General features: G+C 55.9%; 42 protein-coding genes (2 of these 42 only partly in view). 24 read left to right on the top strand and 18 right to left on the bottom strand.

All coding sequences use genetic code 11. The features are described from left to right. The 7 genes from dnaE to SH573x_RS20790 form a co-directional block, all read left to right on the top strand. Nucleotides 1–593: the 3' end of a DNA polymerase III subunit alpha gene (gene dnaE / locus SH573x_RS20820; RefSeq protein ID WP_479349694.1), read on the top strand. It extends 2,983 nt beyond the left edge of the window; 593 of the gene's 3,576 nt are visible here — the last part of the coding sequence; the start codon falls outside the window, past its left edge; it ends in the stop codon at nucleotides 591–593. A gap of 254 nt (nucleotides 594–847) precedes the next feature. Next, nucleotides 848–1,276, top strand: coding sequence for a universal stress protein (locus SH573x_RS20815; RefSeq protein ID WP_479349693.1), 429 nt, complete (start codon nucleotides 848–850; stop codon nucleotides 1,274–1,276). A gap of 5 nt (nucleotides 1,277–1,281) precedes the next feature. Beyond that, nucleotides 1,282–3,042: a sensor histidine kinase gene (locus SH573x_RS20810; protein WP_479349692.1), complete on the top strand. Its 1,761-nt coding sequence runs from the start codon at nucleotides 1,282–1,284 to the stop codon at nucleotides 3,040–3,042. A gap of 226 nt (nucleotides 3,043–3,268) precedes the next feature. After that, on the top strand, nucleotides 3,269–3,724 hold the full coding sequence (locus SH573x_RS20805) for a hypothetical protein (RefSeq protein WP_479349691.1): 456 nt from the start codon (nucleotides 3,269–3,271) through the stop codon (nucleotides 3,722–3,724). A 13-nt stretch (nucleotides 3,725–3,737) separates the two neighbouring features. Further along, nucleotides 3,738–4,175 (top strand): TadE family protein, encoded by a 438-nt coding sequence (locus SH573x_RS20800; protein WP_479349690.1) that lies wholly within the window; start codon nucleotides 3,738–3,740, stop codon nucleotides 4,173–4,175. An 8-nt stretch (nucleotides 4,176–4,183) separates the two neighbouring features. Further along, nucleotides 4,184–5,266 carry a vWA domain-containing protein gene (locus tag SH573x_RS20795; RefSeq protein WP_479349689.1) on the top strand — a complete coding sequence of 361 codons (1,083 nt, stop codon included), beginning with the start codon at nucleotides 4,184–4,186 and terminating at the stop codon, nucleotides 5,264–5,266. 19 nt (nucleotides 5,267–5,285) lie between these two features. Further along, nucleotides 5,286–5,732 (top strand): TadE/TadG family type IV pilus assembly protein, encoded by a 447-nt coding sequence (locus SH573x_RS20790; protein ID WP_479349688.1) that lies wholly within the window; start codon nucleotides 5,286–5,288, stop codon nucleotides 5,730–5,732. Nucleotides 5,733–5,926: 194 nt separating this feature from the next. Here the strand turns inward: SH573x_RS20790 and SH573x_RS20785 are convergent, their stop codons facing one another. Beyond that, nucleotides 5,927–6,439 (bottom strand): VanZ family protein, encoded by a 513-nt coding sequence (locus SH573x_RS20785; protein ID WP_479349687.1) that lies wholly within the window; start codon nucleotides 6,437–6,439, stop codon nucleotides 5,927–5,929. Nucleotides 6,440–6,532: 93 nt separating this feature from the next. Here SH573x_RS20785 and SH573x_RS20780 point away from each other — a divergent pair, with 93 nt between their 5' ends. From SH573x_RS20780 to SH573x_RS20770, 3 genes are read left to right on the top strand one after another with little or no spacing between them, the layout of a single operon-like run. Further along, a complete protein-coding gene (locus SH573x_RS20780; protein WP_479349686.1) occupies nucleotides 6,533–7,294 on the top strand; it encodes a 3-keto-alpha-glucoside-1,2-lyase-like domain-containing protein in 762 nt (253 codons plus the stop codon). After that, nucleotides 7,291–7,779 (top strand): tRNA adenosine(34) deaminase TadA, encoded by a 489-nt coding sequence (gene tadA / locus SH573x_RS20775; RefSeq protein ID WP_479349685.1) that lies wholly within the window; start codon nucleotides 7,291–7,293, stop codon nucleotides 7,777–7,779. Before SH573x_RS20780 ends, tadA begins: the two co-directional genes overlap by 4 nt. Nucleotides 7,780–7,784: 5 nt before the next feature. Further along, nucleotides 7,785–8,708, top strand: coding sequence for a DUF58 domain-containing protein (locus SH573x_RS20770; RefSeq protein ID WP_479349684.1), 924 nt, complete (start codon nucleotides 7,785–7,787; stop codon nucleotides 8,706–8,708). 124 nt (nucleotides 8,709–8,832) lie between these two features. Here the strand turns inward: SH573x_RS20770 and SH573x_RS20765 are convergent, their stop codons facing one another. After that, complete coding sequence (locus tag SH573x_RS20765) at nucleotides 8,833–9,420, bottom strand: PEP-CTERM sorting domain-containing protein (RefSeq protein WP_479349683.1); 588 nt, start codon at nucleotides 9,418–9,420, stop codon at nucleotides 8,833–8,835. Between the two features lie 400 nt (nucleotides 9,421–9,820). Between SH573x_RS20765 and SH573x_RS20760 the strand changes: the two genes are divergently transcribed. Together SH573x_RS20760 and SH573x_RS20755 are read left to right on the top strand one after the other, a co-directional pair. Beyond that, a complete protein-coding gene (locus tag SH573x_RS20760) occupies nucleotides 9,821–11,026 on the top strand; it encodes an amino acid aminotransferase (protein WP_479349682.1) in 1,206 nt (401 codons plus the stop codon). 25 nt (nucleotides 11,027–11,051) lie between these two features. Next, entirely contained in the window at nucleotides 11,052–11,972 is a 921-nt protein-coding gene (locus tag SH573x_RS20755; protein ID WP_479349681.1) for an NAD(P)-dependent oxidoreductase, read from the top strand. 152 nt (nucleotides 11,973–12,124) lie between these two features. Here the strand turns inward: SH573x_RS20755 and recJ are convergent, their stop codons facing one another. Next, the gene (gene recJ, locus SH573x_RS20750) at nucleotides 12,125–13,981 is read right to left on the bottom strand and encodes a single-stranded-DNA-specific exonuclease RecJ (RefSeq protein WP_479349680.1); all 1,857 of its coding nucleotides are present in this window, start codon (nucleotides 13,979–13,981) and stop codon (nucleotides 12,125–12,127) included. Between the two features lie 292 nt (nucleotides 13,982–14,273). On the opposite strand from recJ, the gene SH573x_RS20745 reads away from it, so the two are divergent. Both SH573x_RS20745 and SH573x_RS20740 read left to right on the top strand, forming a co-directional pair. Further along, entirely contained in the window at nucleotides 14,274–17,423 is a 3,150-nt protein-coding gene (locus SH573x_RS20745; protein ID WP_479349679.1) for a DUF1553 domain-containing protein, read from the top strand. Between the two features lie 8 nt (nucleotides 17,424–17,431). Then, entirely contained in the window at nucleotides 17,432–18,898 is a 1,467-nt protein-coding gene (locus tag SH573x_RS20740; protein WP_479349677.1) for a DUF1501 domain-containing protein, read from the top strand. Nucleotides 18,899–19,036: 138 nt separating this feature from the next. Here the strand turns inward: SH573x_RS20740 and SH573x_RS20735 are convergent, their stop codons facing one another. Together SH573x_RS20735 and SH573x_RS20730 are read right to left on the bottom strand one after the other, a co-directional pair. Next, on the bottom strand, nucleotides 19,037–20,425 hold the full coding sequence (locus tag SH573x_RS20735) for a hypothetical protein (protein WP_479349676.1): 1,389 nt from the start codon (nucleotides 20,423–20,425) through the stop codon (nucleotides 19,037–19,039). Between the two features lie 38 nt (nucleotides 20,426–20,463). Then, the gene (locus SH573x_RS20730) at nucleotides 20,464–21,345 is read right to left on the bottom strand and encodes a YdcF family protein (protein ID WP_479349675.1); all 882 of its coding nucleotides are present in this window, start codon (nucleotides 21,343–21,345) and stop codon (nucleotides 20,464–20,466) included. A 220-nt stretch (nucleotides 21,346–21,565) separates the two neighbouring features. Between SH573x_RS20730 and SH573x_RS20725 the strand changes: the two genes are divergently transcribed. Next, the gene (locus SH573x_RS20725) at nucleotides 21,566–24,211 is read left to right on the top strand and encodes a COG1361 family protein (RefSeq protein ID WP_479349674.1); all 2,646 of its coding nucleotides are present in this window, start codon (nucleotides 21,566–21,568) and stop codon (nucleotides 24,209–24,211) included. A gap of 220 nt (nucleotides 24,212–24,431) precedes the next feature. On the opposite strand, the gene SH573x_RS20720 is transcribed toward SH573x_RS20725, so the two are convergent. From SH573x_RS20720 to SH573x_RS20710, 3 genes are all read right to left on the bottom strand, one after another. Then, nucleotides 24,432–26,741, bottom strand: a complete 2,310-nt coding sequence (locus SH573x_RS20720) for an ABC transporter permease (RefSeq protein WP_479349673.1) — start codon at nucleotides 26,739–26,741, stop codon at nucleotides 24,432–24,434. Nucleotides 26,742–26,843: 102 nt separating this feature from the next. Continuing rightward, on the bottom strand, nucleotides 26,844–27,998 hold the full coding sequence (locus SH573x_RS20715) for an HlyD family secretion protein (RefSeq protein WP_479349672.1): 1,155 nt from the start codon (nucleotides 27,996–27,998) through the stop codon (nucleotides 26,844–26,846). Between the two features lie 111 nt (nucleotides 27,999–28,109). Then, entirely contained in the window at nucleotides 28,110–30,326 is a 2,217-nt protein-coding gene (locus SH573x_RS20710) for a hypothetical protein (RefSeq protein ID WP_479349670.1), read from the bottom strand. A 263-nt stretch (nucleotides 30,327–30,589) separates the two neighbouring features. Between SH573x_RS20710 and mnmG the strand changes: the two genes are divergently transcribed. Beyond that, nucleotides 30,590–32,416 (top strand): tRNA uridine-5-carboxymethylaminomethyl(34) synthesis enzyme MnmG, encoded by a 1,827-nt coding sequence (gene mnmG / locus SH573x_RS20705; protein WP_479349669.1) that lies wholly within the window; start codon nucleotides 30,590–30,592, stop codon nucleotides 32,414–32,416. 100 nt (nucleotides 32,417–32,516) lie between these two features. Here the strand turns inward: mnmG and SH573x_RS20700 are convergent, their stop codons facing one another. Both SH573x_RS20700 and SH573x_RS20695 read right to left on the bottom strand, forming a co-directional pair. Next, nucleotides 32,517–33,365, bottom strand: a complete 849-nt coding sequence (locus SH573x_RS20700) for a rhomboid family intramembrane serine protease (protein WP_479349668.1) — start codon at nucleotides 33,363–33,365, stop codon at nucleotides 32,517–32,519. Between the two features lie 154 nt (nucleotides 33,366–33,519). After that, the gene (locus SH573x_RS20695; RefSeq protein WP_479349666.1) at nucleotides 33,520–34,422 is read right to left on the bottom strand and encodes a dihydrodipicolinate synthase family protein; all 903 of its coding nucleotides are present in this window, start codon (nucleotides 34,420–34,422) and stop codon (nucleotides 33,520–33,522) included. A gap of 250 nt (nucleotides 34,423–34,672) precedes the next feature. On the opposite strand from SH573x_RS20695, the gene SH573x_RS20690 reads away from it, so the two are divergent. The 3 genes from SH573x_RS20690 (at nucleotide 34,673) to SH573x_RS20680 (ending at nucleotide 38,209) form a co-directional block, all read left to right on the top strand. Further along, the gene (locus SH573x_RS20690) at nucleotides 34,673–35,968 is read left to right on the top strand and encodes a phenylacetate--CoA ligase family protein (RefSeq protein WP_479349665.1); all 1,296 of its coding nucleotides are present in this window, start codon (nucleotides 34,673–34,675) and stop codon (nucleotides 35,966–35,968) included. 6 nt (nucleotides 35,969–35,974) lie between these two features. Beyond that, entirely contained in the window at nucleotides 35,975–37,126 is a 1,152-nt protein-coding gene (locus SH573x_RS20685) for a glycosyltransferase (RefSeq protein ID WP_479349664.1), read from the top strand. A 366-nt stretch (nucleotides 37,127–37,492) separates the two neighbouring features. Then, a complete protein-coding gene (locus SH573x_RS20680) occupies nucleotides 37,493–38,209 on the top strand; it encodes an NTP transferase domain-containing protein (RefSeq protein WP_479349663.1) in 717 nt (238 codons plus the stop codon). A 38-nt stretch (nucleotides 38,210–38,247) separates the two neighbouring features. On the opposite strand, the gene SH573x_RS20675 is transcribed toward SH573x_RS20680, so the two are convergent. The 7 genes from SH573x_RS20675 to SH573x_RS20645 form a co-directional block, all read right to left on the bottom strand. Continuing rightward, a complete protein-coding gene (locus SH573x_RS20675; RefSeq protein ID WP_479349662.1) occupies nucleotides 38,248–40,068 on the bottom strand; it encodes a BamA/OMP85 family outer membrane protein in 1,821 nt (606 codons plus the stop codon). 115 nt (nucleotides 40,069–40,183) lie between these two features. After that, nucleotides 40,184–41,596: a BamA/OMP85 family outer membrane protein gene (locus tag SH573x_RS20670; RefSeq protein ID WP_479349660.1), complete on the bottom strand. Its 1,413-nt coding sequence runs from the start codon at nucleotides 41,594–41,596 to the stop codon at nucleotides 40,184–40,186. Between the two features lie 1,357 nt (nucleotides 41,597–42,953). After that, nucleotides 42,954–43,856: a DUF1684 domain-containing protein gene (locus SH573x_RS20665; protein ID WP_479349659.1), complete on the bottom strand. Its 903-nt coding sequence runs from the start codon at nucleotides 43,854–43,856 to the stop codon at nucleotides 42,954–42,956. 13 nt (nucleotides 43,857–43,869) lie between these two features. Beyond that, nucleotides 43,870–44,184, bottom strand: a complete 315-nt coding sequence (locus tag SH573x_RS20660) for a hypothetical protein (RefSeq protein ID WP_479349657.1) — start codon at nucleotides 44,182–44,184, stop codon at nucleotides 43,870–43,872. 261 nt (nucleotides 44,185–44,445) lie between these two features. Beyond that, nucleotides 44,446–46,593, bottom strand: coding sequence for a S46 family peptidase (locus SH573x_RS20655; protein WP_479349656.1), 2,148 nt, complete (start codon nucleotides 46,591–46,593; stop codon nucleotides 44,446–44,448). A 52-nt stretch (nucleotides 46,594–46,645) separates the two neighbouring features. After that, complete coding sequence (locus tag SH573x_RS20650; protein ID WP_479349655.1) at nucleotides 46,646–47,923, bottom strand: DUF1501 domain-containing protein; 1,278 nt, start codon at nucleotides 47,921–47,923, stop codon at nucleotides 46,646–46,648. 172 nt (nucleotides 47,924–48,095) lie between these two features. Beyond that, nucleotides 48,096–49,766: a DUF1553 domain-containing protein gene (locus SH573x_RS20645; protein ID WP_479349654.1), complete on the bottom strand. Its 1,671-nt coding sequence runs from the start codon at nucleotides 49,764–49,766 to the stop codon at nucleotides 48,096–48,098. Between the two features lie 430 nt (nucleotides 49,767–50,196). Here SH573x_RS20645 and SH573x_RS20640 point away from each other — a divergent pair, with 430 nt between their 5' ends. After that, complete coding sequence (locus SH573x_RS20640) at nucleotides 50,197–53,049, top strand: PSD1 and planctomycete cytochrome C domain-containing protein (protein ID WP_479349653.1); 2,853 nt, start codon at nucleotides 50,197–50,199, stop codon at nucleotides 53,047–53,049. Between the two features lie 8 nt (nucleotides 53,050–53,057). Continuing rightward, nucleotides 53,058–54,542, top strand: a complete 1,485-nt coding sequence (locus SH573x_RS20635; RefSeq protein WP_479349652.1) for a DUF1501 domain-containing protein — start codon at nucleotides 53,058–53,060, stop codon at nucleotides 54,540–54,542. Between the two features lie 91 nt (nucleotides 54,543–54,633). Here SH573x_RS20635 and SH573x_RS20630 read toward each other — a convergent pair whose 3' ends face one another. Beyond that, a complete protein-coding gene (locus tag SH573x_RS20630) occupies nucleotides 54,634–55,323 on the bottom strand; it encodes a YceI family protein (protein WP_479349650.1) in 690 nt (229 codons plus the stop codon). 188 nt (nucleotides 55,324–55,511) lie between these two features. Here SH573x_RS20630 and SH573x_RS20625 point away from each other — a divergent pair, with 188 nt between their 5' ends. The 3 genes in view from SH573x_RS20625 to SH573x_RS20615 are tightly spaced (at most 9 nt apart) and all read left to right on the top strand, a layout consistent with a single transcriptional unit that may run on beyond the window. Then, nucleotides 55,512–56,261, top strand: coding sequence for a methyltransferase domain-containing protein (locus tag SH573x_RS20625; protein WP_479349648.1), 750 nt, complete (start codon nucleotides 55,512–55,514; stop codon nucleotides 56,259–56,261). Continuing rightward, nucleotides 56,258–57,412: an NAD(P)/FAD-dependent oxidoreductase gene (locus tag SH573x_RS20620; RefSeq protein ID WP_479349647.1), complete on the top strand. Its 1,155-nt coding sequence runs from the start codon at nucleotides 56,258–56,260 to the stop codon at nucleotides 57,410–57,412. The genes SH573x_RS20625 and SH573x_RS20620 overlap by 4 nt, the downstream gene beginning before the upstream one ends. 9 nt (nucleotides 57,413–57,421) lie before the next feature. After that, on the top strand, nucleotides 57,422–57,671 hold the beginning of the coding sequence (locus SH573x_RS20615) for a type III polyketide synthase (protein WP_479349646.1). Its footprint extends 878 nt past the window's final position; 250 of the gene's 1,128 nt are visible here — the first part of the coding sequence; it begins with the start codon at nucleotides 57,422–57,424; its stop codon lies beyond the right edge, outside the window.

Raw genomic sequence — 57,671 nt, 5'->3', positions numbered from 1 at the left:
TCAAGAACTGCAAGCACCGGCAAGAAGTGCTGGTCGGCGGCATGATCAACTCGATCAAGCTGGCCACGGTTCGAGATCCCAAGCCGGGTCAACCGCACAAGTACGCCAACTTCGACCTCGAAGACATGGACGGCATCGCCCGCTGTATCTTGTGGCCCAGCGGTTATGCGACTCAAGGTGAACTGGTTCAACCCGAATCCGTGGTTCTGCTGCGCGCATCGGTCGACAAACGTGGCGAGGGTGACGAATATAATTTATTGGTAAATGAAATTATTCCGCTGGATGATGCCAGCAATCGCTTTACTGCCGGCATGCGCATCAACCTGCGCGAGCAAGAGCATTCTGAAGAAACGATTCCGCGGCTGAACGAAATCCTGCGCGGTTATCCAGGCAAACATGAAATTCAATTCACGTTGCTCATGACCACAGGCGAGACGGTGCACATCAAGACCAAACGCCACAAGGTTGATATTACGCCCGAGCTGCGTACGCGATTGGATGATCTATTGGGTAAAGAAAGTCATCGTTTGATCATGGCACCCCCCAAATTAAACAGCGGCGGAAAGCCGCAATACCAATCGCGTAAAAACTAAACCGAGGGCGTTAGCCCCGGTTCCCTAAACCGAGGGCGTTAGCCCTGGTCCCCACTAAGCCGAGGGCGTTAGCCCCGGTCCCCACTAAGCCGAGGGCGTTAGCCCCGGTTCCCACTAAGCCGAGGGCGTTAGCCGGCGGTTGCAGCGCAAGAGATTAGAAACCGGGGCTAACGCCCTCGGCTTAGTTGGACAACGGCTATCATAGATAGATAGCGCCCCAATTGATTTGACCTATGGAAACAGGAGATGCCAACATGAGCTGGTTAGTGGACAAACCCGTGGTCGTGCCTTTCGACTTCTCGGAGCACTCGGAGTTGGCTTTGCGTCGAGCTCGTACGCTGGTGAATTCGGCAGAGCAACTGCATGTGTTGCACGTGTTGCCCTTTTTGATTCCCACCGAACCAGGCGTGGTGTGGGCAACGATCGATGATGCGCAGCGCATTCAGCATGCACTGGAGAACTTGCGAGAATCGGTGGACAAACTGGATGTGGGCAATGTTGAACTGGAAGTCCGGCTGGGCGACCCTGGGCAAATCGCCTGTGACCGGGCTGAGGAGTTGGGGGCGGAATTAATCGTTCTTGGCTCGCACGGTCGAACGGGACTGACCAGAATGTTATTAGGTTCGGTCGCCGAACGCGTCGTACGATTGGCTCATTGCCAAGTGTTGGTCGTGAAAGTCTAAAGCAGATGAATCGAACGCTGGTGGCACTCTGGACGATTATTATCGGGGCCATTGTGTCGCTGGTGGCCTTGGTGTCGCTCTACAATCACCAACGTCAAACAGAAGCTCGGCTTGGTTTGCAATCGCTCCTGCGTCAGCAACTGGAGCCCTACAGCCGGGATATCGCGCAAGTTTTTGAAGGCTATGAGCGCCAGTTGACCGAGCAGCTCGCCAACTTCGATCCACGTACACCCTCAGCCATGTTGGATCTGGAACGCAACGCTCTAGTGGGCGTGGCGGTGATCGTCAGCGACGAAGGCGCGCGGGGCCGTTTGATTTATCCTAGCCCCGAACATGCGCGGCCAGAGGATCGCAGCCTGATCGCCGACGCGGTGAGTTGGCTGCGCGATAGTAATTTCACGCAGCGGGCTTCGCTGTTTAATCAGCCCTATCAAGATTCGACGGCCGTCGGACCGAGCAACGATCCAGCGACGCTTCGCGTTGTGCAGCCCACGACCAACGTTCCGTCCCAAGCTGCTTTCGGGCAACCGTCGCCGCAGCAGCGCGTGGCGCCTTCGTTAGGAACAACTTCTAACAGGGCAACCCCAAGTAGCAGCGGAGCCGTGGGGACCAATTCGGCCAACGCGCTGGAATCGAATTCGCACTGGACCACCTGGTATCATGGCCGAGGGTTGGTGTTAAGCTACTGGTCGCAAACACCTGCAGATACGTTGACGATGATCATCGTGCCGCGAGGCCGATGGCTAGCTGATGTGATTGCTGCATTGCCCGATAACACCCAAGCTCGTCAGGATGCCATCTTTCAACTGATCGATGTCGAAGGGAGCGTGATGACCCAGTGGGGCAATCTGCAGCTAGCCAGCTCGACGGGCGATCAAGTTGAAGTGGCCCTGGGCGATCCACTGGACGGTTGGCGCCTGCGTTTGAATTTGTCCGCCGAAGCATGTGCCACCGCTATGCGCACCGATTCCGGCTGGATCGGTATTCTGGCAGCTGTGGCCGCTTCGTCGACGTTGATGCTGTTGGGATTGATCATCACTCTCAATCTCAACCGTCAGCTTCGTCAAGCTGCCCAGCAAGTATCGTTTGTGAATCAAGTGTCGCACGAATTGAGAACGCCGCTAACCAACATTCGGATGTACACCGATCTGGCGCTGCAGAGTATCGAGGCCAGCGCTCACGAAGACAATCAACCAGACATGCATCGGCTGACGATCATTCAACAAGAAAGCAGCCGCTTGGGTCGCTTGATCGAAAACGTATTGACCTTTGCCCGCACCGGCCATGCCCAAAGGCCACTGAAGCTGGCCAAGATCGATAGCCTGGATGACTTGATCGATTCGATCGTCGAGACTTTTCGGCCGCAGCTCAATGAACTGGCAGTCAAGGTCGAGCGCGAGCGATGCGCCAGCCAGGCGGTTCACATCGACCGCGAGGTATTCGAGCAAATCTTGGTCAACCTGATCAGCAACGCGCTAAAGTATGCAGCCAGTGGCCGGCTGCTGCGCATCGAGTCGGCGATCGATGCGCAGCGCCTGACTGTTCGCGTCCTGGACAATGGCCCTGGGATTCCGAAGCGCATGTCGCACAGAGTCTTTCAACCCTTCATTCGTCTTCGCAATCGTCTAGAGGATCCGGCTGGAACCGGTATTGGGCTGACGATTGCTCGGCAGCTGGCGCGACAGCACGGTGGCGATTGCGTCTTGCGATCGCATGCGCCCAGTGGGTGTTGTTTTGAGTTCACCGTGCACTGTGCGTCTAAATAAGTGCGTGGGCGGCGTCCCCCGTAGCCGAAGTCGCCGGACTTTGGACAGATCGGACAAAGCTTGCCGCGCACATTACCGTTACAGACGGAATCCAATCGCACTGAATCCGCAAAAAATGTGCGGTGCTTGTGCGGCAGGTGCTTGCCAGGCGACCTAGGCTTTTCGGAATGCCAGCTCCGGTTTATGCGCCCTTTCTAGTAGTAACTCCCAGCGGAGAGTTTCGCTCATGCTCAGCCCCCGTCGCGCTCGAACGCTTGTCGACTTTGAGGTTCAGACCAGTTTGCTGCGAAAAATTGCAGTGCACTGGACGCTGCTGCTAGTAGCCAACACGGTTGGCCTGTTTTTGTGGACCTGCTTGATTAGTCTGCCCATCGACTCATGGTCAGATTTCATGCTGAACTTTGTCCGATCGTATCTGCCTGTGGTCCTTATTTCACTGGCGCTGCTGCCCGTGTTCTTGTTAGACGCAGCCAAACTGAGCAATCGGTTTGCCGGCCCGATGGTCCGCATTCGACGTGCTCTGAGTGCGGTTGTAGCCGGTGATCAAGTTGAGCCAGTCAAGTTTCGTGAGAATGACTTTTGGCGATCCTTGGCCGAAGACTTCAATCGCGCCTTGATGATTCGAGGCAATACCGAGCCTTCGCCGACAGAGCAGTCCACCTCTGCTCCTGTCACCAAGTGAGGTTATTGCACTCATGAATACTTTAATGCCTAGTCACGCACGTGCTGCGAGCTGCCGACGATCGCTACGGCGACGTCAGCGGGGTGGAGCCGTGGTTGAATTCGCCGTGTGCTTGCCCATGTTGATGGTCCTGATTCTAGGATCGATCGAAGCCACGAGCGCGATCTTTTTGAAGCAATCACTGGTCGCCGCTGCTTACGAAGGAATTCGCGAAGCTGCTCGCTCACGCGGTACGGCCGCATCGGCGGACGAGTATGCCCGTAACGTTCTCAACGCGCGGCAAGTTCGATCGTATCGCGTGGTCTTCAATCCGGCTGAACCGGCTCGAGTGGCCCGTGGCCAACGAATTAGTATCGAAGTCTCCGCCCCGATTTCGGCCAACAGTCCATTTATTGGCAAGGTCATTCAAGATCGCCAATTGATCGGCCGCGCCGTCATGATCAAGGAGTAGCCCCAGCCATGCCCAACCTAGCAACTAGACAACCCAGTTCCAGCCTACGCGCCGCTCCGAAGCGCGTCGTGCGATCGCGTGCCAAGGGTTCGCGACGCGGTGCGATGCTGGTCATCATTGCCGTGATGATTCTCGCCTTCATGGTGACGGTCGCATTTTCGGTGGATATCGCTTACATGCACTTGGTGCGCAGCGAACTTCGCACTGCCACCGATGCTGCCTCGAAAGCTGCCTCGCAAACTCTGGTGCAGACCGCTGACCGACAGAGCGCTATCGCCGCTGCTCAAGCGATTGGCCGTGAGCATCTCGTCGGCGGAAAACCGCTCGAGATCAGCCCCAGCGAAATTCAGTTTGGCAACTCGACACCCAACGGAACCGGGGTCTATCAGTTTGTACCCAATAGCACTCCAGCCAATAGTATTCGAATCAATGGTCGGCGGACCATCGATTCACTCGGCGGTGTTGTTCCCTTGCACTTCGGAAAACTGTTCGCCGTAGATTCCTTCCAGCCTCAATACTTCTCCACGAGTACGTTTCTGGAACGCGATATTGTCTTGGTCGTCGACCGGTCCGGTTCGATGTTGGGACAGAAATGGTTGGACCTGGTCAATTCCGTGGCCGTCTTTATCAGCGTTCTTCAAACCAGCAATACGGTGGATGAGCACGTCGGCTTGGCGAGCTACTCTTCCGGTGCAACCGAGGATCAGGCGTTGACGATCGAATTGAATCGAATCAATACTGCCATGAATCGCTTGTTCCCGGCTGGCTTTACAAGTATCTCAGGCGGGATGGATGCGGGGCTTCGAGTGATGCAGCGCGGACGATCGCCCGAGTTCGTAGAACGTACGATGATTGTGATGACCGACGGTATTCACAACACCGGCCGTGATCCGATTCTATCGGCTCGTGAAATCGCTGGCGAAGGTGTAGTGATTCACGGCATTTCTTTTGGTGCCGATGCTGACCGCGGGCGCATGCAGCGCATCGCCGATATTGGACATGGCCGCAGTTTTCATGCGGAGACCGGTAGCGATTTGAGCGAAGCCTTTCGCGAAATCGCCCGCACGTTAAACACGATCATGACCGAATAAAAAACCGGAAAGCTGCATCATGGCCATGCCAAAATCACTCTCAACCAAATCACGTCGATTGCATAAGTCGCAGCCAACACGCCGCGGAGCTACCACGGTCGAAATGGCGCTGACCGTTGGGCTCGCGTTTTTCTTCTTCTTCGCAGCTCTCGAGTTTAGTCGCGTAGCCATGCTGCGCCACACCGTCGACCATGCCACCTATGAAGCTTGTCGACTCGGTGTTATTCCGGGCGCTACGGCAGCACAAGTCGAAGCCAAAGCGCGCCAGGTTCTGGGCACCGCCGGTACACGCAATACATCGGTAGTTGTCTCGCCCAATCCGATCCCGAGCAATGCACCCAAGATTACCGTCTCGATCGGATTGCCACTGGATCAAAACCTCTACGCACCAGCCGCATACTTCGGCGGCAAACGCTTCGAGCGTACCTTCACCATGGAACGCGAACTAGCCAGTCGCCCCAACTAACCGTAGCCGAAGTCACCAGACACTCGTAGCCGAAGTCGCCAGACTTTGGACGATCTACTTTCACGCTGTCCAATCTCTGGCGAGATCGGCTACAGGCAACCCCGTAGCCGAAGTCGCCAGACTTTGGACGAACTATCATTACGCGTCCAATCTCTGGCGAGATCGGCTACAGGTCCAATCTCTGGCGAGATCGGCTACGAGATACGCTTCAACTGGCGGCGTGTCAGCGGGGTGACAAAGGAGCGGAATCCCAGGCAGGCGATCACACCCAGGATGGCGCCGCAGGCATCGGCGATTACGTCAGCCACATCGGGTTGCCGGCCAGCTACAAACTGTTGGCTCCATTCGTCGAAGATCGCGTAGGCGATAGTGATCGTCAGGACGATGATGATCTGCTTGCGCAGGCTGGCGATCTTCTGCGACATGACCCAGCTCAGCAGAAAACTCAGGCCGGAAAAGGCCAGCAGATGATAAACCTTGTCCGAACCCATCGAGGGCAAGGAAGAACTGGGCAAGTGTGTCGCGACAAAGATGGCGAGCCAATAGACGCCGAGCAAAGTAGTGGTGATGCGAATCAAGGCAATAACCGTTTCCCAATGATTGGCCTTTGCAATCGTTCGTCTGGCTGATGTATACATGGGCCGCCTGCTGCGCAAGTTGAGCAAATACTTCTTCTCAACTGGCTGCATCGTCCAGGCCGTGGACAAGACTATAATCTAGCAGTCAGGCGCTCGCGATTTTACCCCTAAACTCGCCGCTCATTCGCTAGAATCGCACCTATTCACACACAAGGTGATACCATGCTAATTCCAACTCGTTCCGGCAGAATTTGGTTGCGACCGCTCGGTACTTGGGTGGCCATGGCGGTCATGCTGCTGGTTGGCAATTGGTCCGTCGCCCAGGATAAAGAAATCGATGACGACAAACCCGTCAAAGAACCGCCTGTAAAGGAAGGTTGGCTCCCGCTAACATCGCCCGCTTCGCTGGGAGACTGGGAGTCCACTAATTTCGGCGGTGAAGGCGAAGTCAAAATGGAAGACGAAATGTTGCAATTGGGGATGGGCGACCCACTGACCGGCGTCACTTGGAAGGGCAAAGAATTTCCTAAAAATAACTTCGAAATAAAACTCGAAGCCCGTCGCGTCCAAGGCAATGACTTCCTGTGCGGATTGACCTTTCCGGTGGGCGACAGTCACGCATCGTTGATCGGGGGAGGTTGGGGTGGTGGAGTAGTGGGGCTATCGAGCGTCGATGGCAATGATGCTTCGGAGAATTCGACCAGCAGCTATCGCGACTTTCAAAACAACAAATGGTACAGCTTCCGCGTGCGTGTCGACGACCAGCACGTGACTGCCTGGGTCGATGATGAGCGCGTCTTCAAACAAGATCGCAAAGGCCACGATTTTTCCGTGCGTGCAGAAGTCTTGGCCAATCGACCGCTGGGCTACTGTGTCTTTCAGTCGAAGGTCCACGTCCGCAATTTTCAATGGCGACCGCTCGACAAACCAGCGTCTGATAAGTCCGCAGAAAAACAACCCGCGGAAAAGCAACCCGTTAAATGAGCCAAGACGAGCAGTTTGACTACGACGTAGATTCCGTTTACATGATGCGCGCGTTGCAGTTGGCCGATCAGGCGGCTAGTGAAGACGAAGTCCCCGTGGGTGCGGTGGTCGTCCATGGCAGCCGCATTATTGGCGCTGGCTACAATCAGCGTGAAGCGCTGTCGGATCCCACTGCGCATGCCGAGATGATCGCCATCACCCAGGCAGCCGCGTCGCTGGCCAGCTGGCGATTGGAGGACTGCACGCTTTATGTAACGCTCGAACCCTGTCCGATGTGTGCCGGTGCAATTGTGCAAGCCCGCGTGCCACGCGTCGTGTATGGTGCGCGCGATCCTAAGGCTGGGGCGGTCGACAGTCTTTTTCGACTTCTGGACGATCCCCGCTTGAATCATCGCGCTCGAGTGACTGGCGGAGTCTTGGGGCAGGAGTGTGGTATGCTGCTGACTGAGTTCTTTGCCGAGAAACGCCGTCAAGGAAAGAAGTAATCATCATGAGCTCAGCCGTGCCCCCCTTGACCAACGATGTGCGTCCCGCAGGTCGAGCATCAATTGATCCGGGAGCCTTGATGCAGATCAAGAACCTGACGCTGCGAGCCAAAGCCGTTGTCGAAGGTTTTTTGAGCGGTCTGCATCGTAGTCCGGTGCACGGTTTCTCCGTGGAGTTCAGCGAGTATCGACCTTACGTACAGGGTGACGACCCGCGGCGCGTCGATTGGAAATTGTTAGCACGCACCGATCGCTACTACGTTAAACAATACGAAGACGAGACCAATCGCCGTTGCTACCTGGTGGTCGATCAAAGTCGGTCGATGGCCTACGGTTCACTGGGCTATGACAAAGCGGCTTACGCCAGAACTTTAGCGGCAACCTTCGCGTATTATTTGAACCAACAGCGCGATGCGGTCGGCATTATGACCTGTGGGCATGGCCACAGCGAGTTTTTGCCAGCCCGACATCGACCGGGTCATTTGCAGCAGTTGATGCGGCATCTGGAAGTGGAAAGTCAAGGCACTAATTCGAACTTAGCCGAGGCACTCGGCGATCTGGCGTCCCGCAGCCAAAGACGGGGATTGGTCATCATGCTGACCGATGCGCTGATAGACCCTGACTCTCTAGCGTTACCGCTTGGATATCTGCGCGGTCGAGGACACGAACTGGTGTTGATTCGTATCCTGGATCCATGCGAGCTCCAGTTCGACTTAGCCAGCGCTATGATGCTGAAGGACATGGAGACTGGCAAACAGATCTATGTCGACCCAATTGCGGCCAAGGCCGTTTACGAAGAGCGATTTCAAGCACATCAATCAAAATTAACTGATGTATGTCACCGCCGAAATGTGCGAATCTTCAACATCAGCACAGCGCAGCCACTAGATGCTGCGCTGTTCGATTTGGTTAGCACGCTGATCGTCTAAGACGTAGGCACTAGCCTCGGTTGTTTACTAAACCGTGGGCGTTAGCCCCGGTTTCCGCACGTATGAGTAGGAACCCGGGCTAACGCCTACGGCTCAGGAACCGGGCCTAACGCCCAGGGTGTAGTTAGCGGCGGCGGCGCCAGAGGCGACGACCGGCCAAACCGACTCCGGCCAGCAGCAACAGCGAACTTGGCTCAGGTACACCTGATGCCTGAATGGTGTAGTTCAGCGGCGCTGCGGCGACAATGCCCAATGGATTGAACAAGGGATCCACGGCCAACAGGTTCGAGAGATTCATGGAGTAGTTTCCGGCTGTCGCGCCCACTGCGCTGAGGGTCAGCGAGGCAACCTTGGTGGGCACACCAGTAATCGTCAAACCCACTCCAGCGTTGGCTCCAAAGACTTGGAACGAACTGGGAAAGCCTAAGGCAAAGCCCCCGTTGGGAGCGAACAGGTCGTTGGTGCCTGCAGAGAAGGTACCACCAGCCGTCTCAGTTCCGGTGAACGTGGGGTCGTTAGCTTCGATCACAAAATCGATACCGGCCAGGTTGTTAATTGTTCCTGCATCCGACGAAATGTTCACACTAAATACGGCAGAATCGCCCACAGAAATCGGGCCTGGCGTATCCTGGGTCAACGTGAACACAATGGCGGCTGAGGATGTCTCAGCCAACAAGCACAGTAGAAGGAAACTAAACGCAGCAAATCTCACGGTGCATCTCCTGAAGCTCACGGGCAACTGACCTCGAAAATGAATTGGAGGACCAGGTAAAGAATCCGGGACTAGCATAGACAGAACATTTGGCAAATGAAATAAAAAAATTCACAAAGTTACTATCTTTTTGGATATCCTCCGAACCCTGCATTTCGTGCGGCCCGCGGACGGTTCCTGCCGATCGGAAACCTGTGGGGGCAATGCCTCAGCCGACACCTTTGCGATACATTTAATGTCGGCCGGGCAAGCCAAGGGTCGACCTGGCGTGGCGGCACTGTCCAAATGTGCAGTAGTAGAGCGGCTGTCCTCAGCCGCTTTGGATTTGGTTGGTTAGTTGTGGGGCACGATGGGAGAACTCGCCCACAAGTCATTGAGCTTTGAAAGCAAAAAAATCACTATGTTTGAATCGATTGCCGCTGCTCCTCCAGATCCAATCCTGGGACTGGGTGAGACTTTTCAGAAAGACACACGTTCCGGCAAGATCAACTTGACGATCGGTGTTTACCAAGATGCACAAGGCAAAACCTGTATCCTGGAAACGGTCAAAAAAGCCGAAGCCTGGCTGCTGGAGAACGAAAAAACCAAGGGCTATCTGGGGATCGATGGTTTGCCGGATTTCACTCGCGCCGCCACTGAACTGTCGCTGGGCAAACTGGCCGACGCCGATAAAGTGGCTGCCGTACAGACGCCTGGCGGAACTGGTGCCCTGCGCGTGGCCGGCGATTTCTTGGCTGTCAGTTTTCCACGCATGCGTGTATGGCTGAGCAATCCGACTTGGCCAAACCACTTGGGGATCTTTCAGCGCTCGGGGTTGGAAACCAAAACCTATCCGTATCTTTCCGACGATAAACGTTCGTTGAATATGGCTGGGTTGCTCGATGCCCTGGAACGCGAAGGTCGCGCAGGTGACGCAGTGCTTCTGCATGCTTGCTGCCACAATCCAACCGGTATCGACCCCACCGAGTCACAGTGGCAGGAGATCGCTGAATTGACCGCCCAGCGAGGAATGTTGCCAATCCTCGACTTTGCTTACCAAGGCTTTGGTGATGGATTGAGCGAAGACCAGGTGGGCCTGAAAGCCATCGCTGCTCTACATCCGGAGTACCTGGTGTGCAGTTCGTTCAGCAAGAACTTTGGACTCTACAGCGAACGCGTCGGTGCGCTGCTGGCCGTAGGCACCAGCGCTGATAATGCTAGTCGCATGCTCAGCCAATTGAAACAAGCGGTACGTGTCAACTACTCCAATCCTCCGCGGCACGGCGCAGCCATCGTGGCCACGATCCTAGGCAATGCAACTCTCAAGCAAGAATGGTTGCAAGAGCTCGCTGGTATGCGTCAGCGCATTCAGCAGATGCGTGAGAGCTTTGTCAGCGGGATGCGCACAAGCGGCTGCGATACCGACTTTGCTTTCTTGCTGCAGCAGAAGGGCATGTTCTCTTACAGTGGCTTGAGTCCCATGCAAGTCGATTGGTTGAAGGCCAACAAAGCGATTTACATGGTGGGCACGGGCCGCATCAACGTCGCGGGTATTACCCCCGATAACTTGCCAATATTGTGTACTGCCATTGCTGAAGCCTTGGCCGAATCGACCTCGAAAGTTTAACTAATTCGGAATTGGACGCGTCCACGTGCATACGTCAGAAACTAGATCGACCGTCTCGCCTGAATCGACGACCATTGGTTGGATCGGAACAGGCGTCATGGGAAAGAGCATGTGCAACCACCTGATCTCGGCTGGTTATCGTTGCGTGGTCTATAACCGCACTCCCGAAAAAACGAGAACGCTCGTCGAAGCCGGCGCACAACTGGCCAATTCACCAGCGGAAGTTGCCAGCGGTGCCGATGTGATCTTTACCATCGTCGGTTATCCTCGCGACGTTCGCGAAGTAACCCTGGGAACGGATGGAACTCTCGCCGGGGCGGCAGCCGGTAAGGTGCTGGTCGATATGACCACCAGCGAGCCAGCTTTAGCTCAAGAGATCTATACGGCTGCTAAAGCCAAAGGTGTACACGCTATTGATGCGCCGGTCTCCGGCGGCGATATCGGTGCCCGCGAAGCGCGACTCTCGATCATGATCGGTGGCGATAAACCGATTGTCGACGCGTTGATGCCATGCTGGCAGACAATGGGCAAAACGATTGTGCATCAAGGTCCTGCTGGTAGCGGTCAGCATACCAAGATGGTCAATCAGATCTTGATCGCGACCAACATGATCGGTGTGTGTGAAGCGCTGCTGTACGGTGAGCGTGCAGGACTCGATCTGGAAACGGTGCTCCAATCGGTCAGTAGCGGCGCCGCCGGTTCATGGTCGCTATCCAATCTCGCGCCGCGCATTATCCGCGATGACTACGCGCCCGGTTTCTTTGTCGAGCACTTTATCAAAGACATGGGGATTGCGTTGGCAGAAGCCGAACGAATGCAATTAGCTCTTCCAGGCTTGGCGCTGGCCAAACAACTCTACGTCGCCCTCGCCGCCCAAGGCCACGCCAAGAGTGGCACGCAGGCTCTGAAGCTCGCCCTTGAGCAACTGAGCCGAAAACCAGCGTGATTTGATCCCGTAGCGGAATGCGTCAAGCATTTCGATCTTCAGCCAACTCGTAGCGGAATGCGTCAAGCATTTCGATTTGTTGGGTCATTGATGACACCTGTCGAAAGCCTTGACGGCTTCCGCTACGGGAGCTTCCGCTGCGGGGCGTTGGATTAACGACTTTTGCGCCATTCCACTAGCTGCAACTCGACTTTGCGGTAGCCGCGGAAGTCGTTGATGACAGGCCGAAAAGCGATGTCCAGTGGCTCTTCACATTGACTGAGTTCCGTTAGCCACAGTTCGGCTTGGCCGAAGGCCACGCCGCGCATTTTAGTGTGATGATGCTGGAAGCTGACCGACAAGTGCCGGCCGGTTTTGCCCATTGTCTTGGGTGGCTCGGCCAGACGTACACCCGAGGCGTAGAAGAGTGGTCGAGGATTGGCGGCGCCGAAAGGTGCCAGCGACTCGATTAGTTCCACCGTGGACAGATCGAGTTGTCCGAGCGGGGCTTCGGCGTTGATATGCACCACTTTGTCAGCGGGTTGATTGGCCATCTGCAATGAACAAGCTTCGCAGAAAGCTGCGCGAAACGCCGCTACATGGGACTCTTCGATCTTCAGTCCCGCTGCCGCCGCGTGTCCGCCGCAGCCCACTAGTAGCTCTCGACAACTCTCGAGCGCTTGATGCAAGTTCACGCCATTGGGTGAGCGCGCAGAACCGGTACCAGGTTTGCCACCCAGCGGATCGAGCGCAATAACAATCACAGGCTTATGATAACGCTCCGCTAACTTGCCAGCCACGATGCCGATGACACCCACGTGCCAACCGCTGCCCGCTACGACAATGGCTGGATCTTCGTCGAGCACATGCACTTCCTTGGCTTGCTTGTGCGCGGCCAAAGTAATACTGCGTTCGATCGATTCGCGATTGGCATTTAAGTTTTCAATGTAACTGGCCAAGGCTTCCGCACGTGCATCGTCGGTGGTCGTCAGCAACTCAACACCCAATTGAGCCTGCGACAAACGACCGGCCGCATTCAAACGAGGAGCCAATGCAAAGGCGATGTCTTCGCTGGAAAGTTGCCGAACTTCCTCGAGCTTGGCATACCGCAGCAGTTTGCGCACACCCAGCAGTGGTTCAGCCAGTAAGGCTCGCAAGCCGCTGGTGACGATGATGCGGTTTTCATCAACCAGCGGTACCACGTCAGCCACCGTGCCAATGGCAGCCAGGCCCAGCAACTGCAAAAGCAAACTGCGCATTGAGGGATCAACCTTGTCGCCACCGGCAGCCGACTGCGCCAGCGACCAGGCGAGTTTGAAAGCCACACCCGCTCCGCATAAGCCTGTAAATGGATACTCGCTGCCGGGTAAAGCCGGATGTACGATCGCATCGGCATCGGGCAACTGCGCTCCGTAACCATGATGGTCAGTCACAACCAAACCCACGCCCAATGCGCGACAACGTTCCGCTGCTTCGATACTGGCGATGCCGCAATCGACGGTAATGATTAGGCGTTTGCCATGCTGTGCCAGGCGTTCGACTGATTCGCAATGCAGGCCGTAGCCCTCTTCGGCACGGCTGGGCAAATGATAGGTTACGTTGGCTCCCAAACGCTTGAGCGTCAGATACAGGATGGCGGTACCCGTCATGCCGTCGGCGTCGTAATCGCCGTAAACCACGATGGGTTCCTCGGCCCGCACGCTGCGCATAATCCGCTCGGTCGCCAGCGGAACCCCAGGCAGCAAGGCTGGACTGCGCAAATCGTTTAGCTTGGGTTTCAGAAACGACTGGACTTGTTCGGGCGTGGTGATATCACGTTCCAGCAACAATCGCGCTACCACGGGCGACAGATGGCAGCGATCTGCCAAAGATTTTACGGCTGCGACATCGTGTGCAGAGAATCGCCAAATGCGCTTGGGCGCGTACGGTTTGACTTCCCCATCTTCGACCAATTGTTCCGTTTTAGAATCCACTAACACCTCCTGCAACCATTCAGTGGCAATTGCCTCGCCGTAACGATTAGTCGTCATCCTACCAGCGTCCTGGGCGATCAACCAGTTCTATCCCAGAAAAAGGGGTCAGGTCTACTTTCCTGCCGCGAGTACAATGGTTGGGTGGGCTGGTCGCCCTAGTTAGAATTCCCCGTAGCCGAAGTCGCCAGACTTTGGGTTCGTCGTAGCCGAAGTCGCCAGACTTTGGACGTGTTGCGGATGCTCATCCAAACTCTGGCGAGTTCGGCTACGGAGTTCGGCTACGGAGTTCGGCTACAGAATCCGGCTACAGATTTGGGAGGATGACATGATGCGATTTTTTAACCGCCACATGAGAACTGACTCATGTGTGTTGGCGATAATGTTTTGCAGTTGGGCTACGTCCTCGGTGGCTGCGGACAAGCTGGAGTACAACCGCGACATTCGGCCAATCTTGGCCGATACCTGCTTTGCATGCCATGGAGTGGATGGAGCGGCCCGCCAAGCTGATCTGAGATTGGATCTGCGGCAAGCAGCCATCGATTCTGCGGCGATTGCCCCGGGCAAGCCAGATGAGTCTTCGATGATTCAGCGGATCTTGACCGAAGATCCCGAAGCGATCATGCCGCCACCGAAGACTCATAAAGTGTTGACGGCCGAGCAGAAGTCGATTCTGAAACGTTGGGTTGAAGAGGGGGCTGAGTACCAACCGCATTGGTCGCTAATTGCTCCGCAAGAATTCGCTCTACCCAGCGTTCAGCAAGCCCAGTGGGTCCGCAATCCAATCGACAATTTTGTACTGGCCAAGCTCGAGCAACTGGGACTCTCACCGGCACCGCAAGCGGACCTGAATACCTTGGCTCGTCGGGCGGCGCTGGATCTGACCGGCTTGCCACCGACTCCCGAGCAACTAGCTGAACTGCGTGCCGACCAGAGCGAGAAAGCGTACGAGAACTACGTCGATCGCCTGCTGAATCAACCGGAGTGGGGCGAGCATCGAGGTCGGTATTGGTTGGATTACGCGCGCTACGCGGACACGCATGGAATTCACTTTGATAACTATCGCGAGATGTGGTCGTATCGCGACTGGGTAATCGGTGCCTTCAATCGCAATTTACCATTCGATCAGTTCACGATCGAACAATTGGCTGGTGATTTGTTACCCAATGCAACACTTGATCAGCGCATCGCCTCTGGATTCAATCGCTGCAACATCACTACTAATGAAGGCGGCGTTATCCCGGAAGAGTATGCAGTTCTGTACGCCCGCGATCGTACCGAAACGACTAGCACGGTCTTCCTGGGCATTACGGCCGGCTGTGCTGTTTGTCATGATCACAAATTTGACCAGTTCAGCATGCGCGAATTCTATTCGTTGTCTGCGTTCTTCAATAACACCACGCAGAATCCGATGGACGGCAATATCAAGGACACGCCGCCCATCATTCAAGTACCCATGCGCGAAGATCGCGAGCAACTAGCAACAGCCAAGGCTACGCTGGCCGAGCAAGAAGGGCAATTGTCGAAGTTGCGCGACGAGTTGAAGCCCGCTTATCAAGAGTGGCTGCAAGCTCCCGAGGCTGCGCGGCAACTGGGTTGGAATGCTTTGCCTAATGAAGGTCTGATCGCTCACTTGCCACTGGATGAAGGCCAGGGTGAGTTTTTGCATGTAGTGGCCGGCGGACAATTGCAGCGGGTTGCCTTGCCCGCTGTAGGCACGTGGGACTCGGGGCATGTCGCCAACTCAGCCTGGGTCAACTCCGCGGCCGCTTCACCTGTACTGCCCGATCTGGGCGACTTCGAAAAAGACCAGGCGTTCTCGATTAGTTGTTGGGTGCGTGCTGGCGAGAATTCTAGTGGAGCATTACTGGGCCGCATGGACGAGTCGGCCGACTTCCGCGGGTGGGATGTATGGATGCAGAATGGACGCATCGGCGCGCACATCATTTCCAAGTGGCCCGAAGATGCATTAAAAGCAGTGTCACAAGCACCTATTCCGGCCAATCGCTGGTCGCATGTCGTGATCACTTATGACGGCAGTGCCACCATCGATGGTCTGAACATCTACGTGGATGGCCAGGTTCAAGCCAAGCAAGTCGAAGCTAAAGATTTGAAAGGTTCGATCCGTACAAGCACGCCGTTGCGATTAGGCCAACGCAGTAGTTCCGCTGGACCAGCCGGATCGCGCTTGCAAGATTTGAGGTTTTACAATCGTGCCGTGCGCACCGATGAAATGGATATCATGCGCACCCGACCACGCTTGTTCTATTTGCGTGGCAAGACCACTCCGCGTGCCCCTGAAGAAGAGAGCGAGCTGTTTGAACAATACCTGGCTGGGTTTAATCTTGCCTTTCAGACCGCGACGGCTGCTCGCAATGCGACTCGTCAACAAGTTGATCAGTTGATCGCCCAGGGCACGATCGCTCACGTCATGCAAGAAAAACAAGAAGAGCCCATGGCGTACATCTTGTTCCGAGGCGAATACGACAAACGTCGCGACGAAGTTAAACCCGCGACACCCGATACCATGCCGCCCTTTCCGGCAGATTACCCGCGCAATCGATTGGGATTGGCCAAGTGGTTGACGTTGCCCGAGCACCCGTTGTACTCGCGTGTCACGGTCAATCGCTTTTGGCAAGAAGTATTCGGAACCGGCCTGGTGCGCACATCGGGTGATTTTGGTGTCTCCGGAGAATTGCCCAGTCATCCCGAGCTGCTCGATTGGTTGTCGATTCACTTTCGCAATTCAGGCTGGGATGTGAAAGCACTATTCAAACTGATGGTCACTTCGGCTACATACCGCCAAGGCGGTCTGGTCACGCCAGAAAAACTAACGCTCGATCGAGACAATCGCTGGTTCTCGCGTGGACCGCGCTTCCGCATGGATGCCGAAATGGTCCGTGACTACGCCCTAGCGGCCAGTGGACTGTTGGTTCGCAAACTCGGTGGGCCAAGCGTCAGGCCCTATCAGCCGCCAGGAGTATGGGAAGCGGTGGCCATGATTGGCAGTAACACGCGCGACTATCGCGAAGATCAAGGTGAAAATATCTATCGCCGCAGTCTCTACACGTTCTGGAAACGTTCGGCACCGCCGGCCTCGATGGATATCTTCAATGCACCCAGTCGCGAGACCTGCACGGTCCGTCGCGAACGCACCAATACACCGCTGCAGGCGTTGGTGACACTGAACGATCCCCAGTTTATTGAAGCGGCCAAGATGTTGGCTGCGGCCACAATCGAGTCCTGCAGCGATGACGCAGCTCGCTTGAAACACTTGTCCGAGCGGATCATTGCACGTCCCTTCACTGCTCAGGAGCAAGGGATCGTGCTGGCCAGTTTGAACCAGTTGCGCTCTGCGTACGGGCAGGACAAGGCGTCTGCCGAGCAGCTTTTAGGTGTTGGTCAAAGTCAAACGCCGCGCCAGGTCGACGTGCAAGAGACTGCGGCCTGGACCATGCTGATCAACGAAATCATGAATCTCGATGAAGCGCTGAACAAGTAAGGAACATAATGATGAATCCTATCAACGAATACGTTCAATACGAAACACGGCGCCAGTTCTTTCGTCGAGGCGGCAACGCCGTAGGGTGGGCCGCCCTGGCCAGCCTGATGGGACAAGCCGGATTGGCCCAGGCCGACTCGTCAGGCAACAAGTCCCACGCTGCGCCGGGACCTCACTTTCCGGGCAAAGCCAAACGCGTGATCTATCTGCACATGGTCGGTGGCCCGCCGCAAATGGATTTGTTCGACTACAAACCCAAGATGAATGAGTGGTTTGATAAGGACTTGCCGGAAACCATTCGCAACGGTCAACGCCTGACGACCATGACCAGTGGCCAGAAACGTTTTCCGATTGCGCCTAGCAAATACAAGTTCGCTCAGTATGGACCTGACGGCATGTGGATCAGCGAGCTGTTGCCTTGGAAAGCCAAGGCGGCCGAGGATATGTGCTTCATTCGCAGCATGCATACCGAAGCGATCAATCATGAACCGGCTATCACTTACATGCAGACGGGCAACCAAATCACCGGTCGACCATGTCTGGGTGCCTGGCTCTCGTATGGCCTGGGTAGTGAAAACGAAAACTTACCCACTTTCGTGGTGATGGTTGCCAGACCTAGCAATACGGAACAAGTCCAAGCGATCTCAGCCCGACTTTGGTCCAGCGGCTACCTGTCTGGCGAACATGCGGGAGTGTCGTTCCGCACAGCCGGAGATCCGATCCTGTACATCAACAACCCACCCGGCGTCAGTAGCGATGTGCGGCGCAAGACCCTTGACGGCTTGCGGCAATTGAACGAACTGAACTATCAAGCTCTCGGCGATCCAGAAACGCACACGCGGATCTCGCAGTATGAATTAGCGTTTCGCATGCAATCCAGCGTGCCTGAATTGACCAGCATTCATGATGAACCCGAGCACACCTACACGCTGTATGGCGATGAAGCCAAGAAACCCGGCACCTTCGCCAACACAGCTCTGTTGGCGCGACGCATGGTGGAGCGTGGTGTACGTTTTGTACAGATCTACCACAACAATTGGGACACGCACGCCAATGTCGCTGGTCGCTTGCCAGATCAATGCCGCGATGTCGACCAGGCTTGCTACGGTTTGATTCAAGACTTGAAGCAGCGCGGCCTGCTGGACTCTACGCTAATCATTTGGGGTGGCGAGTTTGGACGAACGATCTATTCACAAGGTGGCGTCACCAAGGAGAACTACGGACGCGATCACCATCCGCGTTGCTACACGATGTGGATGGCCGGTGGCGGAGCCAAAGGCGGAGTGGCTTACGGCGAGACCGATGACTTTTCCTACAACATCGTCAAAGACCCAGTCCACATCCGCGATTTCCATGCCACTGTCTTGCACACCCTCGGCTTCGATCATGAACGGTTTACCGTCAAACACCTGGGGCTGGATCAACGTCTGACCGGCGTCGAACCCGCTAAAGTCATCAAAGAGCTACTGGTTTAAGTTGAAGCCGCATTCGTAGCGGAAGCCGTCAAGGCTTTCGTGCTCGCATTCGTAGCGGAAGCCGTCAAGGCTTTCGATCGGCGACCAATCATTCCACTTTGGATCGAAATGCTTGACGCATTCCGCTACGGAACCAACCTATTCCAGATTCCAGACCCAACTCTCGTTGATCAGCGACTCTTCGGTGACTTCGGGTGGTTCATCGGGAGTGCTGGAAGCGGTTTGCAGGCGAAAGCCCCAGAGGGTGACTTGATCGTTGACGTTGCGGTAGCCGAATGGTTTGCCGCCGACAGGTATCAACCGATCCATCGGCAATCCAAGCTCCGATAGTTCGCGTAGGTTCGTCGGAAAGCGTTTGAATTTCACGTGATACAGTCGCAGTCCCACGCCTACTACGGCCAGTCGCATGTGCACTTCCATCTGCACAAAGGCATCGGCTACGGCCGCGTAGCCCGGAATAATCAGTTGGAGAACCGAATTGTCCATGTTGGCCAGCAAGCTGGAATTGTGGCGCCGGTCGTTGGTATCGCGTTCGAGCCGACGAGCACTCTGTACGAAAACGGTCAAATCATCGGTGGGCAATTCGACGGCCTTTTCAGACAAGTCGAGGTATGCCAATTCTCCTCGGGCTTGCCAGGGCCAGCGCACCGACCATCCGCTGCCGATCACTTCATGCAGGTATTTGTCCGGGTTGCGAAAGACCGGCAGCGACATAGCGCGATCGCCATGAACAGCGATCTGCCAGCGGTGCGACCAGTTTGTACGGGCTTGTAGCCGCGAGAGCAGCACTTGTAGATCGCGCTGGTTGAGCACATCCTGCTCAATGGCTTTTTGGATCTGATCTACTGCCATTCCCTCGATGGCCAGGCTTACCAGTTGTCCAACCATCGTGGGTTGGCCTTCGAGACTGCGACTGGTGCCGAGAATGCAGAGAATGGATTCGACAGTGGCCGATGAGTTTCGATCGCGAATTGCCAACTGCGATTCCAACTGAAACAATCTCGCCAGCTGTCGCAAACCGGCGCTGGTGGTGTGGTCGGTCTGTGTAAAGTCAAACTGGATGGGGAATCTGACTTTAGTATCTTGCAGCGCCAGGCGGTGGGCCAAACGCCGGAGGTCGGGCCATTGCTTCAGGAAATCGATGGCTGCAGTTTCGTTGACCCAAGGCTGCGATCCATCGGCGCTCGGATAATCGTCTTTCCAAGGATAGATTTGAAGGGAACGGGTGCTAAATGCGTCGGAGCCAACTATCAGCAGTAGTTTCGTCCACTCGTCGACATGGGCACTTGTAGCCAATTGATCGTAGTATTTACCGAGCGACGCATTATCAAACGGTATCCCGCTGTCTCGCAGCTTGTTTAGGTGCGCTTTGACTTTGGTTTCTGCACTCGCATCGCGTCGAATGATCCAGATCAGCGGCAAGATAATGAACAGCAGCAGACAAACGATGGGCGTCAGAATCAGATACCGCCAACGAAGTCCTGGCTTCTTGTGTGGCCCATCGGCATCTGACAATGCATCGGTCATGGATCATTCCCAAACGGCCACTCAAAGTGTCCACGTGCTTAGCGACTTACCAACCAGGCCATCAGCTCATGTTGCGTGCTGGCCAAATCACCGAAGTTGCCTGCGCTGGGGATAAAGTTCAGCAGTCCCCAATCATCTACTGCGGTGCGTACATCGGCCGCGATCGGTATCAGCTCGAGACCCTGCGCCTTAGCCAGCCGCACGGCGCGCGGCAAATGCAAAGCGCTGGTCAGCAAGCCCACGCGTTGTCCCTGGAGCTCGGGCCACAGCTGCTTTAATTGTTGCATCTCTTCGTACGTGTTTCGACCACCGATCTTGCGAATATCCTCAGGTTTGATCGCTAACTTCGTCCAAATCTGCAAGGTCTGCTCGGAAGGGTCGGGAACCAAATCGCTAACACCCTCCGTGGTTTGACCCGTAGTAATCAAGCGCCGTGTGAGCCTTTGATGATAAAGTTCCGCAGCCATCACCAGGCGATCACCAACTCCGCTGGCCTGTGGCCGCCAGGGTCCTTGCGAAGTTCCACCGCCCAAAACCACTACCGTATCCAGCGGTTGGTCGGTGGCCGGATTATATGTATTGGGCACACTGGTTTCGATCCACCTCGCCAGTAATCGTGGCACAGGCCGCGTCCCCAAGACCACCAGCGCTAACCACAACAGCACTAACCCACCCAATCCTACGCGAGGCCGCGTAAAGATTAACTGCAGTACTCGACCACTGATGATCAGCCACAAGAGCCCGATCGGCATGACCAACGTGGTCAGCGTCTTCTCTGTGAGAGCTTTGCCATAGGTGAACCAGGCAAACGACGCCAGGCATATGGCTATGGTCGCCGCCAGTATTAGGGCTGGCCACCATGCCGCCCGGGGTGATACCGAGTCATCAGCCGGCGATACGGCTCGTGAAACGACAGGCATGAAAATCGAGATCCGAAATTAAAGTTTTCGCGTGCGCTGGCCGACGACCTGCCGCACTTGGTGCATTCCACGCAGCTGGAATTGTAGAGCCAGCTTTCTGACAACAGTTGCGCGCTTCGCCCAACGTCGCAGGCTCCGAGCGCAGGACGCATGGTAGGGTAACCATGGTTGATAGTCTAGTTGGTTGAGGCTGACGACACACCGATCAATGATAGGAATCATGTTACGACGACTCGGATTGAAAGCACTGATGCTGATGCTGCTGTGGCTGATAGCCGCTAGTGGCTGCGCGCGGTTGCCGGCCATCGATCCGAATGGACAGGGCATCTTTTTACCTTATCCCGCCTCCACCAGTATTGAGCTGCCGCAGATACATGCCGGCAATGGCAATCCTGGCATCATCCCTCAAGATGCTTACCCCACACCTTTGCCGCCACCGGCCTGTCTGGATGCATCGTCATCCGGTGGCGTGCATAACTTGTTTCAGCATCACAAGAAGGCCAAGACGGCCATCGCCAATCATTTCACTAAAAAAGATCCAGGGCAATGCGGCCAGATTCAACTCTCGCCTCAACGCATCGTGGCCCCGGTCAACGGTGAAGTGCTGCTGTTGGCCGGCATCTGCGGCAAAGATGGATATCTGCTGAAACGCGAACCGCTCGAGTGGATGCTCGCACCTGGGAGCGTCGGCAACTTTATCGAAGTGGGCGATGATAACAAAGGCAAACTATGCGCCTCGCTGCGGTCGGGACCTAAAGTCGAAAAGCTGGGCGTCGATTATGCGCGTGGTCGCACCAGCAGCAAAGAAACGCTACTGACCAAAGGCACGCCGGGTTGCGATGACGATTTGCAAGTGGCCGAAGGGCAAACTTGGTTGAGCATCTCGTCGCCCAACGAAGGCACCAGTCATGTGACCGTGTTGGCACCCGATAGCGAACTTTGGGACAAGCGTCGTCAAACCGCCACCATTTATTGGGTCGACTCCACCGCCAGCTTTCCAGAGTCGGTGCGCTTGACCGCTCCAGGCCCAGCTACGCTGGTCACGCGCGCTACACGTTCGCAGAATCGTCCAGCGGTTAACTGGAAAGTGCGTTACACGATCGTCGATCCTAACGTGGCCGCGTTCGTGCCTCAGATCGCTACCAACGTCTTAGTAACTGAAACTAATCAAGACGGAATCGCCCAAGCCAACATCGCTGCCCCGCCAGGCACACATGGCACCACTGCCGTACACATCGAAGTCATACGTGTGCCTGAACCCGACGAGGACTTGCCCGAGTTGGTGCTGCATCAAGCCGACACCTTTGTGACCTTCAGCTCACCCGGCTTGGATGTTACCGCAGACGGACCACCCTCGGCCGGTGTGGGCGACGTCGTTGATTACACCGCCTCGATGATCAATCCAGGCGATGTCGTTACCGAGAATTCGGCTTTGTCGGTCATCCTGCCAGTAGGAACGACCCTGATCGAAGTCGAACCACAACCCACGCGTCAGACCCCCAACGGCCTGTTATGGGAGAATGGGCCACTGCCGCCCGGACAAATGCTGCCGGTTCGCGTGCGATTGCGGTTGGATACCGAAGGCGACAAAGCGGTCCAATTCAGCGCCACAGGCGGTAATCTGCAGAAACAAGCTCAGCCAGTTGTTACGCGCGTCGTGTCGCCATCGGTCGATGTCAGTTTTCGTCCCACTAGCGAAAACACCACCGGCCAGGCTGAAGTCAACGAAGTAATCACTTATGAAGTTGGCGTTCGCAACACCGGTCCGCAAACGCTGGTCAACCTGGAAGTCATCATCGAAACGTCCCCAGGTTGGCAAGAAGCATACAAGAGTAGCAACCTGGTGCGACATGTGATCCCTGTCCTGCAACCCGGTCAGTCGGATCTTAGTGGTGTCGCTCTCCGCGTCTTGCAAGAAGGTCGACATACGGCTCAGCTGACCATTAAATCGCAAGGCGGCAGCGTACTGCGTCAGGCACCAGCCGAAGTCATGGGTGTCGCGCAGCGTCCACGCACTCCACGCATGGAGACAAGCATCAGATTGCAGCCGGAACGCATCGCGACGGTGGGTCAAAAGGTGTATGCCTACTTCTTCATAACCAATACCGGTGAAACCACGCTCAGCAGTCTCGAAGCCATCATTCGTCACGACCCTGCGCTCAAGGCCAGTCGCCATAACCCGGAACAGAATGGCAAGGTCACCTTACCCGATTCGCAAACCCTGCGCTGGACGCCGTCGGCCATGCAGCCCGGCAGTTATGATCGCCTGGTGATCGAGTTTGATGCGATCGGACCAGTCAGCTCGGCTGGAATCGCCATGACCGCAGTTAATGCCGATCTGACATCCACTGCCCAGGCGAATCTGCAAATCGACAGCGGCATCGTACCGCCGGGCAATAACGCTGGCGGCTCAGGTGCCGTATTGCCACCGGGCTCGACAACACCGGGCTCGACAACACCCGGAACCAGTCCACCGGCAGGTGGCGTTGGCAGTGGTCAATGGGATTTGAGTTTGACCGGACTGCGCAATCCAACTCGCGTGGGAGTTGAAACTCGCTTTGACGTGGTCGTACGCAACTCGCAAGGTCGCGCCGATAGCAATGTCATCATCGCGCTCAGCATACCTCAAGGCGTCAACTTCTTGGGGGTCATCGATGGCGAAGGCAACAATGTTCCGACGCAACAGAACCAAGACGTGCGCGTGCTGAGCCCCTATCAATTTGTGCGGGCTGGTGAAACGCTGCGATTCTCGTTTGCGATCTCCCCGATCGTACCTCAAGAAACCGGCGTGGGTGTCATGGTACGCTCGACCAATCTACCCAATGGCCAGCAAGCTACCGAACGCCTCAGTGTCTTGCCTCAGTAGGTGTAAGGTGACGTCACCTCTCCAAGGCTTCGCCTTGGGGAGGTCGAATCGAGCCTTAGCGAGATTCGGGAGGGGGCTTGGCAGTGCGAGTGGTTAGTACCGCAGGGGTCTTGCCTGGCGCTGTGCTCCCTCCCGCCGACGACGGCTAAACGCCGCGTCGGCGACCTCCCCCGCTGCGCGGGAGAGGTGACTGCGCGGGGGAGGTGACCGTCACCTCTCCTCAGGCCAATTGCTTTCTAAAGCGTGTGATGCTCAAGGTCAATATCACCACGCAGCACAGGCTCAACCCACCGATCCATGGGAGCAGATCGACCAGGTCCGCGCCTCGGAGGACGACTCCGCGTAGGATCTCGATGAAGTAAGTCACAGGGATGGTGAAAGTGAGCCAGTAGATCGGTGTTGGCATCTCTGCCCGCGGGAACATGAAACCGGATAGAAGTACCGACGGTAACATGATTACAAAGGCAAACTGTAACGCTTCGACTTGCGTCTTAGCCACGGTTGATACCAACAAGCCCAGGCCTAAACTACACACGATAAATAACATCGATAACGTCACCAGCAAAATGATGCTGCCACGCACGGGCACGCCAAACACGTAAATCATCACCGTTAAAACGATCAGCACTTCGACCAGGCCGACCACTGCGTACGGCACTAGTTTGCCCAGCAGCAATCCAGCTCGACTGACGGGTGTTACGAATAGTTGCTCGAGCGTACCTGCTTCGCGCTCGCGGACCACGGTAAACGAAGTTAGAAAGAGGGTTACCAATTGCAAGATGATGCCGATCAAGCCCGGCACAAAGAAATAGGCGCTTTCTAAATCCGGGTTGTACAGCAAGCGTGAGCGGATATCGATGGGAATAGCCATCGTGCCAAACTGATCGCGAGCCGGCGCGAACTGAATGGCTTCGCCCTTGCGCCGCGCCAGTCCCAGCGACATGTTGATCCCCAATAGGTTTGCTGAATTGAGCGCTGTCGTGGCAACTTGAGAATCGCTGCCGTCGATCAACACTTGCACTTGCGTCTGCCTGCCGACTAGTAGTTGATCGCTGTAGTCGACGGGAATTACGATGCCCACCTTGGCTCGGCCCGAAGTGAGCGCGCGTTGAAAACTTTCTTGATCATGCAGTCGAGCGACGATTTTGAATTGCCGCGTGTTGACGAAGGTATCGACCAACTCGCGAGCGGCCGAGCGACCATCCAGATCCATGACCACCGTGGGTATATTTTCAATCTGAGTATTGATGGCCCAACCGAAGATGATCGTCTGCATCACTGGCACGACTAACATAAAGAAGAGCGTTGTCGGCTGGCGCCGGATATGAAAGAACTCTTTAATCAACACCGCCATCAAACCCGAAAGTGGTCCTCCAGAGAGCTGTTTGGTGCGCGGCGTTGAGGTGAATGGCACATGCGTGTCGGCTAAATTGCCAGGTGGCTCGGTCGCCATCGCCTCAGAGGCGATGGTAGTTGTAGCATTCTGCTCGTTCACGTCGGCAGGCGCAGGCACGCCAGGTGTGATCGATTCCGAAGTGGTCGCCTGCGTCGTATGTACGCGAATCGTTTCGGGCGAAGGTGCACTGCGCTGACGTCGCTCATCGGCGGCTGTCGTCAAGGTCACGAAGACATCTTCCAGGGATGGTTCGATCGAACGCAACTTGACCAGTCCCCACGCAGCGGCCAGTTCCTGCTGCAAGCGTTCCATCGACCACTGTTGATCAGCCAGTAAATGGATGGTCTCACCAAACAGCGTGGCATCCTGGACGCCCGACCAGGCTCGCAGTTGCGATAGTTTTTCGGCTGGATGCTCGACGGCGATTTCGTAACGCGCGGACCCAGCCGGAGTAACTTCGGGCAGAGTCTTGAGATCATCGGTTTGACCGAGCACCAGCAGTTTTGATTGATATAAATAACCGATATCGGTACAGCGCTCGGCTTCGTCCATGTAGTGCGTGGTCACCAGCATGGTGACTTTCTGTGCCGACAGTTCGTACAGCAGATCCCATAACTGACGGCGCGCCACGGGGTCGATACCTGCCGTCGGTTCATCCAGAAATAGCACTTCGGGTTCATGGATCAACGAACAGGCCAGGGCCAAGCGTTGTTTCCACCCGCCCGACAAGTTACCGGCCAGCTTTTCAACGTACGGTTCAATGTGCGTTAGTGCAATTAATTCTTGTTTGCGCCGAGCCAATCGAGCGGAGCTCAGGCCGTAGATACGTCCATAGAAGTCGAGATTTTCGATCACTGATAGATCGTTATAGAGACTGAACTTCTGTGACATATAACCGATGCGCCGCTTGATCGCTTCCGCATCGTCGACAATATCTAAACCCAGAACCGTCCCGGATCCACCACTGGGTGGTAATACACCGCACAGCATACGAATGATCGTCGACTTACCACTCCCATTTGGCCCCAACAGACCAAAGATCGATCCCCTGTGGACATCAAACGAAACATCATCCACAGCCACAAAGCGGCCAAAGCTGCGCGAGAGATTCGAGGTATGAATGACTGATGACATAAGAGGTAATTCTGAGCCGAGGGCATAACTAAACCGAGGGCGTTAGCCCCGGTTCCTACGCACATCACCGCAACCGTTCAAAAAAGCGGGGCTAACCCATGGTTAAGGAACCGGGGCTAACGCCCTCGGCTTAGTTTGTTTTAACCAGACGTCGGCGGCCATGCCGGCTCGGAGCACGTTATCGGGGTCGTCTAGTTCTACTTTGATACGAAAGACTTGCTTGGCACGCTCTTCAGGAGTTTGCACGTTGCGCGGCGTGAACTCGGCTTGGGTGGCCACAAACGTCACTTGCCCATTAAAGGAATGATCCGGGAAGCTATCGACCGTTACGCGCAAGCGGGCATCGATGTTGATATTCAGCCGGTTTTCGGGCAGGTACGCTCTGACCCACTTGCGGCCAGTGTCCAGGATCGACAACACGGGTCCGCCGGGCGGCACGAGGTCGCCCGGACGGAGCTCGAGGGCCTCGATCACACCGGTGACTTCCGAACGCACTTCCAACTCTTTGAGCGCGGCCTCCACTGCGGCCACTCCCGCAGTCGCGGCTTGCACGGCTGCTTCCGCTTCGGCGATCTCTTCCTGGCGAAAACCGATCTCGGCCATCTTCAAGGCCTGCTTGGCCTGCTCCAGTTGCGCACGCGCCTCGGCCTTTTCCTCTTCACGCGTGCCCCGCTTGAGCAATTGCAGCTCTTCGGATCGCACGTGGTAAGCGGCATCGGTGACTTTGAATTCTTCCAGTGCGCGATCGACATCGTCGCGCGATACGTTGTTGGGATCGCGATTGTAGAGCGTTTGAATGCGATCGTTGGTTCGACTGGCTCGTTCCAGTTGGGCTTGAGCCAGCGTCAATCGCGATTCGGCTGCCGCAATCTCTTCGGCTCGCGGACCAGCGACCAGTTTATCAACCGTGGCTTTCAACCCATCCACTTTGGCCTGGGCCTGCGCGATCTCTTCAGGTCGCAGGCCGCTTTTGAGTCTTTGGTATGCCGCCAGACGCGCCGCATGATGGGCTTTGGCCTCAGCCAGTCGCTCGTTTAAGTCAAACGGCTCGAGCGTCAGCAGGACTTGCCCCTTGGTAACGGCTTGCCCTTCTTTGACCAGCACCTGGGCGACACGACCACCCACGCGCGAACCGACGCGCACTTGATCGGCCTCGATGTATCCTGAAACTTTATCAGGCGGTGTACGAAAGCGACTGGCAATCAATAGCCCGACAGATATCGCCAACACGACAAATAGAACCGCCAACCGCTGCATGCTCAAACTCCGAAGTGCTCGAAGCTGATGTTATAGCAGATCCACAATACGTCGGCAGTAACGCGAAGGTTGCAACCATGCAAGTTGCAGCACCGCAAGTGACTGGTGCCGCTATTGCTTCGGCGTAGTAGTATCGATGGGACGAAAACCTTGGATTCGTCCGCGCGGTGTCAGGCCGCGGAGGTTGATCGGCAATTCCAGTCGATGCTCTTGCTGATTGCCCGCGCGATCGATGGCTTGGATGCGCATGTAAACTTGTTCCGGCAACTTGGGATCAGCCTTCCATAAGTAGATACCGGTGTTGCGCAGGCCGCTGGCGATCGTAATCCAAGGGCCCGTCGGACGCTCGCTGAAAGCCAACGAGATCGGACGATCGTGCAAGTTGTCGTCGCTGGCCGAGTAGTCGATGACTAACATGCCAGCCTCATCACCTTCACCGTAAAGAGCACGTGTGACCTTCACCGTGGGCAAGCTGGTATCGACGTTGATCCACATGTCGGCCGGATCACCATCTTGAGGTCGATTGCTGACCATGCCGTTTTGGCCAATGATCACCATGCGGAAACCGAACAAGCCGTCGTCGCCAACTTGCACATCAAAGGGACTTTCGCGATCAGGATCGCTGCCCCAACGTTCCCAGGTAACGCCGCGATCGGTGGTGCCCCACAGTTCAATATCCGAGATGGCAATCCCGCGCAGCGATTCCACCGAGTAGTCCAGACTGAACGAACGACTGCGGCTGTGGTACGCATCTTTCGACGAACTTGAACTACCGTCACCGCTTTGCGATGCATCGATCGCATGGTTGTCCGTGGGCGCTGTTGGACGCTGCGCTGGTTGACTTTGCGTTGGCTGGGTTGTCGTTGGCTGAGTTGGTGGAGTATAGGGTGGAGCCGCCTGGTTGGTCGGCGGAGCGCCGCTCGCTGGGTTGAACTTGTCGACTATGGAATTGAGAGCGGGGCTGTCCGCTTGATCGAATGATGGCGCTTCATCTGCAGTGATGGACAACTGCGAAGGAGCGCTGGGCGTCTGGTTGTCGATTGGCGACTGCGAGTAAACAGGGCGACCCTGTGGCAGATCTTCTACCGCGGTCGGTGTCGGCAGCTCTTCAACTGCTTGAGCGCCTAGTCTTGCCTGGCTGAGCGGTTCTTGTTCATCGTTCAGTTGCAGGCCCGGTTGTTGATTACTGACCGTTAGTCCTAACTGCTTTGACGTTGATTTGTCCAATGCTTTGTCTGGCATCGAGGAAGCCGCTTCATTCGGGCTCGGACGAGTCCAACTGCGCGAGCTATTGCTGGTCGTGGAACTAGCACGGGTGCTCGATGGTTCCCAAGCGATGCCGCCTGCGGTGGGCATAAGTGGTTCGCTGAACGATTCAGCGGTGGGAGCCGCTGTGTTCTGTTGAGCTGTGTTCTGTTGAGCTGTGTTCTGTTGAGCTGTGTTCTGTTGAGCTGCGCCCAATTGCGCGATGCGGCTGCCTGCCTGGCGTGGCGACTGCGGTGATGTTGAGTGCGGCGTGCCTAACTGAGCAGCAGTGGTTGGCTGGCCGAGGGTTTGTGCCTTGGCATTGGCCCGTTGGCTGGCCAGTTGCATGCCGGTGTTGGCTTGGGCCGTGCGAGGCGCGTTGTAGCGGGCAACCGTCTCGGTAACGTTTTGTGCTTTATCGGTAACGGAGATCTTCAGGTCTAACTCGCGACAGCGCGGCATCTCCACTTCAATGCTGCTGGTCCAGATCTCGCCGTCGCGTTTCAGGTTGCCAGGCCGAATCTCTTGCCAGTTGGATGACCCGTCCAGCGCGTACTCGAGTTTCACTCCATCGTCGGATAGATGATCTTCCGCAATTTTATAGTTGATCACCAGGCGGCCGGATGAATTCAGATCGGCACCTAGTTGGACTTGAGGTCGAGTGGTATCGACGTGAATGCGCATGGGTGGTGCGGCTGCCAGGGCACTGGCCCCAAAGTCATCGCGAGTTTGCACGGCGAACAGGTATTCGCCTTCGGCAGCGGCACGAAATTCAAATGAGCGTTTGTCAGGCGAATTGGTCGCGTACTTCAGCCACGATTGGCCGCGGTCAGGCGAGACCCACAAATTGACTTCGCTGGGCAAACGTCCTGTTCGATCAACTTCGAAAGGAATCGCAAAGTGGGCAGATTGGACATACTGAATCGGGACTGAATCAAGCTGCAGATTGCCCTGCAGACCGCCCGGTACCGTCAACATGGACGAAGCGTCTTGTGCTAGCAATGGTTGCCCCAACGAGGTACCTACGGCCAGCAGACCAGCCAAAGCGGCGGACCAAGCGCGTTTCCAGTGCTTTTTGTGCATGCGACAGCTTCCATCCATGAATGCTGGCAAAAAGTAGGATTATCCCACCTACGTAGCCACTTCCGAAAAGATCGGTTGTCAGAGTAAATTAGCTTGAACGAATACCTAATAGTAGCCTTTCGTTTAAGTGCGTTAGCTGCTTGGTCGTAGCGGAAGCCGTCAAGGCTTTCGAACCGAAATGCTTGACGCATTCCGCTACCGAAGTGCTTGACGCGTTCCGCTATGGGTGATCCAGGTTAAGATGAAGAGCAAAGAATTTTCAAATGCATGCTGAATATCAGTACGATGTGGTGGTGATCGGTGCCGGTCACGCTGGAACCGAAGCAGCCGCGGCGGCGGCGCGGCTGGGTGCTAGCGTTGCGCTGCTGACCAGCAACCTAGACACCGTCGGCCAGATGAGCTGCAACCCGGCCATTGGCGGCGTGGCGAAAGGCCAGATCGTGCGCGAAGTTGACGCCTTGGGCGGATTGATGGCCCAGGCCATCGATGCCACGGGCATTCAGTTTCGCATGCTCAATCGCCGCAAAGGCGCGGCCATGCACAGCCCACGGGCGCAAGCCGACAAGAAGCTGTACCAACTCGAAATTAAACGCACAATCGAAGAGTATCCAGGGCTGTCTTTGTGCCAGGAGCAAGTCGAAGACTTAATCATCGAAGCGCTGCCTCGCAACGATGAGGGCTTCGATCAACGGATCGTCGGCGTGAAGGTCCGCGGCGAGGCCGTCTATCGAGCCAGCGCGGTCGTGATTACTACGGGCACTTTTCTGCAAGCACTGATGCACACCGGCGAAGCCAAGACCGCGGGCGGCCGAGCTGGTGAAGGCACCTCCGCGGGGCTCAGTGGTGCTCTGTCACGCATCGGGATGCAACTGGACCGCTTCAAGACCGGCACGCCACCGCGGCTGAGCGCCAAAACGATCGACTTTGCCGCGACCGAACTGCAACCTGGCGATGACGATCCCCAACCATTTTCATTTTTGAGCAGCGGCATCACGCAGTCGCAGATGCCGTGCTACATCACTTTCACCAACGAACAAGTCCACGAGGTGATTCGCCAGAACTTGCATCGTGCCCCCATGTATAGCGGGCAGATCAATTCGCGCGGGCCGCGCTACTGCCCTTCGATCGAAGACAAGATTGTGCGCTTTGCCGACAAGGACCGACATCAACTGTTCCTGGAACCCGAAGGTCGCAGCACGCAAGAAGTTTACGTTAACGGTATCTCGACCAGTTTGCCACGCGATGTACAAGACACGATCTTGCGCATGATTCCGGGTTTGGAGCGCGCTCAAATTATGCGTTACGGCTACGCAGTCGAATACGATTTCTGCCCGCCGGATCAATTGCAGCCGAGCTTGGAAACTAAACGCGTCAGCGGTTTGTTTTTGGCTGGCCAGATTAATGGCACCACCGGTTATGAAGAGGCCGCTTGCCAAGGACTGGTGGCCGGCGCTAACGCTGCCTTGAAGGTGGCTGGCAAGTCGCCTTTGACGGTGTCGCGCGATCAAGCGTACATTGGCGTTCTATTAGATGACCTAGTGACCCGGGGTGTGGACGAACCTTATCGCATGTTTACCAGCCGCGCGGAGTTTCGTTTATTGTTGCGTCAAGACAATGCCGATCGACGCTTGACGCGCATGGCCGCCCAGATTGGCTTGGTCTCACATGAGCGACTCGAGCGACTCGAGGCCAAAGAAACTGCTATCACGCAAGCCATCGGCATGCTGGAAGCAGCCCGCATCGATGAAGTTAACGGTGTGAAGTATCTGCGTCGTAGCGAAATAGGTTGGCCAGAGATCTGCGCTTTGGTGCCTCAGCTGGAGCAGTTCAGCGAAGAAGTCGCCTTCCAAGTGCTACACGATGTGAAGTATGAAGGCTACGTCAATCGCCAACAGCAACAAGTTGATCGTCAACGTCGTCTGGCTGATAAACTGATTCCCGCGACCTTTGATTACGAAGCCATATCCGGTTTGCGTATCGAAGCCAAACAGAAATTCACGCGCATTCGCCCAGTGAGTCTGGACCAGGCCACGCGCATCAGTGGCATTACACCGGCCGATGTAGCCTTGGTGCTGGCGCATTTGCGCTAGCGTCTCCTTTCGCTCCGCGAAAGGCAAAGCGGCAGAGTTGGTTCAGCAATCTCTTGGGGTAGGGGATAAAGAAGAGCCTTTCGCGGAGCGAAAGAAGACATTAGCCCCTGCGCTTGCGGACTTTTTCGCTGTACTTTTCCATGAACTTTCGTTCTTTGCGGGTGAGGCTGCTTTCGCCCGAGCGATGGATCTTGACGAGCAAGCGATCGAATTCTTGCTCTTCACGCGACGCCGACATGGCATCGTCTTCGCCAGTATGTACCCGCAGTTTCGGGCGGCGTTTGAAGACGTTGCCCAGCTGGCTGAGGTTCTCGAGGAAGCCGAGATTGATGCCTGAGTAAAAGTAAGCCGTCGCGCACACTACGCCAGCCAGGTGGACATCGTAGGCGACTTGCCGACTGGTGCCGGCCAGGTTGGCGATTACCGTCAGCACGCCCAGCAACCAGGCTTTCACCGGCACGATGCCCCACAACATGATGATCGTGTGGGGAAAGTTGTAAACGAACAGCATGACCACACCGACGACTGCTCCGGACGCGCCGCGCACATTGCCGCCAATCATGCCCGGCGCAATCACGCGCAGCAAACAAAAGGCTAAGCCCGATAGGACGATCGTGACTACGTAAAACCGCAAGAATTCCCAACGTCCGTAGCGGGCTTCCACCGACTGACCCAAGAAGTACAAGGTCAGCATGTTGAACAGCAAGTGCATGATGTCACCATGCACAAAGCCATAGGTAAAAAAGCGGTACCACTGCAGGGGGTGCACCAAATCATCAGCCCGCAGCGCCAGGAAATCGGAAAAGGCGTTATCGCGATTGGTGAGCAAGAAGTTCAAGGCCAGCATAATCGAGTTGACGACGATCAAATTGGTGACCATCGACGCGCGATCCCAGGGCCGAAACGTCGGCTCATCGTCGCGATAATAATTGCGATCGTAAATTCCCATAGCCGCTCGCAGTAGAAATCAAACTCCAAACAGGCCCCCTGGCGGGCAGTCATCTAAAGGATATCGGCAGAATGCTCTCACCGGTAGCGGGCGGAACGATGGTCTCCTTTCGCTCCGCGAAAGGCAAATTCCCGTTTGTCGAGCCCAAAGAAGGTCAGCCAAACAGCGGCATGGCATCGACGCGGCGGCGCAGTTCCGTCAGCTGGGTGTCGGTCAGATTGACTTGCGGCAAACGACAGCCGCCCAGGTTAAAGCCCAGTCGATTCAGAATCGCTTTCATGGCGGAGTGAAACGGGTAGTCGTAAATCATCCGCACCATATCGACGGCTTGGCCTTGCAGGTCGGCGGCTGTCGCCATATCGCCACGCTCGTAGGCATTGATGATGCGTGCATATAGTGGAGAAGCAATATTGTAAGTACTACCGATCGCGGCTTTGCAACCCACGACCAGGGCCGATAGCAGCATCTCGTCGCAACCCCACATCATTTCATAGCGGCCACCTTCAAAGTGGATGCACTCTTGCAATTGGTGAACTTCGGTCGATGTAAACTTGATGCCAGCCAAATTTGGAATACGCGTGCTGGCTTGCTGCAAAAACTCGAGCATCTCCAGTCGAGCGCCCGTAAGCGCTGGAATGTGATAATAATAGAACGGCAACTCCGGCGCGCCGCCGGCAACCTCGGCCATGCAGTCGACCAAGGTTTCGACCGAGGTAATCTTGAAGTAGGATGGACAAGTGGCCGACACGGCGCTGGCGCCAATCGACTGGGCATGGGCCGCCAGCTCCGAGGCTTGACGCAAAGAGTTATGGCCAACTTGCACAAACACCGGCGCGCGACCAGCCACGGCTGTTATGTAGGACTGGGCAACTTGCATGCGCTCGGCGGTCGTCAGCGAGATACCTTCACCCGTACTGCCACACACATAGAACCCACTTATGCTACGCTTGAGCAGCCAATCCACCATCAATTCAATCGGCTCGAATCGTACCTCGCCGGTTTCGCTCATCGGCGTATAGGTGGCAGCAAACAGTCCCGCGTGTCGCACAAATGGCATCTCGGCTCCAATTGAGGTGATTTCGAATTATCGTTGACGTTAGGTCCCAAAGTTACCGCAATCGGCCGCGACTGAGAAGGGTAACCGACAAATGATCGGAAATCGATCAGCTACCCGCCTTTGGCATCTTGAGCTTTAATGTTTGTAATAATGACCGCCAGGGGTGGGCCAAGAGGGATGATTTGAGTGGACGGCCTTGGAGCGCCGTCCTACGTTCTTTAAAGTGCTTTGTGGGTAAACCTCGAACTACATGCAAACCGCCAGCCAAAAACGTTCCGGTGCCTTGGATCCGACTGCCAGCTGGCTTTGGTCAACCGCCATGTTGCGACAGTGGCAGCTGGATGCCCTCAACTCGCAGTTGTCCAACATCCTGCCCACCAACCGGTTTTATGCTCGGAAGTTTGGCGCACAGCATCTCCAACTAGCGAGTCTCGACGAGCTGTCGAGTTTGCCCCTGACGGAGAAGGACGAACTAGTCGCATCGCAACAGGCTTGCGGTCTTAGCGAACACCATACCTATGCGTCGTCAAATTATGTTCGTCTGCATCGCACCAGCGGCACCACCGGACAACCACTGATCATTCAGGACACTGCCGCCGATTGGCAGTGGTGGTCGGACACCTGGCAACATGTGTTAGCGGCGGGGGATGTTTCGGCCAGCGATCGCGTGTTCATGGCCTTTTCGTTCGGGCCTTTTATCGGTTTCTGGAGCGCCTATGAAGCTTGCGTGCAACTAGGAGCGAGATTGATTCCAGGTGGTGGCCTATCCACACTGGCGCGGCTGGAGTTTATGCGTCACTGCCAACCGACCGTGATCGCTTGCACACCTTCCTATGCACTGCAAATGGCCACGGTGGCCCAGCAGAATAGAATCGATCTCCGCGAGATTCCAGTGAAGCGCATTGTAGTTGCGGGTGAACCCGGTGGGAGCATCGCGGCGGTGCGCTCGCGCATCGAAGAACTGTGGAATGCCAACGTCATCGATCATTGTGGCGCGACCGAGATTGGCCCTTGGGGCTTTGGTTGGCCCAGCGGTGGTGGAGTGCATATTATCGAGACCAGCTTTATTGCGGAACTCTTGCCGGTCGAGCAATTGCCCGATAGCGATCTGCGCGAACTGGTACTGACCTCGTTGGGCCGCTGGGGCGCGCCGGTGATTCGCTATCGTACGGGCGACCTGGTGCGCGCGCAGAGCTCGCCCAACTCGCGCTGCAATTTCTTGTGGCTGGAGGGCGGTATAGTCGGCCGCGCCGATGATATGGTCGTCGTGCGCGGCGTGAACGTCTTTCCCAGTAGCATCGCTGCCGTAGTCGAGCGCTTCCCGGCTGTGGCCGAATACCGAGTAACCATCGGTCGTCGCGGACAATTAGATGATTTGAAACTCGAGCTCGAGACCGACGATCAAACAGCGCGCACGATCTGCCAACAATTGGATGTGGCGATCGGTCTGCGCATCGAGACTACCTTGCTGCCGACCGGTTCTCTGCCGCGCAGCGAAGGCAAAGCGCGGCGGTGGATCGATCTGCGCAACCAACAGGATAATTGAGTTGCCATGGATGGTTCAGTGCCTCAAATAGATTCACCTACTGCTCAAACAACCCGGCCGCGCAAATTGGCTCTGGTCATCCATGCGCTCCATGGTGGCGGCGCGGAACGCTTGATGAGCCAACTTGCCAGCCGCTGGAGCCAGGCTGGACACCAGGTGCATTTGATCACGCTGGCCGCCATTGACACCGACAAGTACTCTGTCGATTCCCAGGTCGTGCGGCATGGACTGGATCTGCTCAGCCACAGTCGCAATCCCTTCTCGGCTCTGGTTGCCAATTGGAAACGCGTGCGTGCGCTACGCGGAAAGTTGCGCGAGCTTCAGCCCGATTGGATGCTCAGCTTCTGCGATCGCACCAACATCGTGGCTATGACGGCCGCCTTGCCCCTGTCCTTGCCCAAGTGGATTGCTGAACACTCCGACCCTCAACAACAAGTGCTAGGACTGTTTTGGGAAGCCTGGCGGCAATGGTCTTATCGCGCTCTGGCTCGGCAACCTCAGGGCGGCTGCGTTGTGTTGACGCCAGCCATTGCCGAGTATTTTGGCGCTCGCTTCCCGGGCCTGCAGCTAGCCGTCATCCCGCCCGCGATTTCAATGTATCAATGGTCTAATACATTGATGCATGAGGCTACGTCGGGAGCTGGCCGACAACTATTGTTTTTAGGGCGTTTGAGTCCGGAGAAGAATGTACAGGAACTGTTGAAGGCTTGGCGAGAACTCGCCAAAGTTTTTCCGAATTGGCGACTGGCAATTGCGGGTGACGGGCCGGAGCGCGAGCGCTTGCTTTTAATTAGCCAACAGCTGTCGTTGGAGCGCGTCGAGTTTCTCGGGTGGGTGGCTGACCCCCAACCGCATTTGGCTGGCAGTGACTTGTTCATCTTGCCTTCGAAGTATGAAGGCTTTCCTGTGGCGTTGTTGGAAGCCATGGGTTCAGGAGTTGCCTGCGTTAGCACTCCGTGCAGTTCGGCGTTGGACCAGTTGGCCAGTGCCGGAGCTCTGCTCGTTAGTCAATCAAGTAAAGCTGACGCTATTGCTAGCACATTAGCCAAGCTGATGGCTGACGATGCGCGCCGCTTGGCAGCAGCCCAGCGCGGACGAGAGCTAGCGAAAAATTATGCATGGGAAGTGATTGGACTGCAGTGGGATCAGGTGTTGTAGAGCAGCTGTCCCCAGCTGCTCAGCACCCGGCAAGTCGTTCACCTGTACCATTGGGTGGAAGAAACTGTGGTTAGCGGGTTCTGAGCAGCTGAGGACAGCTGCTCTACGGTTGGAAGAAACTGTGGTTAGCGGGTTCTGAGCAGCTGAGGACAGCTGCTCTACGATCGAGATACACTAGTTGACCCGACTAGTTCCCCTTGGTCAAATGATGGGAGTGATGGGCAACTAGGCTTTTGTTGCTTGATGCTGGCGGAACGGATCACCGAGTTAGCTACTGATGAGACTTCCAGCATGGGCGATGTGTTCCGGCGCGGGCGCACTATTTGCCATTTTGGGCCGAGACCCGAACAAGAAGGAAGCTATTGTATGTCTCAGAAATCCAGCTCGATCGCGTTGATTGACCTTGGCGGCTCCGTTCATCGCACTGACCAAGAGCGCACCGTTTCACCGTTTCGTCGCGTGGGCAGTCAAACGCTGCTGGAACGCACGGTTCGCCGGCTGAGCGAATCGTCGCTGCTGGATCGCATTGTGATTGTGGGTGACAGCGAGTTCTCTGGGCTCGTATCGCAGAGTGCAACTCGACCGGCCGAGTGGCTGCCGTGTGATGATGCGTCCGCTGTAGCTCGCGCCTGGCAGGCGGCTGAACAGTTTGATGCGCAGTGGATCGTCTCGGTCCATGGAACCAGCGTATTTGTGGATCCGATTTTGATTGACCGCCTACTAGCGACCGCTTGGGGTGATCCTCAAAGTGATATGGTCGCTTTCATGTCGCTGCAAACCAATGGACTATGTGAGCAAGGTGCAGGTCTGGCCGGTGATGCTTGTCATCGCCGCGTGCTCAAGCAACTGATGCGCGACCAGGCTCGCCCAACTGATCAGCGCAGTTTATCGCAACTGCTGGTCTCGATGCCCGAAGCATTTCATACGCGGCTGATCCCCTTGCCATCAGTACTTGAACACACCGATCTGCGATTCCGTTTGTTGACTGAGCGCGATCTGGATCGCGCGGTCATGATTCTAGAAGCGACAGGGGCCGATTGCGATTACCGCGACCTGGTCGGATTGGTGCGTTACGAAGTGTAGCCGCCGTTGTCCGCGAGTTGCCGGTGTTTAAATTATGCCTACTTTGTCAGGCCCATGAAGAAGCTGAAAACCTGGCGATCGTCGGTATCAGCGTATTTAACTGGGAAGGCAAAGTCGAAGGCCAGCGGAGCTGGTCCGAGGGCGGGTACGCTGACGCGAACACCAAATCCGGGGGCGATACGATAGTCGTCCCAAGAGATATTCGTATCTTTCGATAGCGCCCCGTAGTCGACGAACAGAATGCCTCGCAGCATGTCATCGGCAGTCAGCGGGAATAGGTATTCAAGACTGCCTATCGCCATGGTTTGACCACCGACTTGCAGGTCACCGGTCTTGGGGCTGGCTCCGCGGAACGAGAAGCCACGCAGTGTGCTGTAACCGCCGGCAAAGAAGTTATCGAAGATCGGCGTATCGGCGCCCGTGATCCCGGCTTTCCATGTCGAGGCCAGCGTATGGCGTCCACCGCCGTCGGCTCGCTCGCGCAGCAAGAAGTAGCGGCTGTAGTTGACTTGACCGCGCGGATAGTCAAACTCACCAAATGTTTGATCGTAAATCAGTTCTAGCAAATGACCTTCGGTGGCCATAAACGCACTGTCGCGCGTATCGTGTGCCAGGCGTATCTTGGCTGTATACAAATCGTTGCTACCCAGCACGCGATCTAGTTCGGGAACACCGGTAAGGCGTGGGTCAAAGATCTTGACGTCTTGCAAGTTCAATTCGGTCGTCAGCGACAACGACTGGTTGATGTCATAGCTCAGCGCCAATCGACCACCCAAGCGCTGCTCGGTCCAATCGCGGAATTGACGCGTGAACAAGAATCCGCCGATGCCAAAGCCGATGCGTGAGTATCCGAAGATGTGAGGTTGAGTAAAGTTGACTGTGTACCGCTGGACGTTTGTACCCGGCATCAATTCCGCGCGAAAGTTCTGGCCGCCACCGCGAAACGCGCGACCGCCAAACAGATCACCCCAGCGCTCAGGAAATCTGCGCCAATCAAAGTTGCGTTCGTCGATAATCACCTGGCCGGCTAAACCTAAATCGCTGTTGACCGAACCACCCAAGACGATTCGACCGGTGCGAGCTTCTTGCGCGTAGATAGCAATGGGTGCTTCTCGAATGCGCGGTTCATAAGGCGACGGTGTCAGTGAATCTTGAACCGACAGACCACCCGGGGGTACAGCCCCCGGAGCCAAGACCGCATAGTTGCCGCCTTGCGGATCGATGCTGCCAGTTACGCCGGGAGCAACCTGGTACTGATCAACTGTTTGCGGCACATAAGTTCCAGGCGCACCGTACCCGAGCTGCGGCGTTGAGGACGGCGGCACGTAGGCCGGCGGTGTCGGCACGCCAGCTGAGTTGTTGAACTGGACGCCACTGGACTGTGCATTGATGAACGGCGCGTTGGCTTGACTGCTGCCTACCGCCGGCCCGCCAAAATTCGGTTGAGCGTAACCGGGCTGAGCGTAACCGGGTGGCTGATAAGCGTTCGGGTTGGGATTGGTGGCTTGAGGATACTGTGTAGGTTGAAACTGCGCAGGTTGGAACTGTGTAGGTTGGAACTGTGTAGCTTGATACTGGGCTGGAGGATATTGGCCGCTGGGTAGATTGGGACTGGTGACCGTGGATGGCCGCGTGTAGGGCGGCGGCTGGGTGGCTGGATTGCGAGCTTGCTCCAGGTAGCGATTGTCGTTGGAGTATTGAGCATGGGCGGAGGCGGTGCCAATGGCGACCAGCGCGACTGGCAGCAGATGTTTGAAGATCGTTCGGCTGTGCGCGAGCCGACCTGCGCATCGGTTGAGCCACTGGCAGCCAGGCCAACTGGCAAACGCACGCTCCGGCCAGCTGGGCTGGTCGGTCATGCTACAGGCTTGTCGATTTGGCTGTGTGGATGAACTCAAGGCTACGGTCTCTGTTTAGCGTTCGTGGCGCCCGGGTAGCGAATAAGTGCGACGGTGAGCAGCTATAGCAAATGGATTACTGCCGTGGCAATGGAGGTGGCAACGTTTCTTCATCTTCTTCGAGTTGTTCAGGCTGTAGAACCTCGATGCGCGGTGGTTCACCTAGCGCCGGATTCGATTCAAAGATCTGAGAAAACTTCAGTCTTCGTTCGGATGCCTCCAACTCGCGCAGGTCAATCATCCGACCTTCGCGCAAGCTGACCATGGCTGTGACCACCGAGTGCCTGGTATTACTGGCATCGCCTTCGAGTTGAACCATAATTTGGCCAGCTCGATAGCGATCACCTTCCTGGATGCGATAAAGCAGATCCAGTTTGTTGGTTTCATCGGCCAAAAAGTGTGGTTCGGGCGATATGTCGACAAACACAAAGCCGTCACGTCCGTAGAATTCGTTGCGCAGCGTTCGTTGATCGAGGCTCATCTTGGTCAGGTTAAACGGTTCACCCTCTTTGAGAGTCAAGGCTGCGCTCAACTGTTCGTTGGTGAAGTACCGATTGCCAACTAGCGTGATGTTACGTACGAAGAATTGTTCGCCTTCATCGACGACGAAGGTCAGATAAACCCACGTGCCCGTCTCGTCGTAGGTCAAGCGGTGATTGACGCGGGCGCGAAAATAGCCGAGGGAGCGGTAATAGGCTATCAGGCGTTGTGTGTCTTCTTCGATCTCATTCAAATTGGCACGATTGAGCATGTAAGCCGTTGCCCCGTTGCGCGCATCTTTGGATTTGATCTTGGTCTTCAACAAGGCAGTGCTGAAATAGACATTGCCCTCGAAGGCGATATCCCAAATCCTCTCGACGTTTCCTTCGGAGATCTCGAACCAGATGCGTGTATCGGTAGGTCGATTGCCTTCGCGCACTTGCACATCGGCGTGATTCATCCCTTTTTCACGGTAGTAGTCCACCAAACGCAAACGTGCATTTTCGACAGAGAAGGGATTAACCGGGTCGCCTTTTTCTATGCCGCAATGTTTCTTGAGTTGGCGATCGTCGAGCCGTTGGTTGCCGTGGAAGATGACTTCACTGACCAGGTAATGTTCAGTGACGACCAGGCGAATGTAAACGCCTTCCTCGGTCTCACGTTTGGTGTGTTCAATCTTGCGAAACAGTTCGGTACGGTAAAGCTCATGAACGTCGGCTTGCAGTTGTCGTTCATCAAAGATGCGATCGGGTCGCGTCTGCATGTGGGAGAGGATTTTGTGTTGGCTGATCTTTTTGTTGCCCACAATTTCGACGCCCAGCACCATTTTGCCGGTTTCAATCTGATTGAGCCGAGGTCCGCCGGCTTCCCACATTCTTTCGCGGAAATCGGGAGTCGAGAACGCAGGCGCCGCATCGTTGCCACCGCCACCGCCCATTTGCGCCGCGGCGGGTGTTGTCCAACTACACCAAGTCGCTATTACAATTGCCAACGCGCCGATAGACCGCATATGACCGCATCCTTGCCGAATAAGGAATCAACGCACTTTTCTTGGACCTCACTGAGTTAAATAGCGAATTACCGCGAGCATAGCAATGGTAAAACTAAAGCATGCAGGGATGACCGGTTCGCCTCGCCTGAGGGCGACATCGTTTAACCCGTGGCCGCAGGCTAGGGGACCGAAGTAGTTGTTTCTCCGAACCAAGTCGGCTCATTGAGCAGGTGGATGCTCAGGTAAACGCAGTGATTGCTTAGAGGGTTCGCCTCGCCTGACGGCGACATCGTTTAACCCGTGGCCGCAGAGGCTAGGGGACCGAAGTAGTTGTTTCTCCGGACCAAGTCGGCTCATTGAGCAAGTGGATGCTCAGGTAAACGCAGGGATTGGTTAGAGGGTTCGCCTCGCCTGAGGGCGACATCGTTTAACCCGTGGCCGCAGGCTAGGGGACCGAAGTAGTTGTTTCTCCGGACCAAGTCGGCTCATTGAGCAAGTGGATGCTCAGGTAAACGCAGGGATTAGTTAGAGGGTTCGCCTCGCCTGGCGGCTACGGGTTAAACGAGGATGCTCAGGTAAACGCAGGGATTGGTTAGAGGGTTCGCCTCGCCTGAGGGCGACATCGTTTAACCCGTGGCCGCAGGCTAGGGGACCGAAGTAGTTGTTTCTCCGGACCAAGTCGGCTCATTGAGCAAGTGGATGCTCAGGTAAACGCAGTGATTGGTTAGAGGGTTCGCCTCGCCTGGCGGCTACATCGTTTAACCCGTGGCCGCAGGCTAGGGGACCGAAGTAGTTGTTTCTCCGGACCAAGTCGGCTCATTGAGCAAGTGGATGCTCAGGTAAACGCAGGGATTAGTTAGAGGGTTCGCCTCGCCTGGCGGCTACGGGTTAAACGAGGATGCTCAGGTAAACGCAGTGATTGGTTAGAGGGTTCGCCTCGCCTGACGGCGACATCGTTTAACCCGTGGCCGCAGGCTAGGGGACCGAAGTAGTTGTTTCTCCGGACCAAGTCGGCTCATTGAGCAAGTGGATGCTCAGGTAAACGCAGAGATTGGTTAGAGGGTTCGCCTCGCCTGACGGCGACATCGTTTAACCCGTGGCCGCAGGCTAGGGGACCGAAGTAGTTGTTTCTCCGGACCAAGTCGGCTCATTGAGCAAGTGGATGCTCAGGTAAACGCAGAGATTGGTTAGAGGGTTCGCCTCGCCTGACGGCTACGGGTTAAACGAGGATGCTCAGGTAAACGCAGTGATTGGTTAGAGGGTTCGCCTCGCCTGACGGCTACGGGTTAAACGAGGATGCTCAGGTGAACGCAGTGTTTGGTTAGAGGGTTCGCCTCGCCTGGCGGCTACGGGTTAAACGAGGATGCTGACGATTCTACTCTTGCCGCTGGCGCTCGCCGGCTGGGATTTCGATGGCGAGTTGGTTTTGCTTGGGTGGCAAGGGACAGAGAGTGTGGGGCGACCAGGCGCAAGGAGGACTGTATGCCAAATTGAAGTCCAACCAAACTTTGTCACCAGACTTAGGCATGGTGACGTCCAAAAACCGACCTGCACCGTACGTTGTCTGGCCACATGTTTTGTCTTTGAAGATCACAAACAGATTGTCGGGCTCTTCCAGGATGGCATCGAGTGCATACGGCTGACCGGCAACTTCAAACTCGAGCCTGCCGGCCAGCGGCGATTCGACTTCGTCGCCTTTGATGTTGACGATCTTGATTCGCTTGGGTTCTGCCAAGGGACGGTAAGTCGCTTCAATACGCCACTGAGGCTGGATGTCGAACCAGCTTTTCCCTTTAAAATTGCGAATCGCGGGACTCTCTCGATCGCGAACGCGAATCGCCAACTTGCCGGCTCGTCGAACGAGTTGCAGCGTAACTCGATCGCCGATCTGTAGTTTGTCTTGGCTGTTGGTCTCCTGGTCACCCGGTTCAATGGTCAGCGTGCCTGACCGAGTGGCCTGGTCGTTCAGCAGCAGGCCGTCACCTTGCGTCACTTCCAGCGCAATTTGTTGGTCGCTGATTCGAATCACGCCGCTGACATCGGCGGCGGCGTCGCTGGGCAACTGAATACGGAAGGCATCACCTGGACCAAAGCTATTATCGCCAACGCTCAGCCAGTAGTGACCCGTTAGCGCCAGCCAACCAGTAGGCGATTCGAATTTCGCTTCGTGCTCGGCTCTCCACGCTAGAACTTCTTGTTGATATTCGTCAGCCAACGACCAGTCTCTCCAGGGACATGCCAGCAGGCAGGTCAGCGTCATGATGCGAATGATGTTCATTGAACAAGTAGACTTAGGCTGCGTGGGAGCGATGGGTCAGTCGGTTTTCGTAGGCGGACCAGAGTGTCCGGCAACTGGCCAGCGTTTCTGGAAAATTGGCCAAGGCCAACAGCTTGGTGGCCAGGTCATTGGACACGACGTTTATGATAGCCGTTTCGCCCAGCGAAGGTGGTAGGGATTGGGGATAGATCTCACGCCAGTAGCGATCGCCCATGGGTTGTTGATCACATGCCGGAGCGGCAGCTAACAATTCATCGTGTTCGTCGAAGAGCACTGCCAGGTACATGTTGCAACTCCCTTTGTCCAGTAGATTGATCTCTGTACGCATTCCCTGCATTATTTCGCCAAGAGACTACAAGTTTCCTTTCACCACGGGTAGAGCAATTGCACAGAAAAATTTGCACCGTAGCGGAAGCCGTCAAAGCTTTCGATCATTTGCCGTAGCGGAAGCCGTCAAGGCTTTCGGGTTCATTTTGAAACGCAGAGTTCGCAGAGCCCGCGGAGAAAACGCAGAGACTGCGCAATGGTTTTCTCTGCGATCCTCTGCGTCTCTGCGTTAAATAAATTGGGAACCCGTTAATCGTTTCCTCTACGGAGTGACGCCCATTTCTTTCAGCAGGTGCTGGGCGCCATAGACTTTGCCGGTGATCCACAAGCAATAGCGGATATCGACGCCGATCGATCGGCTGTAACTGGAGTTCCAAGCAAAGTCGTTGATGGTGGCTTCGAAAGCCCGATCAAAGTTGACGCCGACCAGTTGACCACGACTATTCAGCACCGGGCTACCCGAGTTGCCGCCAGTGGTATCGGTGTCATACAGAATCGCCACGGGAACTTGATCCAACTTGGGATGCACAAACGGACCAAAGTCACGTTTGTCGTACAACTCGCGCACACGTTCAGGAGTGACGAATGGCTCTTCCCCAGTAGTCTTGTCGATGACGCCTTTGAGCGTCGTGATTGGCGTTTTGATCACACCGTCTTCGGGAGAGTAACTGCGAATGCGGCCAAAGGTCATGCGCAGCGTTGCATTGGCGTCAGGTACAAAGTCCTTGCTCAGGAATTGCTGTTTGACTTCGACCAGTTCGCCATACGATTTATCCAATTGCCCTGAACGTTCTTTGCCGAGTTGCCGCATCTCAACAAACTTCGGATAGAGTTGACTTACCAGTTTCAGGACTGGATCACCGGTTTGGACCAACTGATCAGGCTTCATCTTCAAGCACTGGTCGACAAACTCTGGCGTGCCAAGTTTAGTACTATCAAGCAACTGGCCGGCCTCGGCGGCTATGGATGCGGGATCGTCGATCAGCTTGTCCAGGCCCGGCAGTTGACGAGCGCGTGCAACTCGCGACAGTCGTTCCAGCACTCCTGTCAAAATGAGCTTGTCGACTGGGATATGCAGATCGTTCACAGCCAAGCGGAGGGTCTTGGTTGTCTGATCAAAGTTGCGATCCATAAACGCAGGCTCGCGTTCAAGGTTCTCTTTGGCGCGTTCATGCGCCGCATCGGTTATCGTCATCGCGATCGATAGCGTGCGACTAGCCTGGAGCAAGGCGTCGAAGTTCAATTCGAACTCTGCTTCTGCAGTCATCAGTTTGTAGACGTTATCAATTTCGCTCAGCGTCGAACCGTATTTGGCCTGGCGTTGCGGGTCGTCGGCGATAAAGCGTTGCATATCGCTTTCTTCGCGCTGGCGCGTGGCGGCGATAGCAGCTCGCTTCATGCCTTTGAGTTGTCCCCGCGCCCGCTTCTCGACATTGGCCAGAGTTCGAATTTGCGAGGCCAGCTTCAAGGCCACAGCGCGATCATCTTTTCCGGCTGCTTCCAAGTTAGCGATTTGCCAGGCGTACAGTTTGGCAATAAACGGCAACCGAACTTGCTCTTCGTAGTTGAGGAAGCTGGCCGTCTTGTGGCGCGCGGTGCGACCTGGGTAACCGAGGATGAAGACAAAGTCGCCTTCATTGGCGCCTTGCTGAGCAACTTGAATGAAGCGTTTGGGCTTGTAGGGGACGTTGTTTTCCGAGTAATCCGCGCTCGAACCATCGGGAGCCGTGTAGGCCCGCATGAATGAGAAGTCGCCGGTGTGTCGCGGCCATTCCCAGTTATCGACTTCACCACCAAAGTTACCAACCGACGCCGGTGGTGCAAAAACCAGTCGCACATCTTTGAGATACGTGTACAAGAACAACACGTATGTCTTGCCCGTGAACATCTCGGCCACTTCAGCTCGCATGCCTTTGTGCTTGGCCTCGGCTGCTTGTTCGAGTTCTTTGCGTCGACGTTCGATGGCTTTGGTGCGTTCGAGAAAACTCATCTTGTCATTAACGGCCGACAGCACCTCTGACGAGATATCCGAATAGGCTTCGGTGATGCGCACGGTGTAGCCGGTTGCCGGTATCTCGTCGCGATGTGTCTTGGCTTGAAAGCCATTGGCCAGGTAATCGTGCTCTGTGGTGCTGGCCGTTTGAATGGCGGCATAGGCGCAGTGATGGTTGGTGATGATCAAACCATCGGGTGACACAAACGAACCGGTGCACCCGTTTACGCGACAAATGCCGTCCAGCAAACAGGTACCATTGGGATTGAAGATCTCGTCGGTCGGAATCTCCAGGCCGCGCGCAGCCAGGTTCAACTGGCCGATCTGGCTGAGCGGATACATGCCTTCGTCGGCACACAGATGCAAACCAACCAGTTGCGTGCAGAAACCGAGAACTGCCAAGAGCTGAATACGCATATCGAGCTTCCCAAACGTAAGATGAATTGGAGAAGCCGATTATAGTCAAATTTCAGACCAGCAATTCCCGAACAACTTGTCCTTCAGATAACTTCAGTGGTCTGCCGATCGGTGTTTGCAATTCGAGATCGGGCTGGACGCCCAGGGCATGCAGCATGGTGGCATGCAGTTCTGCCACGGTCACCGGTTTGGTGGTGTATTGCGTGGGATCCTTGGCCTGGCTTTCTTCCAGACTGTTAGAAGTTGCGCCATAAACTGCACCGCGGCGGAAACCACCGCCAGCCAACAGGGCACTGAAGCCGTGTGGCCAGTGATCGCGGCCACCAGTGGGATTGATCGACGGCGTGCGCCCAAATTCACCACCACAGAAGACGATCGTGTCGTCCAGGAGATCGCGTTTGGCCAGTTCCGCTAGGGTCGCGGCCAAGGCAGCGTCCAGTTGTTTGCAACGCGCAGACTGCAGCGTATGATTGGATACGTGCGTGTCCCAGCCCGCTAGTTCGACTTCCACACAACGCACTCCGCACTCGATCAAGCGAATGCCGGCCAGGCATCCGCGACCAAAGGCATCATCGCCAAAGCTGTCGCGCACATCGGCAGTTTCCTTCTTGATGTCGAACGCCTCTAGCTGCGAACTGCTCATCATCGACAGCGCTCGCGCGGTCGCAGCGCGATGCTGGGTACGACGCTGATCCATATCAACCAAGCGACCACGTTGGAACTCGGTCTCGAGCGAATCAAGCAGCGTACCTACGCGCTGATCAAAGGCGGGCTTTTGTATGCTGGTGACCAGGTTGGGAATAGGCTGTGCGGGGTCACCCATTTGAAACGCGTCATAGCTGGGACCCAAGTATCCACCGCGAGCTGGCCACTGCCCCGACATGATCGAAATATGCCGTGGTATCTCGAGATTGGATTCTTGTTGGTGACACAGCACAGCACCAATCGATGGATGCACAATGGTCGGTTCAGGCCGCCAACCGGTTTTGACATTGTAGGTGGCCCGTTCATGATCGCCCTCTTTGCTAATCACGCTGCGTACCAGGCATGCATGATGCATTTGTTCGGCAGTGCGTGGTAGCGTGTCAGCGATCTCCAGTCCTTTGACCGAAGTAGGAATGGCTTTGACTTCACCGCCGATCTTGGTGCCAGGTTGAGGATCGAAGGTTTCCAGTTGACTGGGACCACCCGCCATCCACAGAACCAGCAGCGACTTGGGGCGTTGGTTCTTGTCGCCTTCGGCTGCAACGGCCAGTTTCTCGGCCAGGCACGTCAGCCACGAAGCACCGGTGGCAGCCCCGAGCGTCAACAGTGATTGTCGACGGTTCATCCGCGCGAACCCTGAACAGCTCCAGTAGTCGGACATCGTATGTGGCTCCACTGCGTGCATTAGTTGTAAATCGAAACCCAACCGAGGGCGTTAGCCCCGGTTTCTACTAAGCCGAGGGCGTTAGCCCCGGTTTCTGGTCACGCGTTACGCAACCGGGACTAACGCCCTCGGTTTAGTGATTCCAGGAAAATTCAGTGCAATTGAGCATCGACCAGGCGATATCACCGATGGCTTGCTCGCGGTCAGTTTGACTGGCAATGTGAGCTTTGAAGGTCTCCACTTCTGCGTGAGTGGGGTAGCGATTCAGGATGCTCAGCGTCAGCAGCTCGATGGCTTCGTCGTCATCGCGAACGAAGCGGGCGATACGCGTACTGGCGTTGGCAATCAAATCAACTTTGGTCGACTCACTGGTCATGTTGCCGTTCATGAGCAGTAGACGCTGCGTGATGGTGACTGGGTCGGAATCGAATTCATCTTCGCCCCGGTCACCAAACTCTTTGATAAAGTCGACGCTCTCGCCGAACGCTTTCAGTTGCAAGAAGATCGAACTATCGTTATCAATCGCTTGCAGGCGACACGATTGAATGATGCTGCTGGCCACTTGATCGGGTCGCAATTGGACCAGTGGATAGGCAGCCCACGCATCTTCATGAGCTGGGGTAATTTCGAAGTCAGCTCGACTGGACCGCTTGAACACGTCCGAGTTGGCGATGACAGCGACCAGTCGACGCAGATTGTATTCATGCTGGATAAAGTCATCTGCCAGGACATCTAACATGGGCGGCAGGTCACCGACCAGCGGAATATCATCGACCGGTTCAACCAGGGCGCGACCGAACATCAACGCCCAGACGCGATTGACCGTGGCCCGAGCGAACATCTTGTTGTCCGGATGCGTTACCCAATGAGCCAGGCGCTCGCGAGGCTTTCCTTCCGCTGGCAACAGGTTGCGATAAAAGGGAACTTGGGGTGCTACTTTCTCTTCCGTTTCGGCATGCAAGAACTTGTAGTTGTATTCTCGCTGGTCATCCACGATGCCGCGAAACACAGGATCACCTGCGGCAGTGCCTGAATAGAAGGCGGCCAAACCGTGAAAGTCTTGCTGGGTGCCTTCGCGTGGGTCATCCAGCGAGCCAAAGTTGGTCTTCTGCAGAGCATCGTCGTGGCACTGCAGGCAATCGATGCGCATGGCTAGAAATGCGCGACTGGTACGACCCGCCAGGCGGATCGGATCGGCGCGCCCGTCGTCACCTTCGTCCATCGTGGCTGTCACAAAGTTGACTGCGGGCGTATCAGTCCACAGACCATCCGAGCTAATCATTTGCCGCACGATCTTGTCGTAAGGCGTGTTCTTTTCGAGTTGTTCGGATAACCATGTGTTGAATTTGCGTCGACGAAAGAGCAAGAAGGGACCTTCGTTGGTGCCCACACATGCTCGTGAGAGCCGCTGCGCGAAGTAATCGGACCAACGTTTATCGGCCAGCAGATGTTCGACCCACCAGCCAATGCGTCGGTCGGTCTCGATTTGCTCGACGGCGCGAATCTCTTCTAACGACATAACGCTGCCGACCAGAGCCAGCGAGAGCCGCCGAGTGACGGTCAGTGGATCAGCCGACTCGGCCACTTGCAAGCCGCTGGCGGCCAACTGGTCTGCGGCCGCTTGGTTGACGCGGGTGACTGCTGTGCGAAAGTCGGCATCTTCCAAATATTGGAATTGCCCCCCTTTGCTACCAATCTCCGGACGAGCTCGCAGAGTGGCTCCCAAGACTGTAGCAGCGAACAGGGCCACGGTGCCCATCAAAGCCCATTTCCAACGGGTAACTCGTGGTGAAGCTGTGCCCATAATCGGAGTTCTCGAGCCTAAGATCTTACGGCAGACTGCCGTGCGCTATTATACATTCGCAGACTGAACGCGGATCTTGGCAAATTCCGCCTAACCAGTAGCCGAAGTCGCCAGACTTTGGAATCGCTATGTTTAATTCACTCAATCTCTGGCGATTCCCCGTAGCCGAAGTCGCCAGACTTTGGAGGCGTTACGTTTAATTCAACCAATCTCTGGCGAGATCGGCTACGGAGGCGTTACGTTTAATTCAACCAATCTCTGGCGAGATCGGCTACGGAGGCGTTACGTTTAGTTCATCCAATCTCTGGCGAGATCGGCTACGGAGGCGTTACGTTTAATTCATCCAATCTCTGGCGAGATCGGCTACGAGGAACAAGGCAAATTGAACCAGCCCCCCGCTTCGGCTATGATGAAGAGTTGGAGGTCCGGCATGCGTACACAGGATTTAAGTTGGCTCGTACTACTATTGATCAACCTGCTAGGGATGCGCATGCTCGATGCGCAAGAGCCTGCGGATCTGGAGTTCTTCGAAAAGCAAGTGCGACCAATCTTGGTCGAGCACTGTTACGAGTGCCACGCTGGGCAGGAGAAAAGCGGTGGACTGCTGTTGGATTCACGCACCGGTTGGCACGCTGGCGGTGATTCGGGGCCAGCTATCGTCGCCGGCGATGTAAATGCCAGTCGTTTGATCGATGCAGTGCGATATCAGAATCGCGATCTGCAAATGCCTCCCAAGAAGCCGCTGAGTGCTGAACAAGTGGCCGTGCTGGAACAATGGGTTACGCGCGGCGCGCCAGATCCACGCGAAAATACTGCGCCTGCAGCCAAACCACTACAAGGTTTGAGCCTCGATGAAGGCCGGCAGTTTTGGTCGTTTCAACCGATTTCCAAACCGCCGATTCCGGCGGTCGTTGGACAGGACTGGGTGCAGACGCCGATCGACGCTTTCATCTTGGCCAAGCTCGAAGAGCATGGGCTGCGGCCAGCCAGCCGAGCCGATAAGCGTACTTTGCTGCGCAGAGCCACGCTGGATTTGATTGGGCTACCGCCCACGCCCGAGGAGATCGAGCGTTTCTTGGCCGATGAATCGCCCGATGCGTTTGACAAAGTGATTGAGCGCTTGTTGGCCTCACCGCATTATGGCGTTCGCTGGGGCAGACACTGGTTGGACGTCGCGCGGTATGCCGACTCCAATGGCCTGGACGAGAATTTGGCTTTTGGCACTGCATGGCGGTACCGCGACTGGGTAGTCAATTCATTCAATCGCGACCTGCCCTACGATCGTTTTGTGCTGGAGCAGTTGGCGGGCGATCTTTTACCCGATCAATCTCCGCAAACGCATGTCGCAACCGGCTTTCTTGTGTTGGGCGCCAAAGTCTTGGCGGAACCTGATCGCGAGAAGCTGATGATGGACACGATCGACGAACAACTTGATTCGCTCGGCAAAGCGTTCATGGGGATGACTTTTGGTTGTGCGCGCTGCCATGACCACAAGTTCGATCCGATTACGCAAGCCGATTACTATGCGTTGGCGGCAATCTTCAAGAGCACCAAAACGTTCGGCGATTCGAATACCGGCGCGATCAAACATTGGCACGAAATCAACCTGGCCACCGATGCCGAAAAGGAGCAATTGAAGTCGATCGATGGCGAGATCGCCGCTAAACAAGGTGCGGCCGCGGCTTTCAAAAATAAAGCGATGACCGAGATTCGCAACCTCGCCCGCGAGCATGCAGTTGACTACCTGGTGGCGGCTTTGAATATTTTGCCCGATTCATCGCTGAACGAAGTGGCCGCAGTGGCGCAACCGCTTGGATTGCATCCCAGGATTTTGCATCACTGTCGGCGGCATCTCGAATTCCATGCCGACGATCCCTTCTTTGCCAAGTGGCACGAGATCTCGCGATCACAATTGCCGCGCGTGGTCCAAGGCGCTCAGGTCTCAGCCAAGCTGGTATCGACAACCAGAGCGGATGATGAGACCAGCGACCAGCCAGCGGTGCCGCATCCCGCTGCGCAACACTACGGACCGCTATTCGAAGCGGCTCGCCAATGGGCTGCAGCCAAGCAGCAGGATCCCAAGCTGAAGGAGCATGATGATCCGCAAGTGATGGCTGCTCATGCCGCCATGTTCGACACTAGCGGCTTTCTGACGGTGCCCGCTAAAGTCGGCTTTGCTTTTGATGAGCCCACCCTGGCTGAATACAATCGCCTGGCCGAAGAGGCGCGAGTGCTGGAGAGTTTTGCCCCAGATATGCCTTCGGCCATGAGTGTTAGTGAAAACGTGGTGGCAAGTACTCTGCCCATCCACATTCGTGGTAGTCATCGCAACTTGGGGCAACCGATCGAGCGCGGATTCCCCAAAGTCATGCAGCTGTCGTCCGCAGAACCGATTATGCCTCGACATAGCAGCGGTCGGCTGGAACTAGCCCAGTGGATGGCCAGTAGCACCCATCCATTGACCGCTCGCGTGCATGTCAATCGACTATGGGGCTGGCACTTTGGTGCGGCGCTGGTTGGCTCGACTGAGAACTTTGGCGTGCTGGGCGACAAGCCAACGCATCCCGAGTTGTTGGATTGGCTGGCCCGCAACTTTATCGAGTCGGGTTGGTCCAACAAACAATTGCATCGCTTGATCATGCGCTCGAGCGTTTATCAATTGGCTAGTTCGCACACAGGCGACCAGGCGGCCGAAGACAAACTGGCCGAAGTCGATCCCGAAAATCGTTACCTGTCCAAGTTTCGCATCTCGCGTTTGGATGCTGAGCAGGTACGCGATGCGTTGCTGCGGGTGACCGGGCGGTTGAATGAGACGTTGGGTGGCAAGTCGGTGCCGCTGCGCAACCGGCAATTTGTGTTCGATCACACCTCGATCGATCACACCAAGTACGACAGCCTGCGACGCGCTGTTTATCTGCCGGTGATTCGTAACAACCTGTATGTGATGTTCGAGCAGTTCGACTTTCCTGATCCGACTATGCCCACCGGGCATCGACACACGACGACAGTGGCCCCTCAAGCGCTGCTGCTGATGAACTCGGACTTGGTTATGGATTCAGCCGATCGCCTGGCGGCGGACATAATCAGCCAGAGCGGCAGTACGCAAGTGCGGGCAAAACACTTGATCCATCAAGTATTTGGTCGCGCAGCCACTGAACAGGAAACGCAACAGTTACAGTCGTTCGTCGAACAAGTCACGCAATCGAGCGCCTCGGCTCGGCAAGCCTGGTCCCTGGCCTGTCAGAGCTTGCTGGTGAGCAACGAATTCTTCATGGTAAGGTAATCGTAGCAATGAATCGCCTCGACCGTAACCTAACGCGCCGTAGCCGAACTCGCCAGAGTTTGGACCAATCCGCCGCGCTCGCCACGCGTCGCCAGTTGTTGCAGAATTCGGCGGTAGGTTTTGGCTACCTGGCCTTAGGAGCTTTGCTGGGCCAAGAGTCGCTGGGCAGTGAACCGTCTATACTGCCAACTAGTTCCAACCCACTTGCCGCCAGGCCACCGCATTTCGCACCGCGTGCCAAGCGGATCGTGTTTTTGTTCATGAAAGGTGGTCCATCGCATGTCGATACCTTCGATCCCAAGCCGCTGCTGGATCGCGACCACGGCAAGCCACCACCGTTCGAACTGCCCAAGGTGCTGTTTGCGGCTCAAGGCAATCTGCTAAAGTCTCCCTGGAAGTTTAAGCAATACGGTGAAAGCGGTTTACCGGTCAGCGCCCTGTTCCCGCACGTGGCACAGCATGTAGATGATCTGTGCATTCTGCGAAGCGTTCACGGAACCAATCCCGCACACGGCGGCGCACTGCTGAAGCTGCATACTGGCAGCGATCAGTTTGTGCGTCCCAGCATGGGTGCTTGGGTCACGTACGGACTGGGAACCGAAAATCAGAACTTGCCGGCGTTTGTGACGGTTTGTCCAACCCTCGCTCACGGCGGAGTAAATAACTGGGGCGCGGCCTTCTTGCCGGCGCATTGCCAAGGCACGCCGATTGGCAACGCCAGCCTGGCCGCCAACGCTGCGAAAGTCAAACATATTCGCAATGCCCGTATCGATCCGCAATTGCAACGCCAGCAGTTGGATTTGCTGCAACAGTTTAACCAGCAAGACATGGAACGCGCCGGTCGCGATGCGGCGTTAGAGGGACGACTCAATTCCTTCGAACTGGCCTATCGCATGCAGGCCACCATGCCCGAAGTCCAGGATCTGGGTCGCGAGTCAGCGGAGACACACAAGCTGTATGGCATCGATGACCCGGTCACCGAAAATTTTGGTCGTCAATGTTTAATGGCGCGGCGTTTCCTCGAAGCCGGTGTGCGCTTTGTTCAAGTAACCCACAGCGACAGTGAAGTTCAGTGGGATCAACACGGTGAGTTATATCAGGGCCACTCCAAGAACGCCGCTGAAGTCGATCGACCGATCGCTGGTTTCTTGACGGACTTAAAGGCCCGCGGACTGCTAAAAGATACTCTGGTGTTATGGGGTGGCGAATTCGGACGCACGCCCACTTCGCAAGGTACTGATGGCCGCGATCACAATCCGCACGGCTTTACCATGTGGATGGCCGGCGGTGGAGTCAAAGGCGGTTATGCCTATGGAGCGACCGACGACTACGGTTATTATGCGTTGGAAAACAAGATGCACATCAACGATCTGCATGCTACGATCCTGCATATACTGGGTCTCGACCACGAACGTTTGACGTTCCGCTACGCTGGTCGCGATTTTCGCTTGACTGATATCGCCGGCCAGGTCGCCAAAGATATTTTGGCTTAAGCGCGTCCATCCGTAGCCACCGTCGCCCGACGGTGGATACGTGTTGACGAAATCCACCGCTTGGCAGCGGTAGCTACCTAGAACTGTCCACTTACGGCGCAACAATCAAATCGCCGTACACATCCAGCTTGTCGGCGACACCAATGACGCCGAACGCTTTGGTGAATGGCTTCATGCCAAAGTTGGTTTGCAAGATTGCAAAAGCGCCGCGAACGCGATGCCATCCTTTCACTTCTTCGACATCGACAGTGAACTTGACCGGTCTTGTTGTACCCTTCAGTGTTAACTCACCTTCGACTTCATACTGAGGCAAATTTCTGGGACTTTGTTTGTCCGACTTGGTGATCTTCGAAGCCACGAAGGTTGCGGTCGGATACTTGCGTACATCCAGCACTGCTTTACCCAGCATATTTTCATTGACTTGTTTGCGTGTGGCTTCGTCAATCGAATCTTGCATACCGATATACTTGCGAGCCGCATCGGTATCGGCATCGAGGCTGGTCATATCGAATACCAAGGTGCCCGGTTTAATTGACGAATCTTCGGCGGCTTTGAGATTGAGTTGGCCGCTTTTGAGATTGCCGATGATCGCGTGCTCGTGACCAACGCGAGCCTTATCCACGCGAATGTATATGTGGCTGTGTTTCAGTTCCAGATCGCCACTGGCTACGCTGGGGGCGGTGGCTGCTGGGGGCGCTTGTGTGGCCTCCTGCGAGCAGACGGTCGAGGCTGCCAGTGGCCATAACGTTATGCACAATAGAGTGCTGTGAAGAAAGGGCATAGCTCGACGATACCCAGTCATACAGCCCATTTTGCATCCTGCCTGCCCACGACCCATTTGCAACTCCTTAGGTAAACGCCCTTCACCGGAATCCTCACATTGACGCTATACTACATGGTTGACAATCGCCATGTAAGGCGGACTCTGGGCGAGTTAGTTAATCCTTTACTTAGAATCCGACAGACTTGATGGATTTAAAAGCGCGAGTGCTCGAAGGCGAATTGATGGACGCGCCGGATCTGGATGCCGGAGTCCACCAACGGGCACTGCGAGGACTGCAGCGCGTCAATCTGCTCAGCGGTACTGCGCAGAAGATCACCGACTATTTGTTGCCTACGCTCAATCAGCAACCCCAGCGCACGTGGCGCATCTTGGATCTGGCCAGCGGCGGTGGTGATGTGACTGTGCAGATTGCCCAGCGACTGCTAAAGGCTGGAGTCGATGTGACAGTCGAAGGCTGGGACCGCAGTCCGACTGCCATCCAGCACGCCACAGAAAACCTGCAGCGTTTGAGTACTAAGTCAGATCAGTTGCCGGGCAGCGTCAGCTTTGTTTGTCGCGATCTCTTCGACGTGCACACCGATCATTTAGCTGCAAGTGCGGATCGATTCGATGTTATTATGTGTACGCTATTCCTGCACCATCTGAGCCAGGCCGAGGCCGTCAGCCTGATGACTCGCGCCTACGCGGCCACCACTTCCATGGTGCTGGTTGATGACTTGAGGCGCACGTGGCTGGGGTACCGACTGGCTCAACTGGGTTGTCAGTTGCTTACTCGGTCGAAAATTGTACATGTGGATGGTCCGCTGAGTGTGAGGGCGGCTTTTACTATTGAAGAGCTAAACGGCTTGAGTCACCAAGCTGGATTACCGCTGCCGCAAATTCGATTGCACTGGCCTCAGCGCTTCTTGGCCTGTTGGAAACGGTCGCCACCATGAACGAAGTCAACCAACCGGATCAAACTTGGGATGCAGTGGTCGTGGGTGCGGGACCTGCAGGTGCGATGTCGGCCATCGAGCTGGCGCGGCGTGGTCGCAAGGTGCTGTTGGTAGAAGCTAAGTTGTTTCCACGCGATAAAGTTTGCGGTGGATGTTTGAACAAGCGCGCCTGGAAAGTTCTGCGAGCGGCGGGCTTGGAGCCGGAACTGGTGGCCGCGGGAGCTGCGCCGCTGACCGAGTTGAGTTTGATCTGTGGGCAACGCAAAGCGCTCTGGTCGATGCCCGCCATGCATGCCATTTCACGCCGAGCGCTCGACTGGCAACTCATGCAATCTGCTGCCAGTGCAGGAGCCTCGGTCTTGATGGAGACACAGGCTCGCATCGAACCCGCTCAGCCAGGGGACGACTGGATCGACATTCATTTGAAACATCGCTCGGCCAGCGGAAATATGTTCGATACCAGCGTGAAAGCTCGAGTGGCCATTGCGGCTGATGGGTTGACGCATTCAGCGCTAGGGGCGATTCAAGAAGTCAGTAGTGATGTCGCCAGTGGCTCGCGAGTTGGACTGGGCACAACGCTCAGTTACAGCGATGATTATTATGCACCGGGTCGCTTGACGATGGTCGTCGGCCAGGCGGGTTATGTAGGACTGACTTGTGTTGAACAAGGTCGACTGAACATTGCGGCCGCGCTCTCGATCGAGAGCTTGCGAGATCGACGGGCGCCTGGCGCAGTGATTGCAGAGCTTTTGCGGAGCTGTCATGTGCGCGCTCCGTTGGATTGCGAATCAGCCGCCTGGACCGGCACGCCAGCTCTGACACGCCAGAGTCGCCAGTGGTCTGCGCCGAGATTGTTTTTGGTTGGCGATGCGGCTGGATATGTTGAACCATTTACGGGAGAAGGAATGAGCTGGGCGCTGACCGGTGCGGTTGAGGTCGCGCAGTTGGCTCATCAAGCGATTGATCAATGGCGCGATGAATTGTCGCTTCATTGGCAAGCGAGCTGGCGAGCTCATGTTCGCCGGCGCCAGGCAACCTGTCGCGGCCTGGCTTGGCTCTTGCGAAAACCGCGCCTGGCAGAGTTTACGTTAGGTGCGGTGCAACATGCGCCGTGGATCGCCCGAACGATTATGCACCGAGTAGCTGGATAGATATAAACAATGACTGTTGACATATTGGCATTAGGTAGCGCGTTGCCCCTGGGCTCGCTGACACAAGACGATGCGGCTCATGCTGCCAGCGCTCTGCGACGATTCGACGAAGGATCAGTGGGCGATCGGCAACATCAACTGCTCAGCGTGCTGTATCGGCGTTCGGGAGTTCAAAAGCGGCACAGCGTATTGCTCAGCACAGGCCAATCGGCCGCTGTTCAGCGGCAGTCATTCTACGAACTGGCCAAGGATCGCGAAG

This window comes from Rania fehmarnensis (assembly GCF_056494185.1).
This window is presented reverse-complemented; position numbering and strand designations above follow the sequence as displayed.

What these genes read in the sequence shown, in the direction of transcription:
- SH573x_RS20675 (WP_479349662.1), bottom strand. Translation starts at nt 40,068, where the DNA reads ATGACCGACCAGCCCAGCTGGCCGGAGCGTGCGTTTGCCAGTTGGCCT.
- SH573x_RS20770 (WP_479349684.1), top strand. Translation starts at nt 7,785, where the DNA reads ATGAGCTCAGCCGTGCCCCCCTTGACCAACGATGTGCGTCCCGCAGGT.
- SH573x_RS20790 (WP_479349688.1), top strand. Translation starts at nt 5,286, where the DNA reads ATGGCCATGCCAAAATCACTCTCAACCAAATCACGTCGATTGCATAAG.
- SH573x_RS20810 (WP_479349692.1), top strand. Translation starts at nt 1,282, where the DNA reads ATGAATCGAACGCTGGTGGCACTCTGGACGATTATTATCGGGGCCATT.
- SH573x_RS20715 (WP_479349672.1), bottom strand. Translation starts at nt 27,998, where the DNA reads ATGCAGCGGTTGGCGGTTCTATTTGTCGTGTTGGCGATATCTGTCGGG.
- SH573x_RS20700 (WP_479349668.1), bottom strand. Translation starts at nt 33,365, where the DNA reads ATGGGAATTTACGATCGCAATTATTATCGCGACGATGAGCCGACGTTT.
- recJ (WP_479349680.1), bottom strand. Translation starts at nt 13,981, where the DNA reads ATGACGACTAATCGTTACGGCGAGGCAATTGCCACTGAATGGTTGCAG.
- SH573x_RS20645 (WP_479349654.1), bottom strand. Translation starts at nt 49,766, where the DNA reads ATGGGCACAGCTTCACCACGAGTTACCCGTTGGAAATGGGCTTTGATG.
- SH573x_RS20760 (WP_479349682.1), top strand. Translation starts at nt 9,821, where the DNA reads ATGTTTGAATCGATTGCCGCTGCTCCTCCAGATCCAATCCTGGGACTG.
- SH573x_RS20665 (WP_479349659.1), bottom strand. Translation starts at nt 43,856, where the DNA reads ATGAACATCATTCGCATCATGACGCTGACCTGCCTGCTGGCATGTCCC.
- SH573x_RS20650 (WP_479349655.1), bottom strand. Translation starts at nt 47,923, where the DNA reads ATGAACCGTCGACAATCACTGTTGACGCTCGGGGCTGCCACCGGTGCT.
- SH573x_RS20720 (WP_479349673.1), bottom strand. Translation starts at nt 26,741, where the DNA reads ATGTCATCAGTCATTCATACCTCGAATCTCTCGCGCAGCTTTGGCCGC.
- SH573x_RS20630 (WP_479349650.1), bottom strand. Translation starts at nt 55,323, where the DNA reads ATGCCCTTTCTTCACAGCACTCTATTGTGCATAACGTTATGGCCACTG.
- SH573x_RS20620 (WP_479349647.1), top strand. Translation starts at nt 56,258, where the DNA reads ATGAACGAAGTCAACCAACCGGATCAAACTTGGGATGCAGTGGTCGTG.
- SH573x_RS20680 (WP_479349663.1), top strand. Translation starts at nt 37,493, where the DNA reads ATGTCTCAGAAATCCAGCTCGATCGCGTTGATTGACCTTGGCGGCTCC.
- SH573x_RS20815 (WP_479349693.1), top strand. Translation starts at nt 848, where the DNA reads ATGAGCTGGTTAGTGGACAAACCCGTGGTCGTGCCTTTCGACTTCTCG.
- SH573x_RS20640 (WP_479349653.1), top strand. Translation starts at nt 50,197, where the DNA reads ATGCGTACACAGGATTTAAGTTGGCTCGTACTACTATTGATCAACCTG.
- SH573x_RS20635 (WP_479349652.1), top strand. Translation starts at nt 53,058, where the DNA reads ATGAATCGCCTCGACCGTAACCTAACGCGCCGTAGCCGAACTCGCCAG.
- SH573x_RS20685 (WP_479349664.1), top strand. Translation starts at nt 35,975, where the DNA reads ATGGATGGTTCAGTGCCTCAAATAGATTCACCTACTGCTCAAACAACC.
- SH573x_RS20710 (WP_479349670.1), bottom strand. Translation starts at nt 30,326, where the DNA reads ATGCACAAAAAGCACTGGAAACGCGCTTGGTCCGCCGCTTTGGCTGGT.
- SH573x_RS20725 (WP_479349674.1), top strand. Translation starts at nt 21,566, where the DNA reads ATGTTACGACGACTCGGATTGAAAGCACTGATGCTGATGCTGCTGTGG.
- SH573x_RS20740 (WP_479349677.1), top strand. Translation starts at nt 17,432, where the DNA reads ATGATGAATCCTATCAACGAATACGTTCAATACGAAACACGGCGCCAG.
- SH573x_RS20695 (WP_479349666.1), bottom strand. Translation starts at nt 34,422, where the DNA reads ATGCCATTTGTGCGACACGCGGGACTGTTTGCTGCCACCTATACGCCG.
- SH573x_RS20800 (WP_479349690.1), top strand. Translation starts at nt 3,738, where the DNA reads ATGAATACTTTAATGCCTAGTCACGCACGTGCTGCGAGCTGCCGACGA.
- SH573x_RS20655 (WP_479349656.1), bottom strand. Translation starts at nt 46,593, where the DNA reads ATGCGTATTCAGCTCTTGGCAGTTCTCGGTTTCTGCACGCAACTGGTT.
- SH573x_RS20670 (WP_479349660.1), bottom strand. Translation starts at nt 41,596, where the DNA reads ATGCGGTCTATCGGCGCGTTGGCAATTGTAATAGCGACTTGGTGTAGT.
- mnmG (WP_479349669.1), top strand. Translation starts at nt 30,590, where the DNA reads ATGCATGCTGAATATCAGTACGATGTGGTGGTGATCGGTGCCGGTCAC.
- SH573x_RS20660 (WP_479349657.1), bottom strand. Translation starts at nt 44,184, where the DNA reads ATGCGTACAGAGATCAATCTACTGGACAAAGGGAGTTGCAACATGTAC.
- SH573x_RS20735 (WP_479349676.1), bottom strand. Translation starts at nt 20,425, where the DNA reads ATGACCGATGCATTGTCAGATGCCGATGGGCCACACAAGAAGCCAGGA.
- tadA (WP_479349685.1), top strand. Translation starts at nt 7,291, where the DNA reads ATGAGCCAAGACGAGCAGTTTGACTACGACGTAGATTCCGTTTACATG.
- SH573x_RS20690 (WP_479349665.1), top strand. Translation starts at nt 34,673, where the DNA reads ATGCAAACCGCCAGCCAAAAACGTTCCGGTGCCTTGGATCCGACTGCC.
- SH573x_RS20795 (WP_479349689.1), top strand. Translation starts at nt 4,184, where the DNA reads ATGCCCAACCTAGCAACTAGACAACCCAGTTCCAGCCTACGCGCCGCT.
- SH573x_RS20805 (WP_479349691.1), top strand. Translation starts at nt 3,269, where the DNA reads ATGCTCAGCCCCCGTCGCGCTCGAACGCTTGTCGACTTTGAGGTTCAG.
- SH573x_RS20745 (WP_479349679.1), top strand. Translation starts at nt 14,274, where the DNA reads ATGAGAACTGACTCATGTGTGTTGGCGATAATGTTTTGCAGTTGGGCT.
- SH573x_RS20780 (WP_479349686.1), top strand. Translation starts at nt 6,533, where the DNA reads ATGCTAATTCCAACTCGTTCCGGCAGAATTTGGTTGCGACCGCTCGGT.
- SH573x_RS20730 (WP_479349675.1), bottom strand. Translation starts at nt 21,345, where the DNA reads ATGCCTGTCGTTTCACGAGCCGTATCGCCGGCTGATGACTCGGTATCA.
- SH573x_RS20625 (WP_479349648.1), top strand. Translation starts at nt 55,512, where the DNA reads ATGGATTTAAAAGCGCGAGTGCTCGAAGGCGAATTGATGGACGCGCCG.